This is a genomic window from Paenibacillus caui, from assembly GCF_019904135.1.
Taxonomy (GTDB): Bacteria; Bacillota; Bacilli; order Paenibacillales; family Paenibacillaceae; genus Fontibacillus; species Fontibacillus caui.
The window spans coordinates 230,686-284,623 of record NZ_JAIOGQ010000001.1 but is presented as its reverse complement, the minus strand read 5'-3'; the positions used below and the strand labels follow the sequence as shown (position 1 = coordinate 284,623).

The 53,938-nt window shown below is 51.7% G+C and carries 53 protein-coding genes and 2 pseudogenes (1 of these 55 cut by a window edge); 40 read left to right on the top strand and 15 right to left on the bottom strand.

Features of this window, described 5'->3' with window-relative positions; genetic code table 11:
• The 3 genes and pseudogenes from K7397_RS21225 to K7397_RS01255 all read left to right on the top strand — a co-directional run.
• Positions 1 to 142, top strand: a pseudogene (locus K7397_RS21225) (IS256 family transposase); the annotation flags it as partial.
• Positions 143 to 253: 111 nt separating this feature from the next.
• On the top strand, positions 254 to 1,675 hold the full coding sequence (locus K7397_RS01260; protein WP_223066108.1) for an NAD(P)-binding domain-containing protein: 1,422 nt from the start codon (positions 254 to 256) through the stop codon (positions 1,673 to 1,675).
• Positions 1,676 to 1,830: 155 nt separating this feature from the next.
• The gene (locus K7397_RS01255; protein WP_223066107.1) at positions 1,831 to 2,655 is read left to right on the top strand and encodes a helix-turn-helix domain-containing protein; all 825 of its coding nucleotides are present in this window, start codon (positions 1,831 to 1,833) and stop codon (positions 2,653 to 2,655) included.
• A gap of 303 nt (positions 2,656 to 2,958) precedes the next feature.
• Here the strand turns inward: K7397_RS01255 and K7397_RS01250 are convergent, their stop codons facing one another.
• On the bottom strand, positions 2,959 to 3,411 hold the full coding sequence (locus K7397_RS01250; protein WP_223066106.1) for an SRPBCC family protein: 453 nt from the start codon (positions 3,409 to 3,411) through the stop codon (positions 2,959 to 2,961).
• Between the two features lie 563 nt (positions 3,412 to 3,974).
• Here K7397_RS01250 and K7397_RS01245 point away from each other — a divergent pair.
• A complete protein-coding gene (locus K7397_RS01245; protein WP_223066131.1) occupies positions 3,975 to 5,150 on the top strand; it encodes an MFS transporter in 1,176 nt (391 codons plus the stop codon).
• A 4-nt stretch (positions 5,151 to 5,154) separates the two neighbouring features.
• On the opposite strand, the gene K7397_RS01240 is transcribed toward K7397_RS01245, so the two are convergent.
• From K7397_RS01240 to K7397_RS01225, 4 genes are all read right to left on the bottom strand, one after another.
• Positions 5,155 to 5,748 (bottom strand): YitT family protein, encoded by a 594-nt coding sequence (locus K7397_RS01240; RefSeq protein WP_223066105.1) that lies wholly within the window; start codon positions 5,746 to 5,748, stop codon positions 5,155 to 5,157.
• A gap of 363 nt (positions 5,749 to 6,111) precedes the next feature.
• A complete protein-coding gene (locus tag K7397_RS01235; RefSeq protein WP_223066104.1) occupies positions 6,112 to 6,924 on the bottom strand; it encodes an ABC transporter ATP-binding protein in 813 nt (270 codons plus the stop codon).
• 19 nt (positions 6,925 to 6,943) lie between these two features.
• On the bottom strand, positions 6,944 to 7,726 hold the full coding sequence (ssuC, locus tag K7397_RS01230; protein WP_223066103.1) for an aliphatic sulfonate ABC transporter permease SsuC: 783 nt from the start codon (positions 7,724 to 7,726) through the stop codon (positions 6,944 to 6,946).
• Positions 7,723 to 8,718, bottom strand: a complete 996-nt coding sequence (locus K7397_RS01225; protein ID WP_237690572.1) for a sulfonate ABC transporter substrate-binding protein — start codon at positions 8,716 to 8,718, stop codon at positions 7,723 to 7,725. The genes ssuC and K7397_RS01225 overlap by 4 nt, the downstream gene beginning before the upstream one ends.
• 187 nt (positions 8,719 to 8,905) lie before the next feature.
• On the opposite strand from K7397_RS01225, the gene K7397_RS01220 reads away from it, so the two are divergent.
• The 3 genes from K7397_RS01220 to K7397_RS01210 all read left to right on the top strand — a co-directional run bounded on the left by K7397_RS01220 (position 8,906) and on the right by K7397_RS01210 (position 11,247).
• Positions 8,906 to 9,760, top strand: coding sequence for a MerR family transcriptional regulator (locus tag K7397_RS01220; protein WP_223066101.1), 855 nt, complete (start codon positions 8,906 to 8,908; stop codon positions 9,758 to 9,760).
• A 68-nt stretch (positions 9,761 to 9,828) separates the two neighbouring features.
• Positions 9,829 to 10,743 carry an NAD-dependent epimerase/dehydratase family protein gene (locus K7397_RS01215; RefSeq protein ID WP_223066100.1) on the top strand — a complete coding sequence of 305 codons (915 nt, stop codon included), beginning with the start codon at positions 9,829 to 9,831 and terminating at the stop codon, positions 10,741 to 10,743.
• Positions 10,744 to 11,079: 336 nt separating this feature from the next.
• Positions 11,080 to 11,247 carry a hypothetical protein gene (locus tag K7397_RS01210; protein WP_223066099.1) on the top strand — a complete coding sequence of 56 codons (168 nt, stop codon included), beginning with the start codon at positions 11,080 to 11,082 and terminating at the stop codon, positions 11,245 to 11,247.
• A gap of 138 nt (positions 11,248 to 11,385) precedes the next feature.
• Here K7397_RS01210 and K7397_RS01205 read toward each other — a convergent pair whose 3' ends face one another.
• Positions 11,386 to 12,123 (bottom strand): IclR family transcriptional regulator, encoded by a 738-nt coding sequence (locus K7397_RS01205; protein WP_223066098.1) that lies wholly within the window; start codon positions 12,121 to 12,123, stop codon positions 11,386 to 11,388.
• Between the two features lie 279 nt (positions 12,124 to 12,402).
• Between K7397_RS01205 and K7397_RS01200 the strand changes: the two genes are divergently transcribed.
• The 9 genes from K7397_RS01200 (at position 12,403) to K7397_RS01160 (ending at position 22,799) form a co-directional block, all read left to right on the top strand.
• Positions 12,403 to 14,061 (top strand): urocanate hydratase, encoded by a 1,659-nt coding sequence (locus K7397_RS01200; RefSeq protein WP_223066097.1) that lies wholly within the window; start codon positions 12,403 to 12,405, stop codon positions 14,059 to 14,061.
• Between the two features lie 20 nt (positions 14,062 to 14,081).
• Positions 14,082 to 15,167 carry a DUF917 domain-containing protein gene (locus tag K7397_RS01195; RefSeq protein WP_237690571.1) on the top strand — a complete coding sequence of 362 codons (1,086 nt, stop codon included), beginning with the start codon at positions 14,082 to 14,084 and terminating at the stop codon, positions 15,165 to 15,167.
• 13 nt (positions 15,168 to 15,180) lie between these two features.
• Positions 15,181 to 16,743 (top strand): HAL/PAL/TAL family ammonia-lyase, encoded by a 1,563-nt coding sequence (locus tag K7397_RS01190; protein WP_223066096.1) that lies wholly within the window; start codon positions 15,181 to 15,183, stop codon positions 16,741 to 16,743.
• Positions 16,733 to 18,085 (top strand): dihydroorotase, encoded by a 1,353-nt coding sequence (locus K7397_RS01185; RefSeq protein WP_223066095.1) that lies wholly within the window; start codon positions 16,733 to 16,735, stop codon positions 18,083 to 18,085. The genes K7397_RS01190 and K7397_RS01185 overlap by 11 nt, the downstream gene beginning before the upstream one ends.
• A 16-nt stretch (positions 18,086 to 18,101) precedes the next feature.
• On the top strand, positions 18,102 to 19,352 hold the full coding sequence (locus K7397_RS01180; protein WP_237690570.1) for a Zn-dependent hydrolase: 1,251 nt from the start codon (positions 18,102 to 18,104) through the stop codon (positions 19,350 to 19,352).
• 149 nt (positions 19,353 to 19,501) lie between these two features.
• Entirely contained in the window at positions 19,502 to 20,146 is a 645-nt protein-coding gene (locus K7397_RS01175) for an ABC transporter permease (protein ID WP_223066094.1), read from the top strand.
• Positions 20,147 to 20,177: 31 nt separating this feature from the next.
• Positions 20,178 to 21,104: a glycine betaine ABC transporter substrate-binding protein gene (locus K7397_RS01170; RefSeq protein ID WP_223066093.1), complete on the top strand. Its 927-nt coding sequence runs from the start codon at positions 20,178 to 20,180 to the stop codon at positions 21,102 to 21,104.
• A 72-nt stretch (positions 21,105 to 21,176) separates the two neighbouring features.
• Entirely contained in the window at positions 21,177 to 22,154 is a 978-nt protein-coding gene (locus tag K7397_RS01165; RefSeq protein WP_223066092.1) for an ABC transporter ATP-binding protein, read from the top strand.
• Positions 22,155 to 22,166: 12 nt separating this feature from the next.
• On the top strand, positions 22,167 to 22,799 hold the full coding sequence (locus K7397_RS01160) for an ABC transporter permease (protein WP_223066091.1): 633 nt from the start codon (positions 22,167 to 22,169) through the stop codon (positions 22,797 to 22,799).
• Positions 22,800 to 22,983: 184 nt separating this feature from the next.
• On the opposite strand, the gene udk is transcribed toward K7397_RS01160, so the two are convergent.
• Positions 22,984 to 23,619, bottom strand: coding sequence for a uridine kinase (gene udk, locus K7397_RS01155; protein WP_223066090.1), 636 nt, complete (start codon positions 23,617 to 23,619; stop codon positions 22,984 to 22,986).
• A gap of 136 nt (positions 23,620 to 23,755) precedes the next feature.
• Between udk and K7397_RS01150 the strand changes: the two genes are divergently transcribed.
• The 3 genes from K7397_RS01150 (at position 23,756) to K7397_RS01140 (ending at position 27,394) form a co-directional block, all read left to right on the top strand.
• On the top strand, positions 23,756 to 24,847 hold the full coding sequence (locus K7397_RS01150) for a mechanosensitive ion channel family protein (protein ID WP_223066089.1): 1,092 nt from the start codon (positions 23,756 to 23,758) through the stop codon (positions 24,845 to 24,847).
• A gap of 54 nt (positions 24,848 to 24,901) precedes the next feature.
• Positions 24,902 to 25,996 carry a threonine aldolase family protein gene (locus K7397_RS01145; protein ID WP_223066088.1) on the top strand — a complete coding sequence of 365 codons (1,095 nt, stop codon included), beginning with the start codon at positions 24,902 to 24,904 and terminating at the stop codon, positions 25,994 to 25,996.
• Positions 25,997 to 26,167: 171 nt separating this feature from the next.
• Entirely contained in the window at positions 26,168 to 27,394 is a 1,227-nt protein-coding gene (locus K7397_RS01140; RefSeq protein WP_223066087.1) for a Zn-dependent hydrolase, read from the top strand.
• 179 nt (positions 27,395 to 27,573) lie between these two features.
• On the opposite strand, the gene K7397_RS01135 is transcribed toward K7397_RS01140, so the two are convergent.
• Positions 27,574 to 28,533, bottom strand: coding sequence for an MraY family glycosyltransferase (locus K7397_RS01135; protein ID WP_223066086.1), 960 nt, complete (start codon positions 28,531 to 28,533; stop codon positions 27,574 to 27,576).
• Between the two features lie 203 nt (positions 28,534 to 28,736).
• On the opposite strand from K7397_RS01135, the gene K7397_RS01130 reads away from it, so the two are divergent.
• The 3 genes from K7397_RS01130 (at position 28,737) to K7397_RS01120 (ending at position 31,982) form a co-directional block, all read left to right on the top strand.
• Complete coding sequence (locus K7397_RS01130) at positions 28,737 to 29,477, top strand: Bax inhibitor-1/YccA family protein (protein ID WP_223066085.1); 741 nt, start codon at positions 28,737 to 28,739, stop codon at positions 29,475 to 29,477.
• A gap of 387 nt (positions 29,478 to 29,864) precedes the next feature.
• The gene (locus K7397_RS01125; protein WP_223066084.1) at positions 29,865 to 30,863 is read left to right on the top strand and encodes an aromatic ring-hydroxylating dioxygenase subunit alpha; all 999 of its coding nucleotides are present in this window, start codon (positions 29,865 to 29,867) and stop codon (positions 30,861 to 30,863) included.
• A gap of 54 nt (positions 30,864 to 30,917) precedes the next feature.
• The gene (locus K7397_RS01120) at positions 30,918 to 31,982 is read left to right on the top strand and encodes an aromatic ring-hydroxylating dioxygenase subunit alpha (protein ID WP_337926657.1); all 1,065 of its coding nucleotides are present in this window, start codon (positions 30,918 to 30,920) and stop codon (positions 31,980 to 31,982) included.
• 188 nt (positions 31,983 to 32,170) lie between these two features.
• Here the strand turns inward: K7397_RS01120 and K7397_RS01115 are convergent, their stop codons facing one another.
• A complete protein-coding gene (locus tag K7397_RS01115) occupies positions 32,171 to 32,722 on the bottom strand; it encodes a helix-turn-helix domain-containing protein (RefSeq protein ID WP_223066083.1) in 552 nt (183 codons plus the stop codon).
• 152 nt (positions 32,723 to 32,874) lie between these two features.
• On the opposite strand from K7397_RS01115, the gene K7397_RS01110 reads away from it, so the two are divergent.
• From K7397_RS01110 to K7397_RS01095, 4 genes are all read left to right on the top strand, one after another.
• Positions 32,875 to 33,318, top strand: coding sequence for a DoxX family protein (locus tag K7397_RS01110; protein WP_223066082.1), 444 nt, complete (start codon positions 32,875 to 32,877; stop codon positions 33,316 to 33,318).
• 4 nt (positions 33,319 to 33,322) lie between these two features.
• A complete protein-coding gene (locus K7397_RS01105; protein WP_223066081.1) occupies positions 33,323 to 33,982 on the top strand; it encodes an alpha/beta hydrolase in 660 nt (219 codons plus the stop codon).
• A 16-nt stretch (positions 33,983 to 33,998) separates the two neighbouring features.
• On the top strand, positions 33,999 to 34,769 hold the full coding sequence (locus K7397_RS01100) for a DODA-type extradiol aromatic ring-opening family dioxygenase (protein ID WP_223066127.1): 771 nt from the start codon (positions 33,999 to 34,001) through the stop codon (positions 34,767 to 34,769).
• A gap of 76 nt (positions 34,770 to 34,845) precedes the next feature.
• Complete coding sequence (locus tag K7397_RS01095) at positions 34,846 to 35,277, top strand: VOC family protein (protein ID WP_237690569.1); 432 nt, start codon at positions 34,846 to 34,848, stop codon at positions 35,275 to 35,277.
• Between the two features lie 115 nt (positions 35,278 to 35,392).
• Here the strand turns inward: K7397_RS01095 and K7397_RS01090 are convergent, their stop codons facing one another.
• Complete coding sequence (locus K7397_RS01090) at positions 35,393 to 35,926, bottom strand: cysteine hydrolase family protein (protein ID WP_223066080.1); 534 nt, start codon at positions 35,924 to 35,926, stop codon at positions 35,393 to 35,395.
• 474 nt (positions 35,927 to 36,400) lie between these two features.
• Complete coding sequence (locus tag K7397_RS01085) at positions 36,401 to 37,102, bottom strand: DUF4097 family beta strand repeat-containing protein (protein WP_223066079.1); 702 nt, start codon at positions 37,100 to 37,102, stop codon at positions 36,401 to 36,403.
• 355 nt (positions 37,103 to 37,457) lie between these two features.
• Between K7397_RS01085 and K7397_RS01080 the strand changes: the two genes are divergently transcribed.
• Positions 37,458 to 37,880, top strand: coding sequence for a MarR family winged helix-turn-helix transcriptional regulator (locus K7397_RS01080; protein WP_223066078.1), 423 nt, complete (start codon positions 37,458 to 37,460; stop codon positions 37,878 to 37,880).
• 80 nt (positions 37,881 to 37,960) lie between these two features.
• A pseudogene (locus tag K7397_RS01075) lies at positions 37,961 to 38,544 on the top strand (NAD(P)H-dependent oxidoreductase).
• 111 nt (positions 38,545 to 38,655) lie between these two features.
• Here K7397_RS01075 and fabF read toward each other — a convergent pair.
• Entirely contained in the window at positions 38,656 to 39,897 is a 1,242-nt protein-coding gene (gene fabF, locus K7397_RS01070) for a beta-ketoacyl-ACP synthase II (RefSeq protein ID WP_223066077.1), read from the bottom strand.
• Between the two features lie 132 nt (positions 39,898 to 40,029).
• Here fabF and K7397_RS01065 point away from each other — a divergent pair, with 132 nt between their 5' ends.
• The 9 genes from K7397_RS01065 (at position 40,030) to K7397_RS01025 (ending at position 46,182) form a co-directional block, all read left to right on the top strand.
• On the top strand, positions 40,030 to 40,881 hold the full coding sequence (locus tag K7397_RS01065; RefSeq protein ID WP_223066076.1) for a helix-turn-helix transcriptional regulator: 852 nt from the start codon (positions 40,030 to 40,032) through the stop codon (positions 40,879 to 40,881).
• 360 nt (positions 40,882 to 41,241) lie between these two features.
• Positions 41,242 to 41,646 (top strand): fluoride efflux transporter CrcB, encoded by a 405-nt coding sequence (crcB, locus tag K7397_RS01060; RefSeq protein WP_223066075.1) that lies wholly within the window; start codon positions 41,242 to 41,244, stop codon positions 41,644 to 41,646.
• A complete protein-coding gene (locus K7397_RS01055) occupies positions 41,643 to 42,005 on the top strand; it encodes a fluoride efflux transporter FluC (RefSeq protein WP_223066074.1) in 363 nt (120 codons plus the stop codon). Before crcB ends, K7397_RS01055 begins: the two co-directional genes overlap by 4 nt.
• A 161-nt stretch (positions 42,006 to 42,166) precedes the next feature.
• Positions 42,167 to 42,358, top strand: coding sequence for a hypothetical protein (locus K7397_RS01050; RefSeq protein WP_223066073.1), 192 nt, complete (start codon positions 42,167 to 42,169; stop codon positions 42,356 to 42,358).
• A 104-nt stretch (positions 42,359 to 42,462) separates the two neighbouring features.
• The gene (locus K7397_RS01045) at positions 42,463 to 43,260 is read left to right on the top strand and encodes a hypothetical protein (RefSeq protein ID WP_223066072.1); all 798 of its coding nucleotides are present in this window, start codon (positions 42,463 to 42,465) and stop codon (positions 43,258 to 43,260) included.
• Between the two features lie 18 nt (positions 43,261 to 43,278).
• Positions 43,279 to 43,881 (top strand): hypothetical protein, encoded by a 603-nt coding sequence (locus K7397_RS01040; RefSeq protein WP_223066071.1) that lies wholly within the window; start codon positions 43,279 to 43,281, stop codon positions 43,879 to 43,881.
• Between the two features lie 144 nt (positions 43,882 to 44,025).
• The gene (locus K7397_RS01035) at positions 44,026 to 44,817 is read left to right on the top strand and encodes a hypothetical protein (protein ID WP_223066070.1); all 792 of its coding nucleotides are present in this window, start codon (positions 44,026 to 44,028) and stop codon (positions 44,815 to 44,817) included.
• A gap of 19 nt (positions 44,818 to 44,836) precedes the next feature.
• The gene (locus K7397_RS01030) at positions 44,837 to 45,487 is read left to right on the top strand and encodes an ATP-binding cassette domain-containing protein (RefSeq protein WP_223066069.1); all 651 of its coding nucleotides are present in this window, start codon (positions 44,837 to 44,839) and stop codon (positions 45,485 to 45,487) included.
• Positions 45,484 to 46,182 carry a hypothetical protein gene (locus K7397_RS01025; RefSeq protein WP_223066068.1) on the top strand — a complete coding sequence of 233 codons (699 nt, stop codon included), beginning with the start codon at positions 45,484 to 45,486 and terminating at the stop codon, positions 46,180 to 46,182. The genes K7397_RS01030 and K7397_RS01025 overlap by 4 nt, the downstream gene beginning before the upstream one ends.
• A 107-nt stretch (positions 46,183 to 46,289) precedes the next feature.
• On the opposite strand, the gene K7397_RS01020 is transcribed toward K7397_RS01025, so the two are convergent.
• The 3 genes from K7397_RS01020 to K7397_RS01010 form a co-directional block, all read right to left on the bottom strand.
• On the bottom strand, positions 46,290 to 49,475 hold the full coding sequence (locus tag K7397_RS01020; protein WP_223066067.1) for a DEAD/DEAH box helicase: 3,186 nt from the start codon (positions 49,473 to 49,475) through the stop codon (positions 46,290 to 46,292).
• Complete coding sequence (locus K7397_RS01015) at positions 49,472 to 51,145, bottom strand: SWIM zinc finger family protein (protein WP_223066066.1); 1,674 nt, start codon at positions 51,143 to 51,145, stop codon at positions 49,472 to 49,474. The genes K7397_RS01020 and K7397_RS01015 overlap by 4 nt, the downstream gene beginning before the upstream one ends.
• Positions 51,146 to 51,244: 99 nt before the next feature.
• Complete coding sequence (locus K7397_RS01010) at positions 51,245 to 51,556, bottom strand: MGMT family protein (RefSeq protein ID WP_223066065.1); 312 nt, start codon at positions 51,554 to 51,556, stop codon at positions 51,245 to 51,247.
• A 254-nt stretch (positions 51,557 to 51,810) separates the two neighbouring features.
• On the opposite strand from K7397_RS01010, the gene K7397_RS01005 reads away from it, so the two are divergent.
• From K7397_RS01005 to K7397_RS00995, 3 genes are all read left to right on the top strand, one after another.
• Positions 51,811 to 52,485, top strand: coding sequence for a response regulator transcription factor (locus tag K7397_RS01005; protein WP_223066064.1), 675 nt, complete (start codon positions 51,811 to 51,813; stop codon positions 52,483 to 52,485).
• Between the two features lie 107 nt (positions 52,486 to 52,592).
• Positions 52,593 to 53,621, top strand: coding sequence for a sensor histidine kinase (locus K7397_RS01000; RefSeq protein ID WP_223066125.1), 1,029 nt, complete (start codon positions 52,593 to 52,595; stop codon positions 53,619 to 53,621).
• Between the two features lie 129 nt (positions 53,622 to 53,750).
• Positions 53,751 to 53,938 carry the beginning of a MarR family winged helix-turn-helix transcriptional regulator gene (locus K7397_RS00995; protein ID WP_223066063.1) on the top strand. The gene runs 271 nt beyond the window's last position, so the window shows 188 of its 459 coding nt (coding positions 1-188); its start codon is at positions 53,751 to 53,753; its stop codon lies off the right edge, out of view.

The following is a 53,938-nucleotide window of genomic DNA, read 5'->3' as shown; positions in this document are numbered from 1 at the left end:
GGACGAGGCGCTGCTAAAGATGCTGTATCTGGTCACCATGGATGTCACCCGCAAATGGACAGGCCGTGTCCAGAACTGGGGCCAAATGCTGTTGCAGTTCTCGGTCTTCTTCCCCGAACGCATCGGCCAACATCTGCCGTAAGGGCAATCTCCCCCATGGGGGAGTCTCTATAAATGAGTTTACACAAAATTATTGACACACCCTCCCATGCGAACCTGCATCTCAAGGATATCGTTGAAAGGTATGATAAATATGAGTTTAGAAGCTTTGAACGAACGAGTGAAAACCGATCTATCCTATCTGGCTTACGGAGGCGTGGACTGGGTACAGCCGCGCAGCCATCCTGAAGGGCATGTCTACGATGTGGTCATCGTCGGAGGCGGCCAAAGCGGTTTGGGCACAGCTTTCGGCCTGCTGCGCGAACGGGTGTCCAACATCCTCGTCATCGATGAGAACCCGGAAGGGCTGGAAGGGCCATGGATCACCTATGCCCGGATGAAGACGCTGCGAACACCGAAACATTTGACCTCTATCGATCTTGGCATTCCTTCTCTTACTTTCCGCTCATGGTGGGAAGCGCAATTCGGCCCTGAGGGCTGGGAACAGCTCGATAAAATTCCGCGGGGCGATTGGATGAACTATCTGCGCTGGTACCGGAAGGTTCTGGATCTGCCCGTCGTGAATGAAGTGAAGCTTAAGCTGATTGAGCCTGCTGAAGAAGGGATTCACCGTCTGCATATCGAAGGAGCGGGAGCGCCAGCGGGTCAGCTGCTGGCCCGAAAGGTCATCCTGGCCACGGGCATTCAGGGCGGGGGTGAGTGGCATGTGCCGCCGATGATTTTGGAAAAACTGCCGCGTCATCTGTATGCTCACACCTCGGAAGCCATTGACTTCGAAGCGCTGCGGGGTAAAAAGGTGGCTGTGCTCGGCGGCGGCGCTTCCGCTTTTGATAATGCTAATTTCGCGCTGTCGGAAGGTGTGGCTGAGGTTCACGTCTTCGTCCGGCGCAAGGAGCTGCCTCGGATCAATCCGATTCGGCAGATGGAAGTTTCCGGCTTGATTGAACGTTTCCCGGCTCTGCCAGGCGCCGATAAATATGCGGCGATCTCCCATTTCTTCAAGTTCAATCAGCCGCCGACCAATGATACCTTTGGACGCGCAGCCTCATGGTCAGGCTTTAATCTGCACTTAGGCTCGCCATGGCTTGATGTGGAGGCCACGGGCGAAGGGGCGGTGGTGACCACGCCTCAGGGTAAATTCACCTTCGATTTCCTGATCATCAGCACCGGCCTTCTCTCCGATCCGGCTTTGCGTCCGGAGCTGAAGCTTGTTGAAGGCCACATTGCCCGGTGGGGCGACCGGTATAAAGCGCCGGAAGAGGTGGCCAATCCGCTGGTCGACGCGCATCCTTACCTGAGCCCCGGCTTTGCTTTCCTGAGCCGCGATGAAGAGGGCAAGAAACGTCTGCATGGACTTTTTGCCTTTAACTATTCGGCTTTGATCAGCTGCGGTCTTTCGGCCTCGGCGCTTTCGGGCATGAGATATGCCATACCGAAGCTCGTGAGCGCGGTGGCGGATCAGCTGTTCCTCGATGATCGAGAAGAGGTTTTGAAGGGCTTCTTTGACTATGACGAGGCGGAATTTGTCGGCGAATGGCCGAAACAAGACAGCTAAATAAAGGCGAATCATGGATTTACGGTCCGGGGTCTACGGCTTGCCTTCATACGGAAAACCCGCTCGCTGGAGCGGGTTTTTGTCGTTTTCGGGACTAAACCTGTGCTAAAATGAGCCTGCCCGACCCGATTTTCTATTCAGAGGAGAGGACACGAATGGAAACAAGCGAGAAAAAGCCAAGCGGTTTGCTGCAGGTCCAGAAGAAACGCGAGAATTTTACGTTAGCTTTATTTTCCCCATCGAAGGACCTGGATCTGTTCGTGGAGCATTATTGGGCGGTGGATTGGGATCTGCGCGGCCTGGCGCCGCAGGTTTCGGAAAACCTGCCCCATCCTTCGGTCCACCTGGTCATCGAGCCGGATCAATGCCGCATCGTAGGGATCGTCAAGGAAAAATTTTCGTATGTATTGAAAGAGCAGGGCGTCGTGTTTGGAGTCAAGTTTCGGCCTGGCGCCTTTTTCCCGTTTGTGAACGTTCCGGTCAGCACCTATACCGGCCGATCGATCCCGGCCCATGAGGTGCTGGGAGCCGAAGCCGCCGATTGGGAGCGGGCGATTCGGGCGGGGGATGACGACCATGAGCGTGTAGCGATTACGGAAGCCTTCCTGCGGGGGCGTATGCCTGCTGTTCAGGATGAGACAATCTCGTTAATCACAACGATCGTGGATACCGTAAGAGCGGACCGGGCGATGAAGACGGTGGATGACCTGGCCTCCCGGTTCCATTTGACGACGAGAATGCTGCAGCGGATGTTCAGCAAGTATGTCGGCATCTCGCCCAAATGGGTCATTGGCCGGTACCGGCTGCTTGAGGTTGCGGATCAGCTGGCCCATGGGCAGCCCGCGAATTGGCCGCAGCTTGCCGCCGAGCTGGGCTATTATGACCAGAGTCATTTTATCAAAGATTTTAAATGTATCGTTGGCTTGTCCCCGGAAGAATATATCCGGAAAAATGCGGAGGCTAAGGTCAATTCCGATTGACACCCGCTAGCAGTTATCATCATCAAGCTAAAATGCCGCCTTTTAAAGGGCGGCTTTGCCGTTTCTGCTTGCCGTTCAAGCCAATCCTCGAAAGCGGACTGATCCGCGAAGAATAGAATAGGCAGCTCATGAGGTTTCTTGTCCACAGATTCGCCTCCATGATTCATGGTTCATCCGCTCGCTAATTGGGTGAGTTTGTTCAGGGTGTTCCAAGTTCGAACGGTCGCGGATACACCGAATTTTGCCGCCCACGTTTATTTCCCCGCAGTAGAGCTATGTATATGGTCATTCCGGTCCCCGCTTTCATGACCAGCCCAAATCCAATGTCTTGCCCGACTCTGCGTAGGTTTTGAGATTGCTCAGAATCATCGGCCAGCTTTCTTTCGTGCTGTCATAGGAAGGATGATGTTCCGGCCACCTGTCGTTCACCAGCGTCAGCTTTGTACAATTACCCACCGTCTCCAGCGTGAGCGTAATTCGGGTTTCCAGCTCCGCATGGTTGTCCCGGTAGGATGGCCCGGGATGCTCCGTGTAGCTCATCAGCCGGTTCGGCTCGAAGGCCAATATTTTGCCGTAGACATGAACCGTTTCCTCCCCATCGCTGCCGGGTCCGATGTATGCATAGGGGGCACCGACCTCAAAGGTCGATTTCAGAATGCAGCCGAAAAATAGCGCCCGCGTCCCCTCGGGTGAAATCAAGGCTTGCCATATCACTTCGGGCTTAGCCCCGATGTAAAGCACGTATTCGAGATCCATGCGTCGTCCTCCATTCATTGGTTTTATTGTTGGTTCTGAGCCTTATTTATAAGTGTTGTCGATTCCATCATAAATGAAACGAAATCGGCGGGTATTGTAAAAACGCGACAATCTAAAATACCCGACTTCCATTTTTACTGCAAAAAACCGGTGAAGACACTGAGCGTACTGGACTGGGAGCCATTGCCGTGCTGGCCGTATTCGATTTGCTTGGGATTGGCTGAGCGGGTTTCTCGCTAAAGGCTGCTTAGGTTAGAGTAAGAGACTAAGAAGTCAACTCGTCGTTAGATGGGGGAATACAGTACTCTCCTACATTGCACAGTCCTTACAAGGGCTTATACATTTGGAATGACTTATGCTTGGCAATCTTTATCATTTCCCCAGAGCACGGTCGTCTTCAAATTTATCTAAACAGTCCTGACCTGAACAAGACAAGTAAAGTCCAGCTGCCCTGACCCTCAGAATAACCTTATTCGTGCCAGGACATGTTAACGATATAAGGTTTACATCTGAAGGAGGCAAGCAAAGTGGCCGAAACGCATTCGCCTAATTCGACCAGGGCTATGGTGGCGATAGGCTCCATTCCGCTTATTATGACGCTGGGCAATTCCATGCTCATTCCGGTTTTGCCCAAAATGAAGTCCGAGCTCCAGCTGTCGTCGCTGCAGGTCAGTCTGACCATTACGATGTTCTCTTTGGTCGCGGCGTTTTGCATTCCGGTTCTCGGGTATTTGTCGGATCGCTTCACCCGCAAAGCTGTCATTATTCCGGCCTTGATCCTTTACGGGATCGGCGGACTGCTGGCCGGTTTTGCAGCCGCGCTATTTTCGCATGCCTATGTATGGATCCTCGTTGGGCGAACCCTTCAGGGAATCGGCGCATCGGGAACCGCTCCCATTGCCATGGCGCTTGCGGGAGATCTGTTTAAAGGGGCCGAGGAAAGCAGGGTGCTGGGTCTTGTTGAAGCCTCCAACGGTTTTGGAAAAGTAATCTCGCCGATCCTCGGTGCACTGATAGGGCTGATTGTTTGGTATGGCGTATTTTTTGCATTTCCGGCCGTGGTTTTGATTTCGATCATTCTGTCATGGATTTGGATCAAGGAAAAGAAGAGGGAAGAGGAGCCGCCAGGATTGGGCAAATACGTTCAAGGGCTGGTTAGCGTATTCAAGCAAGAGGGGAGATGGCTGCTAACAGCCTATCTGGCGGGGGCAACTTGCTTGTTCACGTTGTTCGGCATTCTCTTCTATTTATCTGATGCGCTCGAGAAATCGTATGGCATTGTCGGGGTTATCAAAGGGCTGGTTCTGGCGATTCCTTTGCTGGTGATGTGCACTACCTCGTATATTACCGGAAGTAAAATCGGGCAGAACCGGCAGCTCATGAAAAAGCTGATCGTCCTCGGCTTTATCCTCTTGACGGTTTCATATGGTACCCTTCCGTTTTTCAAAAACCTGACCGTGTTCATTTCGATTCTTGCCTTGAGCAGTCTCGGCACGGGGCTCATTCTCCCCTGCATCAACAGCTTTATAACAGGTGCGGTCGGTAAAGAAAGAAGGGGATTTGTAACCTCGCTTTACGGTTCGGTCAGATTCTTTGGGGTTGCCATCGGCCCTCCTCTGTTCGGCTGGCTCATGGAATGGTCCAGAATAGGTATGTTCGCATCGCTTGCCGTGTTTACTTTTTTGGTCGGATTGCTGGCTTTGCTGATGATTCGCGTGAATCAACAGGAGCATGAATAAGCCGTTATTTCTTCCGCCAGGCCAAATGGCCGCCCGTTTTTCTGCGGCTAACATAAGGGTTATGAAACCAGTTGACCATTCTCGTGGACAGCCACTGGCAGAGTAGCGCTTGAATAATGATTTTCCAATCGATCAAATAAGCGGTGGCGAGAAAAATGATTGTATTCATCCAAAACAGGGACGTTCCCGGGTTGATACGCCTGTATTTCGCAATCGCCAGAGCGACAAATCCGATGCCTCCGTTGGAAACGCCCTGTCCGATGAGGACGGCTATCCCTGTCCCCAGAAACAGGGACCCGGCCAAAAGGTCGAACCAGACGTTTGCAAAAGGGCTGTCCACATAAACGTCAAAAAAATTGACGGACACAGCCGTAGTCGTGATAACAAGGATGGTGCCGAAAGCGCTGAACTTTCCGAGGTACTGAACCGCAAAGAGGAGAAACGAAATGTTCGCAAGCCATAGACCGATGCTGATCGGAAGGTGAAGTAAGTAATTCAGCAGAACCGCGAGGCCTGCTCCCCCGCCGGAGGGGATGGAATGAGGAAATAGAAACACGCCCATGCCGAACCCCTGGATTAGAGATCCTGTTATGATCATGGAGCTCTTTCTGCATAACCGGCGAAAGACGAATGCTCTGTATGAGCTGTATTGGATTTTCACGTGGATATCATCCCTCAGGTTGGATTGGAAGGGTAGCCCCGTCCTGCTTGTTCAAGTGTATGCTTGCGGACTGAAAGGGATGTCACAATTATGGAAACCCCGCGATTTATATAAGCCTGCACAAATGATGGAATCATGTGTCACTGCGAAGCAGCTTTCTTGCAGAAAGCTTTTAGCTTCTTCTGAATCCATCCATCTTCTTTATATATTCAAAAACGGGCTTGTATTTCATACATAAAAAAGCCAACCTTTCCGCATAGCAGGGCTTCAGCCTGTAGGCGAGGGGTTGGCTGCATTCCGCTATTCCGCACTGCTTATGCCTATTCTCGGAACGGAATGGGAGGCATATTCCGGCCCTTCGTTCCAAATGCCCGAAACAGGCTTCGGAGCTCCGATAATTTGCTTTAAGATCCGGTTAACGATGGAGGCGAAAGCGGCTCGATCCCGCCCTCTCGGTCTGGGCAGGGAAACCTTGATCTCCTGCGCAATTTTCCCGTCTTGCAGCACGATAACGCGATCCGCCAGCGCAACGGCCTCCTCGACATCGTGGGTAACGAGCAGAGCGGTAAAGCGCCTGTGCGCCCAGATTTCCTCAATCAGGCTTTGCATCTCCAGCCGGGTGAGGGCATCCAGCGCTCCCAGTGGTTCGTCGAGCAGAAGCAGGCTTGGTTTATGAATCAGGGCGCGGGCCAGGGCAACTCTTTGCTTCTGTCCTCCGGAAAGCCTGGAGGGCCATTCATAGGATTTATTTTCCAGTCCGACATGCCGCAGCACTTCCATGGCTTCCTCCTGGTGATCACCCTTTAATCCAAGCCCGACATTGTGCAGAACCCGTTTCCACGGCAACAGGCGTCCGTCCTGAAACATGATGCAGGCCTGACGGTTTAGACCTGCAAGAGGTTTGCCCTCCATCACAATTTCGCCGGCGCTTGGTTTCTCGAGGCCGGAGAGCAGTCGGAGCAGCGTACTCTTGCCGCATCCGCTCTTGCCGACAATGGCGATAAATTCACCTTTGTGAATGTTCATATTGAGCATGTTCAGAACATTCACTTCCGCAAAGCTTTTCTGCAAATTAAGCAGCTCCAGGTGAATCTCCTGATCGTTCTTGTTCATGCCTGATTCCCCCATCCGTTTAGGAATTCCTTTCATAACTCGGGTGCCATTTCAGCCATCTTCTTTCAAGAAAGCGGGCGATCACATCCGAAAGCTTGCCCAGCAGCGCGTACAGCAGAATGCTCAAGACGATGACATCCATTTGCATAAACTCCCTTGCGTTCATGGCCATGTAGCCGATACCGGAAGTGGCGGAGATGGTTTCGGCCACGATCAGCGTAATCCACATGATGCCCAGAGAGAAACGGACCCCGACCAAAATAGAAGAGAGAGCTCCTGGAAAGATAATATGGCAAAACAGCGCAAATCCCTTCAGTCCATACATCCTGCCCATTTCGATCAGCCCCCGGTCCACCGATTTGATCCCGTGAAAGGTGTTGAGGTAGACCGGAAACAGAACACCCAGGGAGACGAGAAAGACTTTGGCCTCCTCTCCAATGCCGAACCATAGAATCACGAGTGGAATCAAAGCGAGATGCGGAATATTCCGCAGCATCTGGATTGAAGTATCCAGCAGCATTTCTGCCTTGCGGAACAGCCCGTTAAACAGGCCGAGGACAAACCCGAGGCTGCCGCCGATCAGAAACCCGATCAATGCCCGCCAAAGGCTGACCCAGACGTGATGGGGCAGATCGCCTGTCTGCATCAGGTGCACAGCCGCGAAGTAGACATCGAGAGGAGCGGGAAGAATTTTGCTTGAGACGATGCCGGCCTCAGTGAACAGCTGCCACAACACAAGCAGCAGAAACGGAATTCCCCAGGGAAGCATTTTTAGTATCCAGTGGGAGATGGAATGCCTCATTTTCCTACTTCCTTTTTAGGGAGCATGAAAAATCTCTCTTTGACGTTTACTTTCTCGGGAATGATCTTGAGGTCATAGAACGTACCCGCGACTTCCTGCTGCTCCTCCATGATCTCCTCGTTCATTTCATCCAGCCCGTATTCCCTCCGTTCAATGGCCATTTCCATAGAAGCTTTGTCGATGCCGAGAAGGGAGGACAGCAGGTCGGCCAGTTTACCTTGATTTTGATTGGCCCAGTCGCAAGATTTTTGGACTTCCTCAAGCACAATCCGGATGATATCCCCGTGGTTTTTGGCGTATTCCGCAGAAGCCAGAAAGAAGTCGCGATCCGAGGTCAGACCCTCCCCGCTGATCAGCACGCGTGCGTCGGCTGACCGCTCGGCATCGGCCGTGAAGGGATCCCATACAATCCAGGCGTCAATGTTCCCCTGCTCAAAGGCAATCCTTCCATCCCCCGGCGTCAGGTAAGCAGGTTTGATGTCGGTCAGGTTCAGCCCGGCTTGCCCCAGCACCTTGACCAGAAAATAGTGGGAGCTCGAGCCTTTCGAGAAACCGATGGTTTTTCCCTTTAAGTCCTGCAGCGACCGGATGGCCGAGTCTTTCTTGACGAGAAACCCCGTTCCTTTCGACTTGGGCTTTCCTACGCCTACATAGACCAGCGAAGAACCTGCTGCCTGGGCGAAAATGGGAGGTGCATCCCCGGTCCGCCCCAAATCAATGCTCCCTGCGTTTAGGGATTCCAGAACCGGCGGTCCGGACGGAAATTCAAACCATTCCACCGAAACCCCAAGCGGCTGCAGCCGTTTTTCCAGGTTGCCCTGGTTCTTCAGAATAAACAGCGGCCCATTCTTCTGGTAGCCGATTCGGATCGTTTGTTTCGCGTCTGTATTGGTTTGCCCCGAAGAAGCTGCCTTGTCTGAACAAGCGGACAACAAAGCTGAACAAACAAGCAGCAGACTGATAAAGGCTGCGAGGCCCCTATTCTTACCCAATGCTGAAACACTTCCCTTCCCGTTTTTCATTTATGATGACCGGCCCTAACGCGGTTTCCTTATAGGGTATGCGCCCAGAATGATTAGGTACCTGTCTGCTCCCAAGAAGTGAACAGTCTCTCTTGATATCCGGTATAGCGGGAGACTATCATGGTAGTACACTTCGTGTTTAAAGGGGAGTCAATCATTGAACAGGGATCAGCGATATTCGATTGGCCAAGCGGCGAAGATCTGCAATATATCCATCCAAACGCTGCGTTATTACAATAAGATCGGGTTGGTGAAACCCGGCTACACGGACAAATTCACGGGTTACCGGTACTACTCCAATTTTGATGTGCTGTACATTAAAATCGTCCAGGATATGAAGTCGCTTAACTTTTCCCTTGAGGAAATAAAAGCTGCGATGAAGGATGACAGTCTGGACAACCTGTTAACCAAGCTTGAATTCAAACATAGGCAAACGGTGACGGAGATTCGGCAATTGGAACAAATTGCAGCATCCATTGCACATAGAAAAGGCCAGATTTTAGATCTGAAAGAGTTAAGCAGCGGGCTGAAGGAGCTCGATGTTCTGGTGGAATTGAAATCCTATCCCGCTCGGCAAGTTCTTAGTGATCGAAGGAGATCGGCAAGCGGAATGGATGCTTCCATCGTAAGATTTACGGAACTGTATCATAAAGCTGAAGCGAATGGTTTGACGCCTGGACGATTGATGACCATATATCATGAAAATATTATGACTTTTGACCGTACCGATGCCGAGCTGGAGTATTGTATTTCGGTGGATTTTCCGGAAAATCAGGCCCCTGACGAAGATCTCGGGGTTATTCCGGCGGGAGAGTACATTACCGCTCTTTACTGCGGAATCCCTAACGAAGAATCCTGCAAACGGATTTATGGCAAGCTGCTGGAATGGATGGACAGAAATCATTACCGGGAAGTAGGGCCGGCAATAGAGCAATATTTCGTGGATATGGCTCAGATGATAAAGCCTGAAGAATTCATTGTGGAGCTGCAGGTGCCCGTTAAAAAGGATTGACCCTATAGTGGCTATAGGGTTTATTTTGTTTTTATCCAGAAACTTGCCGAAAGGATGAAGATATCACGATGAATGTCATTTTAGGAACGGGCCCGCTCGGGATGTCGGTGATGAGGGAACTAGCAGCGAGCGGCGAGCCCGTCAAGATGGTCAGTTTGAGTGGAAACGCAAGTGTTCCTGCAGGCGTGGAGGTCGTTAAAGCGGATCTGATGGACAAGGGGCAGGCACAAGACGTAATGAAGAATGCGAAGTTTGTCTTTCAATGCGCGCAGCCTTCGTATCAGAAATGGGATCCTTTATTTTTGCCTTTCCAGGAGAATATCGTCGCAGGCGCTATGGCTGCCGAAGCCAGATTGGTTGTCGCAGAGAACTTGTACATGTATGGCGAGGTCAAGGGCAGCTTGCATGAGGGCTTGCCGTATGCTGCCGTTACCAGGAAAGGGAAAATTCGCGCAGAGATGTCTCGTCGGCTGTTGAAGCAGTTTCAAGAGGGGCGGCTTCTGGTCACAATGGGCCGCGGATCCGATTTTTTTGGTCCTGGCGTGTTTAATTCAGCTGTGGGGCGGCTCTTCAAATCCATCGGAGAGGGTAAAACCTGCACGGTAATTGGCAATCCGGACAAGAAGCATACCTACACCTTTATTGATGATTTTGGAAAAGCGTTAGTGGTGCTGAGCCGACAGGAGGATGCCTTCGGCCGTGCCTGGCATGTACCGAATGCTGATACGGTTACGACAAGGGAGTTTCTTGAAATGGCCTATAAACTTGCCGGACATTCCCCGTCGATTCGTTCCATGGGGAAGGGGATGCTTCGGATAGGCGGTATTTTTTTGCCGGAAGCCCGGGAAAGCATTGAGATGCTGTATCAATTTGAACAAGATTTTATCGTGGACAGCAGCTCCTTCACTGAACGGTTCAAGCTGGCGGCTACGCCTTTGGAGCTTGCTTTGACTAAAACATTGGCATGGAGTCGGCATCAGTGAGAGTGACAGGCGGCAGCTTCTTTAAGCTGCTGGTTTGTGAAGGATGTCATGATCCGAGAAAACTCCATAAGAACTCGAAGTAGATCCGAAGTGGGAAGGAGTATGGGGTGGAGAGCGAAGCGGCCGCCTTTAGAGCCAGGTTCTAACCATCTAGCAGGTTTAATAAGAACATGGGTCTAACAGCGGTGGAACTCCATACTCATTCCCTCCCCCACGCACAAACGTGTCACATAGCACAGCAAAGGACTTAGCGGTGATCTTCCGCTAGGTTTTTCTTTCTTAAGGGCTGTTCATCTGCAAATTTTCTCTAAGTCGCTTAAGTCGCTGCTTCTGCTCATGGATTCGAAAACGCCGGACGGCTTCCTCCAGTTGGACAGACAGCTTGCCGAGCTCGGTCAAATGGCTAGATGCTTTTTCAATGCCTGCAAGCTGCTCCTCGGAGGCTGCGGAAACGGCTCCACGATCGCCCGGGTAGTTGCCATAACCCTGCCAAATACCGTTTAACGCTCCAGTCGACCACAGAACCTAAAGTAAGGGTCGAAACGATCACCACAACCGCCAACGTGATGGTCAATTGGCTCTGCATGTTCCAATACTTATTTAATTTCATAGCTTCCACTCTGTTATCCTAAAAAGAAATATCTATATCTTTTCGATTTGGCCCATCTTAAGCGAAAGCGTCTTCGCGACTTCGCACACCTTGCGGGGGATTTCCAATCCCTCGTCATAGCGGCTCACAGGGCCGGCCACGGTTATAGAAGCAAGGACGTAATCACGGGAATTAAAAACAGGGGCGGCAACGCCGAATACATCGGTGTCGACCTCTCCCACGGTTTTGGAAAATCCCGTTTTACGGATCGAAGCGAGCTCGGACACAAGCTTGGCCTTGGCTGTGTCATTCACGGATTCCAGCACCTGATCGCAAACCTTTGCGGATTCGAAGGCAAGAATGGCTTTGCCGGTAGCTCCGGAATACAAAGGCATAATGCGACCGTTTTCAATGGATAGCCGGATCAGGCGGTGACTTTCAATAGACTGTACGCACACAGTGTTAAGACCGGAACGGATAGCCAGAATAGAAGTCTCGCCCGTTGCTTCGGTCAGCTCTTCCAGCAGCGGAAGGGCCAGATCGTGCATCCTGCGGTCAATTTGCTGATGGACATTACGGGCCAAATCCAGAATGCGCAGTCCGAGTCCGATTTGCCCTTTTGCTCTTCGTTCGACAAGACCGTTATGCTCCAGCGTCTGCAGAAAACGGTAGGCGGTACTGTCGGGTATCGATACCTTTTCAGCGATCTGGGTAACGGTCAGTGTTGTCTGTGCTTCTGCCAGCGCGAACAAGATATCCAGCGCACGGCCTAGGGTTTGATTGCCGTTCATTAGGAGAAAACCTCTCTTATAGGATATTTGTATGGGATTATAACATATTAGGACAGAATTTGAACAGTTATTTATTATTATACGATAACAATTAATCAGATAATGATAATTCATTCGAATCTTCTCGATCTATTATACCGATATTATAAAAGAAAGCTTTGGATGTTCGATAAAAATTTTTGATATGTTAGATTTATTGACACTAAAAAAATGTGGTGCTATAGTGCTTCATATATTGATAATCAATTATTACAATTTGATAAAAAAGGAGTGTGTGACATGGATCGGATTACCGCCAAACGCGGTATCGAGCTCCGGTGTAAGGGATGGCGTCAGGAAGCATTGCTGCGCATGCTGGAGAACGTACTGGAGAACGGCGAGAACCAGAAGGAGCTGATTGTGTACGCGGCTCTTGGCAAAGCGGCGCGCAATTGGCAGTCCTACCACGCCATTGTGGACACGCTGAAAAATCTGGAGGATGGCGAAACGCTCGTCATTCAATCAGGCAAGCCGATCGGGGTCTTCAAAACCCATCCGTTTGCTCCTGTGATTGTCATGGCGAACTGCAATATGGTCGGCAAATGGGCGACCAGCGAGAACTTCTACGATTTGATGGAGAAGGGACTGATTATCTGGGGCGGCCTTACGGCTGCGGCATGGCAGTATATCGGCTCGCAAGGGGTTATTCAGGGAACCTACGAAATTTTCTCGTCCATTGCGAGAATGCATTTCGAAGGGAGCTTGAAAGGGCGGTTTATTCTGACAGCCGGACTGGGCGGCATGGGCGGTTCCCAGCCGCTGGCAGGCTTTATGGCGGGCGCCGCGATTTTGTGCGTGGAGGTCGATGAAGCGCGGATCGATAAACGGATAGCTGCCGGGTACTTGCAGAGAAAGACGCATTCGCTTGATGAAGCTCTCGGCTGGATCGAAGAGGCGCGGCAGAAAGGCGAAGCGCTGTCGGTCGGCTTGTGCGCCAACGCGGCGGATGTCTACCCCGAGCTCGTGTCCCGGGGAATCACGCCGGATATCGTCACCGACCAAACGTCTGCGCACGATTTGCTTTACGGCTATATTCCGAACGGGTTTACGTTCGAAGAAGTACGGGAAATGCGGGCTAACCAGCCTGAGAAGCTGCAAAAGGAAGCTAGACGCTCCATCGCGCAGGAAGTGGAGGCGATGCTTGCCTTTAAAGACAACGGCTCCATCGTCTTCGATAACGGTAACAACATCCGCACGCAGGCGCTCCAGGGGGGCGTAGAGCGGGCGTTTGAAATCGATATTTTTACGGAAGCCTTCCTGCGCCCTTTATTCTGCAAGGCGATTGGACCTTTCCGGTGGGTTGCGCTGTCGGGTGATCCCGGCGATATCAAGGCCATTGATGACTATATACTGAAGAATTTCGCTGACAATGAAATTGTTGTCAATTGGATTCGGCTGGCGAACCAGTACATTCCGGTTGAAGGCTTGCCTGCCCGGATCGGATGGTTTGGACACCAGGAAAGAACCCGCCTGGCGGTCGCTGTCAACGATATGGTCCGTACCGGCAAGCTGAAGGGGCCCGTAGCGTTCTCCCGGGATCATCTGGATGCCGCCTCGATGACGCATCCGAATATTATGACGGAACGCATGAAGGACGGCAGCGACGCGATAGCGGACTGGCCTCTCCTCAATGCGATGCTCAATTGCTCGTCTATGGCGGATCTGGTCACCATTCATTCCGGAGGCGGCGGGTATTCCGGCTATATGACAAGCGCCGGCGTCACCCTGGTGGCCGACGGCAGCGAAAGTGCGGATATCCGTTTGCGGACGGTGCTGGATAACGACACAGGACTTGGCGTGCTCCGCTATGCCGATGCCGGCTATTCCATCGCGCTGAAGGAAGCCGAGGATAAGGGGATTCGCAGAATTGACACGGAACGGTATTCAAATCAGATGTAACCAACGAAGGAGTGAAAGCAATGCGTGAATTGACAATGAAGGATGTACAGGCAGCTGTAAAAGGAGGCTCCGTCTTCGCCAGCGGCGGTGGCGGCTGGGTGGACCACGGGCTGGAGATCGGAGGCGCCGCCGTGGCGGTGGGCCGGCCTAAGCTGGCTTCGGTTGACGAAATTCCGGACGATGCGATCATCATTACGACGACGGCCATCGGCGCTCCCGCAGGAACGGAATGGGAGATGTGGGGGCTTGATTATATCAAAGCTGTCCAACTGCTGATGGAGAATTACGACGGCAAAATTTACGGCGTGATGACGCCGCAGAACGGCATGTCAAGCTCGATCAACGGCTGGCTGCCGGCTGCCGCTCTCGGTCTCGTGGTCGTCGATGCGACCGGCGACATCCGCGCCCATCCGACGGGCAAGATGGGCTCACTTGGCATAGCTTCCAGTCTCGACTACGAAACGATTCAGGTCGTGGTCGGCGGCAAACGGGCAACGGGCTCTTACCTGGAGCTGGTCGTGAAGGGAACCCCGGCCAAAACGTCCAATATTTTGCGCGTCGCTTCCGATATGTCGGGAGGTTTCATCGCATCCGCGCGGCATCCGCTGCCGGCCAGCTATATCAAGCAGCATGCGGCCATTGGCGGCATCTCGATGGCCATTGAGCTGGGCGAGAAGATTATGGCCGCCGAACCGCAGGGAGCGGAAGCGGTCATCGATACGATTTGCAAGAGTACCCGCGGCGAAGTGGTTGGCGTCGGCGAGGTATCCGCTATTGATGTCAAATATTCGGGGGCGTTCGATATCGGGACGATCACGATTGACGTTCCGGGCAATCCGATGACGATCCACGTGATGAACGAGCATATGGCGGTTGACGACAGCAAAGGGAACCGGATTGCGACATTCCCCGATGTCATCACGACCCTGAGTGCCGAGACGGGCCAGCCTGTAAGCGTCGGCCATCTGAAGCCGGGAATGAAAATTGCTATTTTCCATATTAAAAAGGATTTTATCCCGCTGTCTTCGTCGGTCAAAGACCGGAGCGTGTATCCGGAAGTAGAACGTGTGCTTGGCATCGACCTGATGTCCCACGCATTCTCTTAAGCGACAGAGGCCGATGATGAAAGACGGCTGCCAATCTGTTGCCGAACTGAAAGGAATAGGACTGACGCTGTTTGATGTGGAAGCCGTCGCCCGGCAGGGCAAGCCTGTATCGCTAAGCCGGGAAGCTGTGGAGAAGCTGAATAAAGCTTCCTCGCTGATAATGGCGTACTTGAGCCGGGACGAGGCGGTGTATGGCCTGAACCGCGGGGTCGGGCTGAACAAGGACCGGGTCGTGCAGCCTCTCGCGATGGCGGACTTCAACGTCAATCTCATCCGCTCGCACGCCGCCGGCTGCGGCCCCGACGCGCCGGAGGATGTAGTGCGGGCAGCCATGCTGGTGCGGCTCCACTGCGCGCTTTCCGGCGCAGCGGGGCTATCGGCGGAGACGGCGGAGAGATACGCCGCCTTCCTGAATAAAGGCATCCACCCGGTCATCCCCGAGCTCGGGTCCGTGGGAGAAGCGGATATCGTGCTGCTCTCCCATATCGGCCTTGCGATGATCGGTGAAGGGGAAGTGATGCACCAAGGCGTTCGGATGGAAGCCGCGAGAGCGCTGGAACTAAGCGGCTTGCAGCCTTTGCGCCTGGGCCCGAAGGAAGGGCTCGGCATTGTGAGCTCCAATGCATTTTCGGCGGGAAGAGGCTGTCTTGTGCTCATAGACTGCCTCGATCTGCTCGATATGTGCGATCTGGCGTATGCCTTGTCGCTGGAAGGACTGCAGGGCAATACGTCCCCGCTCGATCCTTCCGTGCGGGCGGCAAGGCCGCTTCCGGGCTACGCGGAGACAGCGAAGCATATCGCCAGTCTGCTGGACGGAAGCTCGCTATGGGAACGGAGTTCAGGCAAGCCGCTGCAGGATCCGATCAGCTTCCGGGCCGTTCCCCATGTGCACGGAGCCTGCAGGACTGCCTTGGCGTCCGCCTGGCGTGAACTGGAGTTCCATATCAATCATCCCGACGACAACCCTCTCGTCCTGGCTGAGGAGGGCCGGATTGTACCGAGCGCTCACTTTGAGCCGCTTCACTGGGTTCTGGCGATGGAATCGCTCGGCATTGCCATCGCGCATGTCGCGCAAACGTCCGTGCAAAGGACACTACGCCTCGGCAATCCTGCGCTGACCGGACTCACCCGCTTCCTGACGCCGGACGAGCAGGCGGTCATCGGCATGGGCACGCTCCAGAAAACGGCGGCTTCGCTGGAAGCGGAGATCCGTCTGCTCGCCCATCCGTCTTCGCTGGACTCGTCCGTCCTCGCCGGCGAAATGGAGGACCGGACGACGAACGCGCCGCTTGCCGTAAGCAAGCTGGAGCGGATGCTGGATTTGCTGCGCTACATCACGGCGACCGAGCTGCTGCATGCGGTGCAGGCGATTCACCTGCGTCAGGGACGGGGTGGCATAAGGCTCGGGGCAAGCACGTCAGCCGCTTATCAATATATACGTACGCGTTTGGAGCCGCTGGAGCGGGACCGTCCGTTCACAGATGATGTCCGGATCATGTATGGCCTGATCCGCGACTTATCCTTGACCGGCGCCGCCGGGTATTCAACGAGAGGAGACATGAAGCGTGAAGATTGATCTATTGATTTACGGAGACCTTGTACTGCCGGACGGCATACTGCCGGGTGGCGCGATTGGCATCAAAGACGGCGCGATCGCCTGGATCGGGCGGCGCGGCCAGGAGGGCATAGAAGCCGGCCGGACGGTTGACGCTGCGGGAAAGCTTGTGCTGCCGGGCGCGATCGACGCCCATGTGCACTGCTATTCCTCGCTGGAGGAAGGAACCCGCACTGCTACCCGGTCGGCCGCAGCCGGCGGTGTGACCACGATTATTGAAATGCCGTACGATGCGACCGGCATGGTCTGCACGGCCGAGATGCTGCAGGAGAAGAAAGAACGGATGGAGACCGAAGCCGCCGTTGACTTTGCCTTGCTGGCGACGATCAGGAAGGAAGGCGCCTTTGACGATATTATCGCGATGGCCGAGGCGGGAGCGTGCGGGTTCAAGGTGTCCATGTTCAACACCGATTCGTTCCGTTTTCCCCGCATTGACGACGGCAGACTGTATCAGGCGTTTGGCGTAATCGCGGAAACGGGCGTCCCCGTCGGCGTCCACTGCGAGACGGACGAGATCGTGCGTTTGTCCATAGCGAAATACGAGTCGCTTGGACGCGACCCGCGCGCGCACTGCTGGAGCAGACCGAAGGTCGCGGAGGCGACGGCCGCGAATACGGTGATGCAGCTTGCGCTTCATACGGGGGCCAAACTGCACCTGTACCACTGCACGTTTCCGGAAATCTTCGAGGCGGTGCACCATTATACGGACCGGGGAGCCAATATTACGGCCGAAACCTGCACCCACTATTTGCTCTTCCACGAAGAGGACATGCTGCGGCTCGGACCAAAAGGGAAGATCAACCCGCCGCTGCGGCAGGCGGGCGACGTTGAAGGTTTGTGGCGGCTGATGGCGGAAGGGAAAATCGACATGGTGACCTCGGATCACGCGCCGTGGAAGCTGGACCGCAAGAGCGATCCGGATATTTTCCGCAACTCGTCCGGCGCGCCGGGTGTCGAGACGCTGCTGCCGATTCTGTTCAGCGAAGGCGTAGCTTCAGGCCGGATCCCGATTACGGAGCTTGTCAAGCTGGTCAGCGAGAAACCTGCGGAGCGGTTCGGGCTTGGAAGCCGCAAAGGCAAGCTGCGGGTCGGGCTCGACGCCGACATCGTCATCATGGACCCGAATGCTTCGGGGACGCTGGATGAAGCGAAGCAGCATTCCTCCGCAGGCTGGAGCCTGTACCACGGGATGAATCTGCAGGGGCGCATCGAGCAAACTTATGTCAGAGGACAACTGGTTTACGATGGCGAGCAGGTGCAGGAAGGCGAATTTGGCCGCTTTGTTCAGCCAAATCATTTATAAGAGGAGGCGAAGTCATTTGCCTGGGGATGTTTCAAAGCCGAACGCGCAGCGGCTGCAAGCCAATCTGGAGAAATTGTCCACGTTTGCCGATTCTTCAAAGCCAGGGTGGACGCGCAGGCCTTTTACAGCCTGGTATGCGCAATCAAGAGCATGGCTGGCCGAGCAAATGAAAGCCGCAGGTCTTGAGGTGCACATTGATGCGGCCTCCAACCTGATCGGAAGAAAGTCAGGTACGGACCCTGCGCTTCCGCCGATCCTGATCGGCTCGCATACCGACTCCGTTACAGGAGGAGGAAGGTTTGATGGCGCAATCGGCGTAATTGGCGGGATTGAACTGGCTATGCGGCTTAAAGAGACGGGCACGAGCCTGAAGCATACGCTGGAAATCATTGATTTTACCGCGGAGGAGCCGAGTGAATTCGGCATTTCCACCATCGGTTCCCGCGGAATGGTCAACAACCTGCCCGGGGATATGCTGGACCGGCGCGACCCTGACGGCAAGGTGCTGCGAGAGGCGATCCGCGAAGCCGGCGGGGCGCCGGAGGACATGGAGGCCTCGGCCAGACAGCCGGGCGATGCGGCAGTGTATTTGGAGCTGCATATCGAGCAGGGCCAGAGCCTCGAAACGAGCGGGCGCAAGCTGGCTCCGGTAACCGGCATCGTAGGCATTCTCCGCTACCGGGTGACGGTAACCGGGAAGCCGAATCATGCCGGCACGACAACGATGAAGATCCGCAAGGACGCGCTTCCCGGCGCTTCCGCCATGATCCTGGCGCTGGAGGAGCTGTGCGGCCGGGATTACCCGGAATACGTCGTCGGAACGGTTGGACGCATGCAGGTGGATCCTAACGCATCCAATGTGATTCCCGGGTCGGTAGTCTTCGATCTGGAAATCCGTTCAATGCAAGTTGCACGGATGGAAGCCATCGCAAGGGAACTCCAGCTTCGCTGCGGGGAGATTGCGGGCAGCCGCGGGCTGGATGTTGCCTTTGACCGCTTGTCCCTGTCCGAGCCGATTCACGTATCTTCCAAGGTCCAGGATATTGTCACAAGAGCCTGCCAGACAACCGCCTCTTACATGCCGCTTCCAAGCGGTGCGGGGCACGATGCGAACCAGATGGCCCTGATCTGTCCGATCGGCATGATTTTTGTGCCGAGCAAGGACGGGCGGTCGCATTGCCCTGAGGAGTGGACCGACTGGGACGAGGTGGCGCTCGGTGTCGAGGCTTTGGCCAAAGCAGTGCTCATCAGCGACAACGAAATGTGACGATTTGGGAAAAGATAGCCCCTAAAATCGTATAATCCCGATATTTTTTGTAAGTTATATTGACGAGGGTTCTGCACCTCTGGTAATATTTCACTTAATTATGAAAATGAGTTATCGAATAATGATAATTTTGGGAGGCGGTCTACGAGATGCATTTACTTGCCGAGGCATATGCTTATGCGCAGGAAAACAGCGAAAAGGTGCTCGAGGCGCTTCGTGTTCATTTGACACTGAGCGTTACCGCATTGTTGATCGCTTCCTTGGTTTGCATACCGCTCGGTTATCTATGTTCCCGGAATGAGAAGCTGTCGCCCTTCATCATGAACACCTTCAACACGCTTCGGGTCATTCCGAGTCTGGCCGTGCTGATCGTTCTGCTTCCGATTATGGGCACCGGCATCGCCCCTGCCATGGTGGCGCTGACCGTGCTGGCTTGCCCGCCGATTCTGATCAATACCTTCTCCGCGTTTCGCAGCATCGATGCCTCCATCATCGAAGCGGCCCGCGGCGTCGGGATGAGCGCCGGTCAAATGCTGCGCAGCATCGAGCTTCCGCTTGCCGCACCTCTGATCATGACGGGCGTGAAAACGGCGGGAGTCGAAGTGGTGGCAAGCGCAACCCTCGCGGCCTTTATCGGAGGCGGCGGCCTCGGGACATTCATCATTAACGGTTTGAGCATGTATGACTTCTCCATCATGCTGGTAGGCGCCATTCAGGTGGCGGTGATCGCTCTGGTGTTTGAAGTATTCTTTTCCGGCCTGGGGAAAATGGCAGCACGACTTCGGGACCGGTGAACCTAAATTATGGAAGGCGAGGAACTTGGGGATGAAAAGGAAATCAGCTTGGTTATTGTCATTACTTTCGTTGATGCTGCTTGTTTCGGCATGCGGAGGCAAAAATTCGGACAAGGGGGCGGCCTCCGGCGATTCCGGCAGCAAGCCTGCCGTTACAATCGGCTCGAAAAATTTTACCGAAAGTCTCATTCTAGGGGAAATGTACTCGCTTGCGCTTGAGAACGCCGGATATAAAGTCAATCGAAAGCTGAATTTGGGCGGGACCATGATTGCCCATGAAGCGCTGAAGAATGGCGACATCGACATGTACCCGGAATATACCGGCACAGGACTCCTGGATATCTTGAAGCAGCCGGTCAATACGGACGCCCAGGCCGTTTATGATACGGTTTCGAAAATGTACAAGGACCAGTTTAGCCTGATCTGGCTGAAGCCGACAACGGCCAACGACTCTCAGGGCCTGGTAACGACTAAAGAGGTATCCGACAAATACAACCTGACGAAAATTTCCGAACTCGCTACCCTGGCTCCCCAGCTGCGGATGGCTGCGGTTCCTGAATTCGAGGAACGGGAAGACGGATTGAAGGGCTTGAAAAAGGCATACGGCGGTATGGATTTCAAAAGCATCAAGCTGTTCGACTACGGTTTGAAATACAGAGCGATTATGAACGGGGAAGCGGACGTAACGGTCGGCTTTACGACAGACGGCGACCTGACGAACAAGGATCTCGTGCTTCTTCAGGACGACAAGCAGTTCTGGCCTCCATACTACGTTTGCCCGGTAATCCGGAATGAGGCGCTGAGCAAGGATCCGAAAATCGCGGACGTGATCAATCAGGTTTCGGCGTTAATCGACGGACCGACGATGCAAGGCCTGAACGCGGAAGTGGATATCGACAAGAAGGAATACGCGGACGTGGCGAAAGAATTCCTGCAGAAGCAAGGCATTATCAAGTAAACATCAGCAAGAGAAAGGCGGTTTCCCGCTTTAGGAGGAAGCCGCCTTGGCCAGAAAGGAGGAAGGTTCCAAGTGGCTGACAAGAAGATTGCAATTGCGTTCGACCGGGTGAGCAAAACATTTCCGGGCGCCGGCAAGCCCTCTGTTCGCGAAACAAGTTTGGAGATTGAGGAAGGCACATTTGTTACGATTTTGGGGGCATCGGGCTGCGGCAAAACGACTTTGCTCAAAATGATCAACCGAATCCATGAGCCTACCTCCGGCATGATCTATATCAACGGCAAGCCGTTTAACGAAATTCCGGCAACACAGCTGCGCCGCAATATCGGATATGTTATACAGCAGACTGGATTGTTTCCGCATATGACGATTGAAAAAAATATTGCGACCGTTCCGAAAATATTAGGCTGGGACTCGGCTGCGATTGACGCCCGGATTGACGAGCTGCTCGAAATGGTTCATCTGCCGCGCGATTTCCGCAAACGGTATCCCCGTCAGCTCTCCGGCGGACAGCAGCAGCGCGTCGGACTCGCCAGAGCGCTCGCCGCGAAACCTTCGATCATGCTGATGGATGAGCCGTTCGGCGCGATCGACGCCATTACCCGCTCGGCGCTGCAGAACGAGCTGCTGCAAATCCAGCGCAGCCTTGCCACAACGATTTTGTTCGTAACGCACGACATCGAAGAGGCGATGAAGCTGGGCGATAAAGTCATCATCATGAACGAAGGGGAAATCCAGCAATTTGACGAGCCTCTCGAGATTATCATGCGCCCGAAGAACGAATTCGTCCGGCGCCTTACGCAAAGCACCGAAGGCCTTCAGCGGCTGAGCTATATCAAGATCAGTCAGGCAGCGCTCGCAGAGCGGCAGGAAGGCAGCTCCGAACGTCCGACCATTGGACAAGACGAAAGCGTCATGGACGCTTTGCAGTCGCTGCTGCTGACAGGTGCCAAGCAGCTCGCCGTCCGTGACGCAAACGGGACGATTGTCGGCGCGCTCGGACTGGATCAGATACGTCCCTATCTGCTTCCTGTCCGAAATGAAGCATAGGAGGGGATATTCATGTGGGAGTATGCCGGCAGGCATTACGACAAAATATTCGAGCAGCTGCTGCAGCATATCGAGATTACGGTACTCGCCCTCTTCATTTCGCTTGTGATCGCCCTGCCGCTCGGATTCGTACTTTCGAAGTTCAAGCGGGTTTCATCCGCTGTCCTTCTCGTGCTGGGCATCATCTATACCATTCCGAGCATGGGGCTGTTTGCGCTGCTGATTCCGCTGCTTGGACTTGGCCTTAAGTCGGCCATTGTCGCTTTGGTCGCCTACAGTCAGCTCATTCTCGTTCGGAACACGATCAGCGGTTTCCAGAACGTCGATCCCGGCGTGCTGGAGGCGGGAAGAGGCATGGGGCTAAGTCCGGCACAGGTCTTCTGGAAAATCCAGCTGCCGCTTGGATTGCCCGTCATTCTGGCCGGAGTGCGGATTGCAGCCGTCTCCATCATCGGCATTGCGACCATTGCGGCGTGGATTAACGCCGGCGGAATCGGAGTGCTTTTGTTCGAAGGTCTGTATCAATATTCCATGCCGAAAATCCTTTGGGGAACGATTTGCGTATCCCTGCTCGCCATCCTGACGAACCAGATCATCTATTGGTTTGAGAAACGGCTCGCCAGACGGGCATTAGGCACGCCGTAATGCTTGCTGTGACAGAGTAGAAGGGTGCTAAGTGCCAGCGCCAGCTTTCCTAAAAACGAAGAGGCTGTCCCCCGCGTGGTCTGAATAGATCCGAAGGGACAGCCTTGTTATCTTTTTATCGAATTATTTTGCCGGACTGCCCTCACCCTCTGAAAAAGCCGTGCGGCAGAGCAGCCGGCTTCCCTTAACCCTCGCCCCACGTTCGGTCACCCGTGAGATATTTTTCGGTCAGGATGGCCAGGAGCTGAATGCCCACTTCATTATGCCCGCCTTCGGGGATGATGAGGTCGGCGTATTTCTTGGACGGCTCGATAAACGCTTCGTGCATCGGCTTTACCGTCGTTAAATATTGCTGGTGTATCGACTGAATGGTGCGTCCGCGTTCCTCGATGTCCCGAAGAACCCGGCGAAGGATCCGCACATCGGGATCGGTATCGACAAATACCTTGATGTCGAGCAGCTCCCGGAGTTTCTCATCGGACAGCACATGAAGCCCTTCAATAATGGCGATATTATTCGGCTTGAGCTCCGTCGTCTTCACCGTGGAGCGGGCATGAACCGTAAAATCATAGACCGGAGCTTGCGCGGCCTGTCCATTTTTCAGCTGTTTGAGATGCTCAATCAGCAGTTCGTTATCGAAGGCGAACGGATGATCATAGTTGATCTGCTCGCGTTCGGCCAGGCTGAGATGTGAATGGTCCTTATAGTAATTATCCTGTGATATGAAAGTAACTTTACCCGATCCAAGACGATCAATTACGGAGCGGGCTACCGTTGTTTTGCCGGAGCCGGTGCCGCCGGCGATCCCAATAATAAGCATGGCGAATCCATAACCCTCCCTAAGACGTTGCAATTCCAGTATTGTAGCACAGCGGGCGTGATTTTTCACCTCATCCAACCAGAAGCAGAACGAAAATATGTTACAATAAAATTTCAATTTGGCTGGAGGTGTCTACATGAAAATTTGGGAGTGGACAGAGAGGCTTTTCGAAGGAATAAATGCGATTCATATTTTGATTTCCGTTGGGATTATCGTTCTGTTCTTGCTTCTTAGCAAAGTGTTTTCGAGGTGGGGCATTTCCATGCTGAATAGATGGCTGAGGGCTTCCGATAGCGCAGCTGTATGGACGGACGCTTTCAGAAAGCCGCTGCGGCTTTTCTTTACCCTGCTTGGAGTTTATCTGGGCATAAAATATCTCCTGCCGGCTGCCTGGGAATCCGCTGTCCGCTTGGACCGGATCTTTCGAAGCGTCATCATTATTTTACTGGGATGGGGAACTTATATCGTGTCCTCCCAGTCCTCCGTTCTGCTGGTAGGAATCGGCAAGAAACTGAGCATGAACGACACCGGCATGCTGATTCCCTTCTTGACGAAAGTGCTCCGGTTTATCGTGGTTATCGTCACAATTGGTTTAGTCGGTTCGGAGTGGGGATTCAGTGTAAATGGGCTCGTAGCCGGGATGGGTCTGGGAAGTCTTGCTATAGCGCTGGCTGCCAAGGATACGCTCGGAAATATTTTAGGGGGAATAGTCATCATTATTGAGAAGCCGTTCTCCAAGGGCGACTGGATTCTAACCCCTACAGTGGAAGGGGTTGTAGAGGATATCACCTTCCGGAGCACACAAATTCGAACCTTTGCGGATGCGGTGATTACTGTTCCCAATTCGCAGATGGCAGATCAACCGATCACCAACTGGAGCAAGATGGGAAAGAGAAGGATTACCTTTACACTTGGAGTGGCCTTGGATTCGGATCGGGACCGGTTGTCAGCCGCTATTACCCGAATTAAGCAATTGTTGATGGAGAACGAGCATATTGATCAAGATACCATTTTGGTCTACTTTACCGACTTCAATGAGCAAAATTTGGGCATCTTCTTTTACTTTTTTACCAAAACAACCGTTTGGGCTGAATATTTGGAAGTACGTCAACTGGTCAATTTAGAAATCCTCCAGATTCTGGAGGAAGAAGGAATCAAGCTGGCTTACCCGGTGCAGCGGATTTTCTTCGAGAATTCTTCATCTGCAGAGCAAAGGGTTCGTGCTTAATTAAGAGCTCGTCGAGCAGGAACAGGGCTAATTTCGGGAGGGAGCGGCAGAATAATGAGTGAACATAAATCGCTGTTAGAAGCTTTTAATCAAACGACCTATAAGCTGGGAGGCCATGGTCCAAGAAACGTTCAGGTTCTGAAAGAGGCCTTTGAAGGGACGGGCGGCGAGCTGGAAAGCGATATGTACGGCAAGGGGAAGGTCATCGAGGATTTTGAGAGGAAGATGGCGCAGCTGCTGGGAAAAGAGACGGCCGTCTTTTTTCCGAGCGGAACGATGGCCCAGCAAATCGCGCTCAGAATATGGTGCGACGGGAAGGGGCTTCCTAAAGTAGCCTACCATCCTTTGTGCCATTTGGAGATTCATGAAGAGGACGGCCTCAAAAAGCTGCATCACATCGAGCCGATCCTGCTTGCGGACAAGGACCGGTTGATTACGCTGGAAGATGTGCGGAAACTGAAAGAGGACATTGCCTGTTTGCTGCTGGAGCTTCCGCAGCGTGAAATCGGTGGCCAACTGCCGGATTACGAAGAGCTCGAAGCGATTTCGGCCTATTGCCGCAAGCAGGGCATCAAGCTGCATCTGGACGGCGCAAGACTGCTGGAGGTTCTGCCCTATTACCAAAAATCCGCCGCTGAGGTATGCAGTCTTTTTGACAGTGTCTATATATCATTTTACAAGGGAGTTGGCGGAATTGCGGGGGCGGTTCTTGCGGGTGAAGGAGCTTTTATACAGGAATCGAAGGTTTGGAAAAGACGCCACGGCGGGGATTTGATCAGCTTGTACCCTTATATTTTGAGCGCTGACTACTATTTTGACCAAAGAGCAGACAAAATGGGAAAGTACTACGAGGAGGCCAAAGAGCTGGCCGGTTTGTATAATGAGTGCCATGGCGTGATAACAAGACCGGCAGAACCCGTGTCGAACATGTTCCATGTTCATTTTGACGTGTCCAAAGAGAAGATTGAGCCTGTTCTCATTGACGTTTATGAGCAGACAGGCGTCGGATTCACGTCTTATTTGAGTGATTATGATGAACAAACCTGCAAATTCGAGGTGAGCATCGGTGACCGCTATGCGACTGTGCCGAAAGAAAAGCTGAAGCAGGCCTTTCAACTGCTGAGTGAAAAGCTGGAAAAGCTGAAATAGCCGGATGAGGTTCGATGAGAAAAGGATGTCTGGAGCTTCGATGTAACATAAATTCACATCCATTCTCCAATTATTATTACATTATGTAAAATGGAAAATCGCTCCGTTCGTTTTACCATATAAAGATATAAATGTTCCTAAAGAAATCTTTAGAAGCGGAGATGATGAAGCATGCAGCAGCAAAAGCTGTTTGTGAACAGCGAAAGACTGAAGGACACCATCGAAACCTTTGCGGATTTTGGACGTACGAAAGCGAACGGCGTGACCCGGCTGTCATTAAGCCAGGAGGACATTTCAGTGCGGAATTATTTCCGTTCCTGCTGTGAAGAGCTGGGCATGACCGTCAAGGCCGACGACATGGGGTGCATGTATGCTACGCTTGAGGGCGTGCGGCAGGCGCCTCCGATCGTCATCGGCTCACATTTGGATACCGTCAAGAAAGGCGGGCGGTTTGACGGCGTGCTTGGAGTCATTGCCGGGCTGGAGGTCGTACGGACTTTGGTGGACAACGGAATCAAGCCGGAAATCCCGGTTACGGTGATGAATTTCACCAATGAGGAGGGCGCCAGATTCGAGCCTTCCATGATGGCCTCCGGCGTACTTTCCGGCAAATTTGACAAAGCATTGATGTTAAGCAAAAAGGATACTGAAGGCGTCTCCTTTCAGCAGGCTCTGAAGGCAAGCGGCTATGCGGGAGAGGTGGAGAATCGGATTCAGGAAGCCACGGCTTATCTGGAGCTTCACATCGAACAGGGACCTGTACTCGAGAAGGAAGAACTGTCGATCGGCGTCGTCGAATGTGTGGTCGGTATGGCGTGTTATGAAATTGAAGTGAACGGGGAATCGGACCATGCCGGGACGACCCCGATGGACATGCGCAAGGACGCTTTTTTCGCAGCCAATGATCTGGTAGCCATGCTTCGGGAGAAACTGTCTAAGCTGGATTCCGAATTGGTGTACACGATGGGGAGAGTAAGCGTCTATCCCAGTATTCATACCGTCATCCCGAACAAAGTTGTCTTTACGGTTGAAGCACGGCATAAGGACGAAGGGGTCGTCCGCGAGGTGGAGAACATCATTCTAGGTCTGCCGGAGGAGCAGCTAGGCTGCAGCGTGAGCAAAACCAAGCTTTGGGGCCGCGACACGGTATGGTTTGACGAGAAAATTTGCGGTCATCTTGAAGATTCGACCAAGTCTTTCGGCTATCCGTATAAAAGAATGGCCAGCGGAGCAGGGCATGACGCTCAATTCGTGGCGAGCTTCCTGCCGTCTGCAATGCTCTTTGTTCCCAGTGTGAACGGGAAAAGCCATTGCGAAGAAGAGCTGACATCCTATGAGGATTGCGAAAAAGGCGTTAATGTCTTACTCGAAACCGTGCTGACGTTGCTGTCGGAATAAGTGGTAAGTTTCCTCCGTATTAAGGTGCCTGTTTAGGCGCCTTTTTTGTTGTGGATATGAGGATTAGTGTATAATCGGAGGCTCTGGAAGATCTGGAGGTTTAGAGATTAAAAACGCCTCTCTACTCCTTTTTGGGGAGGGAGAGGCGTTTAACTCTATGGCCGATTCTTATGAAAGAGCTAAACCTGAAGCAGCAGCAGGATAATCGAAGACAGTCCCAGACAAGTGCTGATCAAATAAAGGAACATGATGACCTGCTTCTGATTTAAGCCGGCGCGCAGCAGCCGGTAATGAACCTGGCTCGCGTCTGCCTGGTAGATTGATTTTCCTTGCAGCATCCGCTTGATGACGACGAACAGATTGTCGAAAATCGGTACGCCCAGCGCCAGCACCGGGATGAACAGGGACAGGACCGTAGCTTGCTTGAAGGCTCCGTCCAGCGCAATAACGGCCAGCATAAAGCCGAGAAAAGTCGCTCCGGCATCGCCCATAAACACTTTTGCCGGCGGTTTGTTATAACGCAAATAGGCAAGCGTTACTCCGATCAGCGTGATGGACAGCATGGCGGAATTGGTCTGCCCTTTGGCAAGTGCAACCACAAACAGCGTCACGGCTGAGATGGCGGATAACCCGCCGGCCAGCCCGTCCATTCCGTCGGAGAAATTGATTACCGTCGTCACTCCGAAAATCCATAAGATCGTTAGCACAAACTGCAGCCAGCCCGGAAGCAGCACATATTCGCCGCTAAACGGATTCACAAATCCGCTAAACGTGATCCCTGCCGCGTAGACAAGGATGGCTGCCGATACCTGAACAACCAGTTTAGGAAGCGCGGGAAAATCCCGGCCTTTGGTTTTGTACCAGTCATCGAGCGTTCCGATCGTTAGCAGCAGGATCCCTCCGGCGAACAGCGCCCCGGTTTCCCAGGAAAAGTTTCTGGTAAACAGCAGATACGACACGAAAAATCCGATAAAGATCGCATAGCTTGCGGTAAGCGGAATCGGTTTTCTGTGTATTTTGCGTTCGACGTCCGCACGGGGTTTGTCTACAAAATCGAGACGGAACGCCAGTTTCCCCAGCGGAGGGATCAGCAGATAAACGATTAAAAACGATAGAAGAAAAGAAAAGATATATAACATAATGTCCACCACCAGAATTATAGACTCACTAAGTCATATTATAAAAAGAAACCTCAGCAATGTCGAATACAGATCCATTCGGCTTCTTCGCTCGCCAGAAATTCTATGGCATCTTGAAGAATCCAGGCTGGCGTGATCCACCGTATACGGCAAGCGAAAATATGATATTATGAAAACAAAATCTAAAATGAGGTGATGATGTCTTGATCGGACGCAGCGGCAATCCTACTTTGAAAGAAAGTACTTTTAACAGACCGGATCAGTTTTCCGGATTGAATGCAATGACCATTGGGGGGACTGTGAACAAGGCTTTTATTACACTGATTATCCTGGTGGGCAGCGCATTCAGCACGTGGATGCTGTATTTTGACGGTTCTAATGTAGTTCCCATGGCAATAGGAGGCGCTATTATCGGCTTTATTCTGGCCCTGATTGTCAGCTTTGTCCCCAAAGCCTCGCCTTATCTGGTTCCGGTTTACGCGATCGCGGAGGGGATGTTCCTGGGCGCTATCTCGGCCCAATATGAAACGGTATATCATGGGATTACACTGCAAGCCTCCTTATTAACGATGGGTGTGTTCTTCGCATTGCTGCTTGCCTACAAAACAAAGCTCATAAAAGCGACGGAAAACTTCAAGCTTGGCGTCATTGCCGCAACCGGCGGAATCGCGCTCGTCTATTTGCTGAGCATTGTACTCGGCTGGTTCGGTGTCCAAATCCCGTATCTGCATGAGAGCACTCCGCTCGGCATCGGCATTTCGGTAGTGATCGTCATTGTTGCTGCGCTTAATCTGGTGCTGGATTTCGATTTTATCGAGCGGGGAGCGGAGCGCGGAGCTCCGAAATACATGGAGTGGTACGGCGCGTTCGGTTTGATGGTCACGCTGGTGTGGCTTTACCTTGAAATGCTGCGCTTGCTCGCCAAAATAGCGAGCCGCGATTAATCGGCATTTGCAGGCGCTTCATCGCTTCAAATGAAAGGCTGACGGGTTTACTCCCGCCGGCCTTTTTTTGAACTATAAGAAAGTATAAGGGCAGGGGCCCCATACTTTTTTATAGTTCTCGCAGAAACGGATGCCGTCTTTTAAAGGACGGCTTTGCGGTTTCTACTTGTCTTAACAGAAGTAGAGCAATCGGACCATTATGTACATAACCATGTTAGGTTTTATGACTGTTGATAAGAATATTTTTGACCCAATAAAATAAAATTAATTAGCCATGCGCTTGTTGTAGAGGTATTATACTATAAATCATTATTCGGGGTCCGCCGAATATATCGCGACATGTAAGATATAGGGCAGATGTAGCAAATTTAAAGGGAGGTTGCGCCGTTGGTGGAGGATAAAGTGTTGATCAAGGACTGGTTAGCAGTCGCTTATGCCGGGGATGTAGCCGATAAACCCGTTAAAATGACCCTTTTAAATGAACGGATCGTTCTTTTCCGGACGTCAGAAGGCATCAAAGCATTTAAAGATTTGTGCATTCATCGGGGGGCCCCTTTGTCATACGGCAAAGTCGTAGACGATTGTATCGTTTGTCCCTATCACGGCTGGCGGTTTGACGGAGAGGGGAAATGCGTAAGAATTCCACAGCAGCCTCCTGAGCAGACCATTCCGCCGAAGGCTAAAGCGATTGTATATCCATGTGTCGAGAGATACGGCATCGTATGGGTTAACTTAGATGAAGATGCGATAAAGAAGGGGACGCCGCTTCCTTTTTACGAAGAATTTGACGATCCGTCCTTCCGAACCGTGCAGGCTGCGCCATATGTTCTTCATGCGGCAGGGCCGCGGGTTGTTGAAAATTTCCTGGACGCCGGGCATCTGGCTTTTGTCCATGAGGGGCTGCTGGGCGACTCCAATTTTCCGGAGATTCCCGATTATCATGTTCACTGGAAAGAGAACCGGTACGTTTCCGATGAAATTGCCATTTATGCGGATGCGGACGGCTCGGGAAACTATGCGACGCTCTATTATACTTATGAAATTCTGCGGCCGATGACGGCAAGGCTTAAGAAAGTCAACTACGAGAACAATCAGATCTTGTCCATGCTGTTTACGGTGCTTCCTCACGATGAACGAAAAACGACCGTTTTTGCGCTCGTAACAAGAAACTATGCTTTGGATGAGCCGGACTCATATTTTCGCGATTTCCAGCAGAAGGTGATCGAACAGGATGCTTTCATCGTGGAAAATCAGAAGCCGGAGGAACTTCCCCTCGATTTGCAGGCGGAGCTGCATCTGAAGGCGGACAGGGTGAGCATTGCCTACCGGAGATGGCTCGGCGAATTGGGCGTTACCTACGGCAGCGATGTTACCGGTCTTCGTTAGAAGATCATCCGAACATGACTCAAGTAAAGAACGGACAAAGGAGAGTGGCTATAGGTGACACCTGATGTGTTGAAAAAAGAGCCTGAAGCTCAGCTGTTTAGAGATTTTCCGAGAGACTGCACCTTTACCCGGGAGGACTGGGCGATTTTGGCCCGGTACTGGTACCCGGTTGCCCTGTCCAGTGAAGTGCAGGATAAACCGGTTGGCGTCAAGCTCCTGGATGTCAAGCTCGTGTGCTACCGAAGCGGCGACAAGGTCGTTGTGGCCCGTGACCTTTGCTTCCACCGCGGCGCTCCGCTGAGCAAGGGCTGGGTGGAGGATGGCGAAATTGTCTGCCCGTATCACGGGTTCAAGTACAACTGTGAAGGGAAATGTACAGCTGTTCCGGCCCATCCCGGCGGCAAAATTTCGCCCAAGCTGAAGCTGATCACCTATCCGGTCGTTGAGCGGTACGGCCTGATCTGGACCTCGCTGTTATCCACCGAGGAGGATGTGCAAATTCCGGATTTTCCAAGCTGGGACGACCCGGATTATATACAGGTCCTGCCGCCTGCCTTTGACATTGCGGGTTCCTCCGGACGTCAGCTTGAAGGGTTCCTTGACGTATCCCATTTCGCTTACGTGCATACCGAGACATTTGCGGATCGCAGCAATACAGTAGTTCCGCAGTATACCGTGGAAAGGGAAGGGAACGGGCTGCATGTGGAGTACTGGAGTACGGTCAGCAATTACGGAAAAAGCCAGCAGCACGAAGCTCCCGAAGGATTTCAGTGGCTGCGCGAATTCCGGGTATTCCCGCCGTTCGCTGCGTCGCTGCGAGTCTATTTCCCGAACGAAGGCAGACTCAATATTTTGAACTGCGCTTCCCCGGTATCGGCCAAATACACCCGGTTGTTCAGCCCGATCTGCCGGAATTTCGACAAGGATGTTCCCGTGGAAGAAATCGTCCAGTTCAATCTGAAGGTCTTCAGTGAGGACCGGGAAATGGTCGAGGCGCAGACGCCGGAGGAGCTGCCGCTTGATTTGCTGGCGGAAGCCCATATTCCAGCCGACAAGACCTCGATTGCTTACCGGCAGCTGCTGACCGAGCTGGGACTGGGCAGATCCTATACCTCCTGAGCATCCGGCTCTCATTCATATTTAAAGTTAAGGCCGCTGGCGGATATCCGCCAGGGGCCTTTCGGCGCACGCCGACTCAAGTATTGGCTTTCACTCAGCTCTGCTCCAGCACAGCCGGGGCTGCCTCCCCGCTTGCTTTGCTCGTGAGCACATCCTTGTTCAGAAACCGGCAACGGAAGTCAATTTCGCTAAATCCAGTCTCCTTCACGTTCCGTTTCCGTATAAATGGCAATCAGGACGAGGGCTGTCTCCTCGCCGATATTTTTGACCAAATGGGGGGTGCAGGCGTTCCAGCTGAAGGAGTCGCCTTCCTTAAATTCCGCGCTATCCTCGCCCTGCTCGGCATAGACCGTTCCCTGGATTACGAAATGAACCTCTTCGCCTTCGTGCGCATGCGGGGTTTCGCCTGTCGAAGCCCCTGGGGGAAACTCCACGATGCGCATCCTTACATTTTTGGTGGAGCTTAAGTGCTCGACCTTCAGATTTTCCATGCCGCTTGTCGTCACGGTGCGGTCCTCTTTGCGTACGATCTTCATCCGTTCTTCCCTTTTAAGCAGCAAATACGCCAGCGGCACTTTGAGCGCTTTCGCAATGTTTTCCAATGTAGCAATGGACGGAGAGGTTTTATTATTCTCGACCTGGCTCATGAAGCCTTGGGACAGGCCGGTTTCCTCGCAAATTTGTACGATCGTGATGTTCTTCCGTTTACGGATGGCCCGTATGGTGGAACCGATATCCATTCCATGATTCACTCCTCAAAATATTAGCTATAGAAAACTTAATTTAATATTATCAATTTTTTGGTTGACATACTACTGGTCCTCCCATTACATTAGTGACATAAACATTATTTTAGTATTACTAATAAACGGGTGAAAGGGTGGAGATAAGAATGTCAAGAATAGCAATCGTATCGTTAATCATGCGGGTTGGCTTGGGAATTTTGTTCCTGGTTCACGGAGTCAAAAAATTTCAAATGGGGCTCGGCAATGTAGCAGCCTGGTTTGACACTGCGGGCGTCCCCGGTTTTCTGGCGTATATTGCAGGACCGCTTGAGTTGATTGGCGGAATTCTGCTTATCGCAGGGCTCCTGACCCGATATGTATCTATTCTGTTGGTCCTCCAGCTGATCGGGGCAATTTTCATAATGAAGCTTCCTGCAGGGCTGCTCGGCAATGGACAGATGGCGGGATATGAGCTTGATATCGCTTATATTCTGGTGGGACTCCATTTGGCAGCGGCCGACCGGACGCCTTTGTCTATCGACGGACTGTTCCTGTTCCGGAGCAAGGATCGCGCCGTATCCGGGAGACGCAAAATAATGCAGAGGGGATGACGTCATGCCAGCCACAGAACCGGCTTATAAGTACGAGCTTCATCTGCCCGCCGGGTTTGATCCGAACCGGAAATATCCGGCGATTTTTACGCTGCACGGTAAAGGCTCGAATGAACGCAACATGTATTCGCTGGTGAGTCCATTGTCCGAATCGTTTATCATGATCGGGATCAGGGGCAATCTTCCTTTAGGCTCGGGGTTTCAATATTACGAGCTCAAAAGCCTTGGCCATCCGATACGCGAACTGTTTGACGAGGCCGTGCGGCAGCTGGACGCCTTTATCGATTACGCCACAGATAAGTACCCGATTGATCCGCAAAGGCGGTATTTGCTCGGCTTCAGCCAGGGGGCGATTCTGTCTGCAAGCCTTGCGCTCACGATGGGCAGCCGCCTTAAGGGAATCGTTGCCCTGAACGGGTACATTCCGGGGTTTGTGAAGACGGAATATCCGCTTCAAAGCGTGCGGGATGTATCCGTGTTTATCTCTCATGGCGAATACGATCCTGTATTTCCGCTTGAAATCGGGCGGGAAACGGCCGCCTACTTTCAGAACCGCACCCCTCATCTGGCTTTTAAAACATATCCCACAGGCCATGAAGTTTCCCTGGACAATCAGCGGGATTTCGTGAACTGGCTAAAAGCCGATACAGGCTTAGAGGAATAAGGAGTGAATGGCCATAATGATGCCGTCTTATTTTATTGCACACGGAGCACCTTCCCTTGTTTTGGAACGGAATGAATATACCGATTTTTTGAAAAAATTAGGCGCGCAGACGCCAAGACCGAAAGCGATCGTACTTTTTTCGGCTCATTGGGAAAGTCCGCAGCAAACGGTCAGCGCCGTTCCTTCGTACAGCACCATCTATGACTTCTCGGGTTTTCAGGAAGAGCTTTACCGGATGACCTATCCGGCCAAGGGGGAACGTGCGCTGAGCGAAGAAATCCAGTCGTTGTTTGCCGAACACGGAATTCCAAGCGGATTGAATGAGGAGAGGGGGTTGGACCACGGAGCTTGGGCTGTGCTAAAAATGATCTATCCCGAAGCCGACATTCCGGTCGTCGCTTTATCCGTCCACCGGCATTTGACCCCCCAGCAGCAGTACCAGATCGGCAGGGCTTTATCCGTACTACGGGAGCGGGATGTGCTGATCATCGGCAGCGGCGGCACGGTCCACAACTTGCGGATGGTGAACTGGCGGGCCGAAGAGGCCGACCCTTGGGCCGTATCGTTCGACGAATGGCTTCAGGATAAGTTGGAGGCATGGGATCTGAACGTCCTGTTTGACTACCGGGAAGAAGCACCTTATGCCAAAGAAGCCGTTCCGACCAGTGAGCATTTTATTCCTTTGCTGCTCGCGATGGGGACAGGCGACTCGAACCGCCAGGCGAAGCTGCTGCACCGCAGCTACCAATACGGCAATTTGAGCTTAAGCTGCTGGCAGTTCCAGTGACATAATAAACATTTGACTCTAACGTTACGTAATCGTTTATATTTTGCGTATCTTAGTTAGAGGAGATGATCGTATTATGGAATTCTACCCTATGCCTTTGTTTGTTAAACTTTCTGTGAGTGATATGGGCCGATCGCTTAGTTGGTACAAAGAGATTCTCCATTTTGAACCGGTGTTCACGCTGCCCGGTAATGACGGGGAAATTACAATGGCTCATATCAGAGGGGAGAAGTATCAAGACCTCATGCTGGTGTCAGGTTTTCAAAATGATCAGCAAGCTAATGGTAAAGGGATCGTTATTAACTTAAACGCAGAAGATATCGACTCCATTTCGGAAAGAGCAAATAAGGCTGGCGCAGTAATTATAGAAGGTCCTGTTGACCGTCCCTGGAATGCCCGAGAGCTTGTTTTAACGGATCCGGATGGTTATCTTATCACACTTTCCATGGGGATAGATAAGCAAAAAGACTTTGATGACGTTATCGCTCAGGTTCGTTCTCGTGAGTAACCATTGCTTTTGCTTTCCTTTTTCAGAGAAAAAGAAATAGGTCTCGTCCACTTCTGCGAGACCTATTCGTCATGCACGTCCATCATTTCAGATGCTTTGAGCGAACGCAAGGTATTTAGAATAAAATATCCTTTACATGCTGAATAGTTACGAATCTGCCGTTCCAGACCGTCTCATGATGCTCGATGATTTTGGAGGCGGGCAGAGCGGAGTTGTCCAGCGTGCTGTGGCTGTCTTTCGCCAGGATGTTGTTCTTGTAGCCAAGGCTGTAGGCTGCCCGAATCGTAGTATCCAAGCAGAACTCAGTTTGTGCCCCGGCAAAAATAAGCTGTTCGATCGATTTCTCCTTCAGCACATCCGAAAGCTCGGTTTCGTGAAACGAATCCCACGTTGTTTTTCGGACTACCGTGTCCTCGTCACTTCTCGACAGTCCGTGGTACAGGTGCCAGCTCGGCGAATCCACATAGAACTCGTCTCCCTGGTAGTCGTATTCCGTATGCTGGATGAAGATAACAGGCACTTGATAGGCACGCGCCGCAGCGATCAACTCGTTGATATTGGCCGCAAGTTCCTCCTTCTTGTACAGATAGTTTTCAGGCATTGTATAAAAGGCTTCCTGTACATCAATAATGACCAACGCTTTGTTCAAGTGAAGTCCTCCTGACCGTCATGGAATTGTTATGGAGCTCGTCTGATTTCATATGTAAATGATCTCTGAAAAAAATGTAAATACTATATAATAAGTTGAAGAAATGATTGAATCATGTGTCGCTACGAAGATGGATAGTTCTTTAAGGTCGCTGTTCCCCCCGGATTTCTTTGAGTTGGCCTAAGTAGGGAGAAATCCGGGGGCAAAGGCGAACGCAGCTTATGCTTACGAAGCAGCTTTCTTGCAGAAAGCTTTTAGCTTCTTCAGAATCCATCCATCTTCTCCGTTCTCTATGCTGTTCAACTTATATAGTAAATAAATTTTATCATGGTGTCCGTAAAAGGAGGAGCGAACAGAAGATGAATTTACGGCCCTGGTCCTTGCGGCCGGCAGCTGTCTTTTCCCATAAGGTCGTCGATGACCGCAGCTGCCTCATGCAACCGTTAGGGCTAACATACTTGATTTAGCACCGACTTACTGCCGTTTGCCGTTGACTTTAATGAAGCCCAGATCCGCCACAGCCGTAAGATCTGTGCCGCCTCCGCTTACGGTCTGTTTCTTGGAAGCGTCATTGGAAATCTTCGTTTCAAGATTGTATCTCGCTTTGCCGGGAACCTTTATGTTGATATTTCCCAAATCCGATGCAAGCCGGATCGCATTGGCCTGCTCCATGTTTCTTACATTCAGATTTATATTTCCCAAATTTGTTGTAACACTGCATTCTCCCTCCAGAATAACCTTCGACAGCTTTACTTCTCCCATATCATTTTGGATTTGAACCGCTCCTTCAATGTCATCCATTTTGATATCGCCCATTCCGTTTTGGACGGTATAAACTTTAACGCCTTGCGGTATTTTCACCTCATAGTCAACGGATATATTGACAGATTGGTAATGGTTTTGCTTCCACTCCCATAAGTCTGAATGATCCTTGGCAACAGCATGAATCAAAACCGTATTTCTTTGTAATTCCTGCTCAATAAGGATATTATCCATAATTTCATTTTTTATGGCTCTATCCTTTGTCCTCACCCTTTTTACAGCCAAGACACTTATTTCGCCATTCTTGCCTGGACTGATTTTGATATCACCCATTCCGTTAATCAGCGTGAGTTCGTTAACTTCATCCAGCGTTTGGGTCTGTGTTTCCTTCCGTACAAATTCATTTTGAAACATACTGCATCCTCCTAAAAGGATTATTATAAGCACCCATACTAGAACAATCGGAAATTTTCGCATGATATTCGGCAGCTCCTCCCGGGTTGATTGTTAGAAATGCAGAAAAATGCATTTAAAATTTCAGATAACGGGGTAAACGTGAAAAAACGTTCATTTTTTCACAAACGGTTCCCCAATTTCTCTGATTTTAAATGGAAAACAAGTTAAAGCTCGCGTATGTTTATTTATAATAAACTAGATAATAAGAGTAAAATGTTACAATTAAGTAAATACTATTCTTTTAACCACCTGCCCGAAATGCTCATTATAAAAAATAGCTTGAAATATATAGATATCTATGTAAAATAAAATTATGATCAAAAATAACGCAGCCTCGATGATAAGCAAGATTAGAGACGCCGCCAATCAAGTGATTGTGACGGAGCTTCACAAGCACGGGGTGGACAACATTGTCCCGTCCCATGGCGATATTCTCACGTTTCTGTATCAGCAGGACGGATTATCCGTTAAGGAGCTGGCCCACAAAATCCGCCGGAAGCAGCCGACGGTCACGGTTCTGGTGGATAAGCTGGTGAAGCTGGGCTATGTGCAAAGAACGAAGATGGAGGAGGACACCCGCGTAACCCGGGTGATGCTTACGGAGAAAGGGAGGCAGCTTGAGCCGGTATTCCGCGAGGTCTCAGACAAATTAAACAAGACCCTGTACGGCGGGTTGGACAATACCGAACAAGAGCAGCTGGAAGCTTTGCTCGACCGGATCCTGCGAAGCTTCTAATTTTTTTCGCTATGATACATAGATGTCTATGTATATAGAGTTGTGAACCAATTATTCCCAAATATATGGAGGTAGTGAAAATGAAACATCTTGTCGTTTATGCCCATCCCTATGCGGAAAGCTTTAATCATGCCATTTTGGAAACTGCGGTAAAGGCACTTCGGCAAAATGGCCATGAAGTTGTGGTCCGCGATTTATATGCCCTCGGGTTCCAGCCTGTGCTGACGCCGGAAGACACGGCGGCCCTGAGAGCGGGCCAAACGCCGCAGGACATTAAAGCGGAACAGGACTATATTGCCGAGCGGATGCCATCACATTGATTTATCCAATCTGGTGGACCGGTCTTCCGGCTATTCTGAAAGGTTATATCGACCGCGTATTTTCGTATGGCTTTGCTTACGCTTTGGGTGAAGAAGGCATCATGAAGCTGCTGGCTGGCAAAAAAGGCTTTATTATCAATACGCACGGTACCCCGAACGAAATCTATGACCAAATCGGCATGACCGCCGGCATGAAGCTGACATCCGACACCGGAATCTTTGATTTTGTCGGCATAGAGCCCGTGGGGCATCTGTTCTTCGGCAGCGTTCCTTACGTGGGCGATGCGGCTCGCAAAGAAATGCTGAAGGAAGTGGAGAACACCCTGGGCGAAGTGTTTGCGTAAGGCGAAAGAGCCGAAGCAGCAAGAAGAGCTGTTCGGAAGAGCACGGATATCTGCTCTTTCGGACAGCTCTTTTGGCGTCTTTTACATGAGAAGCGCGGGCGTTACGGGTTGTTACTCCTCATATTTTTTAACGACAATGACGGCATTGTGCCCTCCAAAGCCAAAGGAATTGGACAAACCTATCTTAAGTTCGGCTCTTCTGGCTTCGTTTGGAACGTAGTCGAGGTCGCAATCCGGATCTCTTCTCTCCTGATTGATCGTTGGCGGAATGATGCCTTCCTGCAAGGATTTTACAAGCGCAATCGCTTCCGCTCCGCCTGCCGCCCCAAACATATGGCCGGTCATGGATTTGTTGGCCGTTACGGGGATGCGGTAGGCATGGTCGCCGAATACCGTTTTGATCGCGGCCGTTTCGGAACGGTCGCCAAGCTCGGTGCTCGTGGCATGCGCACTAATGACATCCACCTCGTCTGGCGATATGCCCGCTTCGGACAGCGCAAGCTTCATCGCGCGGCTGGCTCCCTGTCCATCAGGAGGGGTAGCCACCATGTGATACGCGTCGGAAGTGGCTCCATAGCCAATAATTTCCCCATAGATACGGGCATTTCTTCGCAGTGCATGAGGCAGCGACTCCAGAATCACAATTCCCGACCCTTCGCCCATGACGAAGCCGTCGCGTCCGGCATCGAATGGCCGGCTGGCCCGTGTGGGCTCCTCGTTTCGGGTGGATAAAGCGGTAGCGTTTGAAAAGCTTGCGAGTGAAAGCCCGTTGATCGTCGCTTCCGCTCCGCCGGCAAAGATCAGGTCCGATCTGCCCGACCTGATGTTGAAGTAGGCCTCGCCTATAGCGGTATTGCCTATGGAACAAGCCGTAACCGGAGACAGCGTCGGACCGAGCGCCCCGAATTTAATGCTGATCAGCGCAGATGCCATATTCGAAATCATCATCGGAACCAGGGTAGGGCTTACCCGGCCCGGCCCCCGGGAGCTTAACACCTCGCTCTGCCCGAGCAGGGTATGGATCCCGCCTATTCCGGAGCCGACATAAACCCCCATCCGTTCCCGGTCAAGCTGCTCTGGCTTCAGCTCCGCATCCTGAAAGGCCTGTTCCGCAGCGGCCAGGGCAAACTGGCAGAACCGGTCCATACGTCTGGCCTCCTTGACTCCAAAGAGCGCGCCTGCGTCAAAGTCGCGGACAACCCCAGCCATTTTTACTTTATATTCGGAAGTATCGAAAGTGTCTATATAGGAGATTCCCGATTTACCCTGAATCAAATTGGACCAGAACGTTTCTATATTGTTTCCAAGCGGGGATACAATCCCCATTCCCGTCACAACAACTCTTTCCGGCATGACACAATCCCCCTTGATTAAATTAGTACCAGGTGCTAAGGTTATCATGTCACGATTTTCATCCTATTACAAGTTATAGTTTATCCTAGTATAAGGAACACCATAATAAATGAAAACGAAGGTGCGAAAGTCATGAATCCCCAGGTTCGATTGCAGGCGTTATCTGCTTTTCTAAAGGCTCAAAGAGCCAAGCTCTCTCCGGAATCGGTCGGCTTGCCGACCGGAACGCGCAGGAGAACGCCGGGGCTGCGCAGAGAGGAAGTCGCCCAGCTTGCCGGTGTAAGCACTACCTGGTATACCTGGCTGGAGCAGGGACGCGACATTAAAGTGTCGGCATCCGTCCTTGATTGTGTTGCGGCCGCCCTTAAGCTGACCGCTGACGAGCGAAAATACCTCTTTTCCCTGGCGCTTGAAACGGGTAAAGGAACCGGTTTACCGAAGCAGGAAATGGCCCGGATCAGTCCGTCTTTGCAGAAGATCATTCAGGAGCTGCGGTTCTGCCCCGTTATTATTTCGGACCGCAAATGTCATATTGTCGGATGGAATGAGGCGGCCTCGCATATTTTTCTGGACTTTGAACGAATTCCTTCCGAGGAGCGAAACCTGATCCGCCTGCTGTTCGCACGCCCGGAGTTCCGGAGGCTGGCTGTCAATTGGGAGCAATTCGTCTCCGACTACCTGGCTATGTTCCGCGCTTACTATGGGCAATATGTGGAGGACAGCTGGTACGATCAGTTTCTGGATGAAATGAAGCGGCAGCATTCTGAATTCAGCCGGTTGTGGGAGCAGAGCAAGGTAAGCACGGCCCCCGAGGTGCTGCTGGAGTTCCGGCATGCCAAAGCCGGCAAGATGATGTTTGAGCTGACCTCGCTGCAGGTGCAGGGAGATACCGATCTCAGGTGCAGCATCTATACGCCTGAGCTTCATTCCAATACGGAAGCCAAGCTGAAGAAGCTGATGAGGCAGAATTCTGATATGGGCTGAAAGAGACAATCGCTTGTGTGGATAGTTCGCCATAATCGGCCTTAAGGGCTAATGACCTTACGGGACAACGAAAAAAGACATAGACAAAAAGCGCGGCTCTGAAGCATGCTAGATAAGTTGAACTAAAGAATAGCATAGAGAACGGAGAAGATGGATGGATTCTGAAGAAGCTAAAAGCTTTCTGCAAGAAAGCTGCTTCGTAAGCATAAGCTGCGTTCGCCTTTGCCCCCGGATTTCTCCCTACTTAGGGCCAACTCAAAGAAATCCGGGGGGAACAGCGATCGTAAGAACTATCCATCTTCGCAGTGACACATGATTCAATCGTTTGTTCAACTTATATAGATTAGACGAGGTGATGGAATGGTTTACTTTTTTGTTGGCATTAGCGGTATTCTTGGCGCGATCCTGCGGTATGAAATGGGAAAATGGCTCGTCTGGCCAGACGGCACCTTATTTCCGGCCAGTACATTCATAGTCAATCTTTCCGGCTGTTTTATTCTGGCTTTTTTCTATACTGCTATAGCGACCCGCTTCACGGTCCATCCCTATTTCAGAACGGCCTTCGGCACCGGGCTGATCGGCTCTTTCACCACATTCTCGACATTTTGCAAAGAAAGCTTTGAACTGATGAGGGAAGGGCACTGGGTGACGGCAATTGCGTATATGCTGTTCAGTTTGATCGGGGGATATCTTTGCGCGTATGCAGGCGTAAAGCTGGGTACTTTTAAAAGAAAGGCGGCAGCGGAGCAGGAGGGAGGAGCATGATGGATCTGTTATGGGTAGGCATCGGAGGCTTTGCCGGGGCCATTTGCCGTTACGGTGCAGTAGAAGGCATCGGAAAAAGGTTCCCATCCGCTTTGCCCGCCGGTACCTTGTTCGTCAATGCCCTGGGATCATTTTTACTGGGACTGCTATACGGGCTAAGCGCCAATCTTCAAATGACCCTGCTGCTCGGGACCGGCTTTATGGGAGCATTTACGACATTTTCGACATTTCAATACGAGCTCGTCCAGTTCGGCAGGTTGCAAAAATGGAAGCATCTTGTACGTTACGTCCTGCTTAGTGTCGCGATAGGGATGGTGCTCGTGTCCTTGGGCTATGGATTAGGGAGATGGATTCATTGAACAACGGTTTGGGGCGCGGATTGGCTCGGCTCCGATGGGATGAGAGGGTCTTTTATTGGGAATGACGACCCGGCGTGACTTCAGGATTCCGTAGAAATATTTACCAAAAGGAAGAGTAAATAGGATATAATGGGTTTAAAAAGGCCGGGAGGTCCGCTCATATGATCATGGAGCCCCAAAACCTGGACTTGGTGGAAGCCGCGGCAGCCCATCAGAGGCTGGAAGCGGAGCAAGAAACCCTTGGCCGCGGGAGGGAGGACTGGGTCAGAAGTTTTATTAACGCCTGCATTGCGCTGGGAGTCCTCGCTACTCTTTCGGGGATATTTGCTGTACTAGTTTATTGGGCGAGATAAGCCGGTTAACTAAACTAGTGGAGTGCTGGTCTACCAGCACTCCACTTCCATGTAGGAAAAGGAGGGGCTTCTTTGTCAAAACTGTTGAAATTAGAGTTTTTACGATGTCTGCGAACAACTGCGTTCCAAATTTTGTTTTTTTGTTTTTCCTTCTGTCTATAGGTTCGTTTCTGTTTGCCTGTTATCGCAGCTTTGGGTCCGATTTAATGCATATCCGTTCGGCGTATGAAATGTCTTTACTACAGTACACATCAACAAAGACAATCCTTATTATTGAGTTAATTCTTTTGCCCTTGCTGGCCCCTATCATTTATTCCGATTCTTTCTATAGTGACTTAAGAACGGGTATTTATAAAAACGTGCTAACCAGGACAGGGTTTAGGTCCTACCTATGGGCAAAGGAGATTGTTATTTTTCTAGCCACATTCCTTACAATATTTATTCCGTTGCTAATAAACCAGCTGCTCTGCCTCATTACATTTCCACAAACAGGCTATGACAACCGCTTTAACCTGCCTCCTTACGATATTGGTTTCCAAAATTACGATTCAGAAGCTATTCTTGATTTGCTTCGTTTAGAACATCCGATGCTGTACAATCTGGCGTTCATTATTTTAATTAGCCTAATGGCAGCAGCTTTTGCGGTATTTACTTATGGTGTATTCCTGATTATCCGCAAAAGTCGTTTTATTATTTTCGCCGGCGTGTTTCTGTTCATGACTTTATTTAGTTTGCTGTTAACTTCATTCGGTTCTTACAGATGGTCCTTCTCCCATTTGCTAGTGCCTGGGAACAAGGGGAGCTTAGTTTTGTTAGGAGCTTGGATTTTCGTTTTAATCCTCTGTAGCTTGATAGCTTTATACCTTAGGAGAAGGCGGCACGATATAGGGTTGGAGGAGTAAAGGAGGCGAGCCTGTTACATGGAACTGCATCAACAAATATTCTTCAAGTGCATCCGCTCAAGGACTATGGTCTCGTATTTGATTGCTCAGTCGGCACTATTCGTTCTTGCTTTGAAGTCTGTACCGATGGACATTGCGACCGGTTCAGATCATGCTTTATTAGCACAGACATGGATGCAAATATACAAGGTCATGGCAAATGATATTGAATTTCTATTTGTGTATATTCCTTTTTTCCTGTTGTTTATTTTGAAGGCTTTCTCCTATTACAACAAAATTAATATTCTACTGAAATTTGAATCTATTCGGGTATGGTGGCAGAGAAACGTACGGCTTAACATATATTTTTCCCTTCTTTTTACGGGAATCCTCCATGTTTTTGCTTTTCCTCACTCTTTCTATAATGAGAGGAGTCCCTTCGATTTTTACAGCGTCGTACATAGCTTTTTCTCTCATGTCCGTCATTTTACAGTTTTTAGGTTTTTTCATCATCGGGTTAATCGGCATGGCCATTGTTATTATGGCCCGGCAGAGCTACTGGGGACTTTTTCTTCCGATGATATTGCTTATTTTAATCAAGGTAGTGAAATATCTTACGAGAGCATCCTGGTATACATTTGAGGAATATATGTCTTCAATGTACAAGATTGGAACCGGGAGCCTCTTCATCGAAATAACCGATATATGGATAATTATGGGTTTTGTACTCCTTGTTCTGCTATGCAATATTGCGGTGATCAAGTTGTTGAAGGAGAAAGATTTCTTATGGGATTAATACCAGTGGGAATAAAATGGGATATTTCCTTGCTATTGAAGTTGTTAGGTTGGAGCCTTCTTCTTGCGCTGCTTAGTGTGCTGAGGTTTTATCCCTCCAGCGCCTCACTGGAAGATCTTATGATTTCAGCATACGGTACAATTGATGTTTATGCTGTACAGACCGTTATTCCTGTATTTATGTGGATTTTACCGTTCCTGGTCTCAAATTTCAATTTTGGTGAGCATATAGCTAAGCAACTTGACCGGCATGCAGTTTATCTATTTACACGAACCGCACGAAGAAAAAGTTGGTTAGTTAAACAGGCAATGTATTTATCTCACTATGTGATTGTTTTCCAATTATTATTACAAGGATCGACTGTACTTTTAGGATATATCTCCGGATTAAAGGCAGCTTCCCTTTTTACATTATGGGAGGTCACCATTGGAATAACGGCGCTTCTGTCATTAAGCGGTATCCTTTTGGTTTTGACGATAAATTTCTTATCGCTAAGTTTGAGCGCGGTAGTCAGTTCGGTGCTTGTTCTTTCATACCAGTTGATTGCGCTTTTTACAGCAGGAAGCCTTTTGAGAGTGTCCACTGCTTATTATACACAATTGAAGTGGATGCCTTTAACGCAAGGCGTATATGGGTGGCAAGCTTCGATTTTTACGGGGACGGAAAAAGTAAAATCTTATTTAGGCGACGGAGTCCGGTTTGCCGGGTGCTATATGATTGTTGCTATCATTGTGGTGCTTCTGATAGGTCTTCGTAAAATAAACAGATTAGATATCTATTAAGCAACGGGGAGGATAAGGAATGTCCATCATTCAGCTGATTAATGTCAGTAAAAATATTGGCAAAAGTGTTGTTCTTAATCATATTAATTTAGAACTAGATGAAGGGCGGGTCTATGCCTTTTACGGTTCGAACGGATCTGGAAAATCTATGTTGTTTCGAGCAATAAGCGGACTAATTAAACCTTCGACAGGTGAGATTATAGTCCAGGGAAAAACGCTTCATAAGGATTGTTCTTTTCCTGAAAGTATTGGAGTCATAATCGAATCGCCTGGTTTCTGGGATTCCTACACCGGATTCGATAACTTAAAAATGCTTGCCTCAATAAAAAACAAAATTACAGCGGAAGACATTTGTAAGGCGATTAACCGGGTAGGGCTGAATCCAAACGATCCTCGTAAGTTCAAAAAGTACTCTTTAGGAATGAAACAGCGGTTAGCCATTGCCCAGGCAGTTATGGAAAAGCCAGATATTCTCATTCTGGATGAGCCCACCAATGCACTGGATGAAGATGGAATTGATCTGGTGAGACAGATTATAAGGGAGGAAAAAGCCAGGGGAGGAACAGTGCTCATAGCCAGCCATAATAAAGAAGATGTAGAGCTGCTTGCCGATCACAAGTTCCGCATGAAAAATGGGCAATTGTTGAATGAATCGGAGGATGCAAAATGAAACCAGGCCGACTCTTTCTAGGAATTTTATTGTTACTATTGGCGGGAGGCGTGTACTTTGGCATCCAAACTAAGGCATCCTTCATATCAAATGTTCAGCTTGACAGCTATATGAACCATGACAATGTCCTGTTAAGTCTTATTGATTCTGAAAGAGTAAGCTCTATATATTTTTATAATGAAATTAAAACTGCCGGAGAACTTGAGAAACAATCAGCTTTGATTGTAAAAGCGAAAGTGACAGAGGATAGAAAGAATTATTCGCATGCTGTCCGTTCTGGTGTACAGGTGCTGGAGGTGTATAAAGGGAACGGCTCTCTAAAAGGTAGCAAAATTTATATTTTCGAACCGAGCAATTTTTTGGATACAAATTATTTCTCGTTCGGCGGTTATCAACTTATGCAGACCGGTAAAGAATACATCTTATTTATAAATCCTCTCAAAAAGCCAAAACACTATTCCTATAAAAACGATGAAGCTATCAGTTATATGCCTGTTTCCAGCCACTATGGGAAATTTCCGCTGCAGGAAGCCCCTGGTTCAGGGAAATTAAGAGTACTCACCCAAGAAGAGCTGGATCAAGGTGTTCCATATTCACAAATAAAAGATTGGGATATTCTTACAATGAAAGAAGGGATATTAAAAACTTATATGAAGATCAAACAAGATGTGCTTTCCACACTGGTAAATTCCTGACTTTCATGTGTTTTTAGCGGTATTATATGATAAAGGCTGCCAAGGAGGCAGCCTTTACATTAAAGTTATTTTTTCCTCGTTAAATAAACTGGCGCATTTAAAAGATGTTAGCCTGTCCACTCCCTGCGCAGTGTGAACAGATCCCGCAGCTCATCCGTCGACAGCTCGGTAATCCACCCTTCGGTGCTGGAGATGACATTGTCGCTGAGCTGCTGCTTGCTCTCCAGCATCTCGTCAATCCGCTCCTCCAGCGTGCCGAGACAAATGAATTTATGAACCTGAACATCCCGGGTTTGGCCCATCCGGTAGGCCCGGTCGGTCGCCTGGTTCTCGACGGCCGGGTTCCACCAGCGGTCAAAGTGGAAAACGTGATTGGCCGCTGTCAGATTGAGGCCAACGCCGCCCGCCTTAAGCGATAGAATGAACACGCCGGGCTGCTTGCGGCCGGATTCTTCAGCAGTCGCAGCGGCTGCCTGGGAACCTCTGGACGACGCGGCTCCTGAACCTGACGCTGATGTAGCGGCCAGGGCCTCGCTTTCCGCCGGCCTATGTCCGCCGCTCTGAAACTGCTCGATCATTTTGTCGCGGGCGGATTTGGAAGTGCTGCCGTTCAGGTAAAGAACGGGCTCCTGGAGCTCATGCTCCAGCACGGACTTAAGCAGCTGTCCCATCCCGATATACTGGGTGAAGATCAGGCAGCGTTCTCCTTCTTCGCGGAGTTCCTTGACCATGGCGAGCAGGCGCTCCAGCTTGGAGGAACGCTCGATGAGCGGCCCATAATCCAGCAGCTCGTCATCCGGCGCTGCGCTTATCCCGGGAAGGGACTCCTTGGTAAGGAGTACGGGATGGTCACACAGCTGCTTGAGCTCGGTAAGAGCGGACAGGATAGCGCCCTTGCGCGCGATCCCCTCCAGTTTCTGCATACGCTGCATCAACTGGTTCACGGTTTGATCGTACAGCGCACCCTGCTCCGCGGTCAGGTGCACATAGGATTTCATCTCGTTCTTGTCCGGCAAATCCAGCTGGATCGAAGGATCGTTCTTTTTACGGCGCAGCAGGAACGGGTTCACCAGCTTCTTAAGGTCGGCGGTTCGCCGCTCGTCATGATCCTTCTCGATCGGACCGGCAAATCGTGCCTGGAACGCGCGGGCTGTCCCCAGGTATCCCGGCGTGATGAAATCGTAGATCGACCACAGCTCCGACAGCCGGTTCTCAATCGGCGTTCCCGTCAGCGCAATGCGGTGCCGGGCAGGTAAGCTGCGGACAGCCGCCGACTGCTTGGTCTGGGCGTTTTTGATATTCTGGGCTTCATCCAGGCAGATTGCTTCCCAGGTGATCGTCTGCAGCAGTTCCTGATCCAACGCCGAAGTGGCGTAGGAGGTGAGGACGACGTCGGCTTGCCGTGCCTCTGCATAGAAGGTCTCGCCGCTATGCCGCCCGCTGCCATAATGAAGCAAGATGCGGAGCGAAGGAGCAAACCGCCGCAGCTCCCTCTGCCAGTTGCCGAGGACCGAGGTTGGGCAAATAATCAGGGCAGGCCATGCGGCGTATCCGGCGGCGTTTTGCGGCGCATATTCCGCAGCATGTCCAGCGGCATCTTGCAGGGCTGCAGACGGATTCTCCTTTATATGCAGCAGGTAAGCGATCAGCTGCACCGTTTTGCCGAGTCCCATGTCATCGGCAAGGCAGGCGCCAAGCCCTAAGCGGCGCAGAAAAGCAAGCCAGGCAAACCCCTCATGCTGATAGGAGCGCAGGGTGGCTTCAAGACCGGAAGGAGCGGGAAGAAGAGGCCATTCTTCACGGCGGCTGAGCTGGCCGAACAGCTGAACCAACTGGCCGCTCAGCTCAACTTCGATCTGGACGCGATCCGACTCCTTCGGTTCTTCATTCCCTTGTTCCGACGCGTCCTTGTCATTCTTGCTCTCTTTGCCGGCCTTGTCATCCGGTTCGTTCCCCAGCAGATGCAGCTGCAGCACGTCCTGAAAGGACAGTCCCTGAGACGAGTCAATGCTGTCCATCGCTCTTCGGATCTGGGCCAGGAAAGCGGGGTCCAGCGAAAGCCACTGGCCACGGAAGCGAACCAGACGTTCGTTCCGGGAGATCAGCTCTTTAAACTCGCTTTCTGAAAGATCGGCGTCCCCGATGGCGATGCGCCAGTCGAAATCAATGATCGAGTCCAGGCCGAACAGAGAGGGGCCCTGGCGGCGGCTGTCATCCTCGGAACGGGAACGCACCTTGGCCCGAAGCCGGGGCTTCCTGCGGCTGGCCGACTCCCACCAGGCAGGAAGCAGTACCTGCCAACCGGCTTCCAGCAGCCTTTCGCTATCGCTCTTCAAAAACCGCCAGGCCGCTGCATCATCCAGCGGCTGGCCCAGCACATCGTCGCCGCCAGCGAGAAGTTCCGGCGGCAGTCCGGCCCGAAGCCGCTCCAGCCAGCCTGCGCTGCGCTCGCGGACGTGGGCCGTCCAAGGCTCGGGCCAGGAGCCTGACGCCTGGCCGTCTTCGCCGAGCCGGATGGGAAACAGCGCCGGCGCATCCTGTTTGTCCTGCAGCCGAAGCTGCAGTCTCCACTCCCGCCCCGCTTCATGCGGCTCCAGCAGCTGGAGGATCGGCCGGAAAGGCGCTGTATCCGCCTTCCAGCCCACCGAGATCAGCCAGGCCTGCTCGTTCATCCCGGCAATCCGCGCCGGATCGGTATCGAACAGTCCGGGGAATTCGCTTCGCAGATCGGCTGCTTCTTCCTCCGTGTTGTAATATCGCTGGTCCACGGCGGCGGAGAAGGCCGACCGAAGGCCGGACAGAAAGCTGTCATCCTCCTGCACGGAGCGGAAAGCCTGGCGGGCATTTTCGCCCTCTTTTTCGTCATCTTTACCGGCATCTTTCAGAAGCGTCTCCAGAGCCGCCTCATCCCAGGTCCACTGCAATTTGCCCGCGCGGCGGGCCGCGAAGTCGGGATGGTATTTCCGCTGCTCAAGACAGGCAGCGAGCAGAGAGGCGAGCGTCTTCAAAACCGCCGCTTCCTCATCCCATTCCCAGCCGACATGGGCAAGCAGCCTCGGCTCCGCCCAGAAACCGATCACCTGCTCGGCGGGGAGAACGATCACGTCGGTATTTTCCACATGCTGAATTTCAAGCTCGGTCCCGTACGTCGAAGCCTCGTGCCAGGCGAACAGCAGCTGTTTCAAATACAAGCCCGGCTCAAAGCCGTAGGTCTCTTTCGAACCATATATAAGTGCGTCCCCATAAGGGCTGAGCCGGACGTGAACGGTTATAGTCTGCAAATGCCTGCTCATGAGATGAGTTTTCCTTTCCGAAGCTCTTCCTGCAGCGCCCGAAGTCTGCTGTGCCGGGACGTAAACTCGCTGAGAAACTGCTCCCAGCGCGCCTGCCGCTTCATTTTTTTGTACAGCTTGGACAGCCGTTTCAGCAGCTTGACCGCAGCTTTGTAGCTGTCCCTGTTCTTTTGGGTGACATATCTCTCCACAGCCTGATGGTAGAAAGGAAGCAGGAGCTCGGGCGCCTCCTTCTCCACAATTTGCAAATCCTTGGCCCGGTAATCCAGGGGTTCCGTTCCGGCCGACAGCTGGTAATCCATCCATTCCTGCCATTTTCCATGGGCGGCCAATTTGCGTTCATAATACCTTCCCGCAGAAGGAAGCATGTCTCTCAGCACGTTCCACATGATGGGCTCCGCATCCGGAAAATGGGCCGAGGCCATTTCCCAGCAGCTGAAATAATCGTCCAGCAGGCCGGAAGGGCTGAACGTGAAGAAAACCGCGGTTTCGGCCAGCCAGGCAGTCAGCCGCTGCCAGTCTTCATCGCCTGCCAGCCGATCCAGAACATCCAGCAAATCACCGCCTGGGACCCCGAACCGCTCACCTGCTTGATGAAGCAGCGACCACGCTTCGGCGTCCCGGGACAGGAAGAAGTGCATTCGGGACTTCGCCAGCAGCAGCGGATAACCCGCAAGCTCGGAACCGAGCTCCTGTTCGGCGAGCTCAAGCCGCTTGAGCTCCTGCTCATACAGGCGTGTTTTCCCGGGGGCGGATACGGTCCAGTTCGTCCAGAAGAGAAAATAATAACGGGAAAAATAAGACTGTCCCTGCGGCTCCGTCAGCATTTCGGTACGCAGGTAGGACAGGGTTTGCCCGATATGCTTTTGCTGTTCAGGCTCAGCCGGCGGCTCCAAACCGTTCCCGGAGAGGGGAGACTCCAGGCTCATCAGCACCGCATCATCCATTTCGGATACAGCGATGTGTGTGAAATACCCGAGATGTTGCCCGTAGCCGGAGGAGAAGCCAGGGACCGCAGCCGGCTGAAGCAGCGCCTTCAGCACAAAGAGGTGGGCGTGCAGACCAAACAGCTGCTCCAGCAGCGGGGAGAGCTTCGGCTTGATCTCAAAAATCAGCTTTAGCGCCTGCCCCGCATAAGCCGAATTCCGGATCTCCCGCTCGAGCGCAGCCGTACACTGCTCGAACAGACGGTGCCATTCCGGAATATCCATGTCCGCAAGAAGGTGGGCCTGCTCCATCAGCTGCTGCCGCATGATGGCCGCCCTCGATGCCGCGGCAGCTTTCGGCGCCAGATAAGGCGCAGCCGGCTTGTCCGTCCCCCTGGAGGCTTCCAGAATTTGATTGGCTTTGGCATTAGCCAGGGCATTGACGGAGCGCCCCTGTTCTTCGGCATATTTCAGCAGTACCGCAGCCATATGCTTGCAAGTGCCTTCTACCGGACAACTGCAGCCGCTAAGCGTGAAAAAATCGAGATTAATGTCCACTTCATAGCTTTTGGTCCCTTTAACCCGGGCTTGTATAGTACGGGGGCCATCCAGCGTCAATTCCGCCACACGGCCCTGTTTATAGTAATGAAAGCCCCGGCTCAGCGTGACTTCATTGAAATTCTCGGCCACATTCTGAAGCAGCAAATTCCATCCGGCATCATCGATAAGGTCGGTTTGTTGCATCGTTATAGGGCCCCCTCTACGAAATTTCAGATAGGCATTTCTATGATTATTTCTTTAATTATACCATCCAGTCTATTTTTCGAGATTGCTTGGATACATTTAGTCATGTGCTTTATATCCGTACACGTCCAAATCTACCCGGCCATTTAGGCCAAGCTCTACGCCTTCCTGCTCCAGATACAGCTTCTGCAGAAATCTGGACTCGTCATCCAGAATGGCGATTTCCCCTTTGGCGTTAACGACCCTGTGCCAGGGCAGGTTGTATTTGCGGCTTGACGAATGCAGGATGCGCACGACCTGCCGCGCTCCCCTTGGACTTCCGGCGAGAGCGGCGATTTGGCCGTAGGTCATCACCCGGCCTTCGGGAATCGTTTGGATGATCGAGATTACACGCTCAGTGAAAGGCTGCATAGCTTGGACTCCTTTTTATTATTCCTTTTGCAAAGTTGCTGTCCGGGTTGTAATCATACTACCACAGTTGCCGGAGATTGATGCCTGAACGGTCCAAAAGTCCAATCTCTTTCTGCTCTGAAGGGATTGGACTTTTTCTTGAATTATAATGATTTTAGTAAGTTCGTTCATATTCAGTTCATGAAGCGCCGTTATGCTTGCATAAGAAGCTGATGACTGGCCTTATTTTCTGCGGCGGGAAGGAGAGACAGGGGATGACCCGTATCTTGGTGGTGGATGACGATCCATACATTCAGGAATTGATTCGTCTAGTGCTGATTAAGGAAGGATTTGAGGTTGCGTCCGCGGACAATGGCCTTGACGCGCTCAAGCTGCTGCAAGAGGTCAGGGCGGACCTCGTCATTATGGATATTATGATGCCGGTAATGGATGGCTGGGAGCTGTGCCGGGAGCTGGGAGAGCACTACGACATGCCGCTGCTGATGTTGACGGCAAAGGGAGAGACCGCCCAGAAGGTGAAGGGCTTTGAACTTGGAACCGATGATTACATGGTGAAACCCTTTGAAGCGCCGGAGCTGATTGCAAGGGTGAAGGCGCTGCTCAAACGGTACCGGATTGCGGCGTCTCAGCAGATCAACCTGGGAGAACTGGCACTGGACCGTAAAACCTATGAGTGCGATGTTGGAGACCAGCCTGTAACATTACCGCTCAAAGAGTTCGAGCTGTTATTCCTGCTGGCAAGCTATCCCGGCAGGACGCTTCTGCGCGACCAGATTATTGAACAGGTATGGGGCTATGATTACGAGGGAGACGAACGGACCGTGGATGTGCACATCAAACGGCTTCGCGAGCGGTTTCCGGAGGATCGGCATTCCTTCAAAATCAGAACGGTCCGCGGGCTGGGTTATCGGCTCGAGGTGACGGGATGATTAGACAAAGAAAGCATGGAAGCCCAGGCAGGAGAAGACACGGACGAGGCCCTGGCGAGCAGGAACATTGCAATGAGCCGGCTTCTCGCAAACCGAGCAAGCTGCTTATGATCCTTCCTGTTCTTTTGCTCCTTGTAATCCTGGTAGCCTGCTGGACAGCGGGCTATTTTGCGGCAAAATATGTTTACGGCCGTCTGGACTGGCAGCCGGGACAGCTCGCCCAGCAGCTCATTACCTCCGTAGCGGGCTTCATGCTGCTGGGTACCCTTATTTCCATCGTGTCCCGTTTTTCAAGAAAACGGGAGAATGACTATTTTCAGCAAATGATCGACGCCCTCAAGCGAATTTCACGAGGCGACTTTCAGGTCTACCTTGCGCTTCCCGGCAGGGGACGTGGCGGTTCCCATCCATTCAACGAGCTCGTCAAAAGCGTCAATGAAATGGCCGCCAATCTGAAAAACATGGAGGAGATGCGCCAGGAGTTCATCTCGAACGTTTCCCATGAAATCCAGTCTCCGCTAACCTCGATCGGCGGATTTGCGAGGGTATTGAAGCAGGAAGAACTGACCCGGGAGCAGAGTCTGCACTATCTGGACATTATTGAGCGGGAAAGCGCCCGGCTATCCAAGCTTAGCGAAAATATGCTGCGGCTCGCTTCGCTCGATTCGGAGCATCATCCGTTTCGTCCTGCCGCTTACCGTCTCGACAAACAGCTGCAGCTTTTGATTCTGGCCTGTGAGCCGCAGTGGCTGGACAAGGGGATTGAAATGACTGTGGAGCTGGATGAGGTCATGATCGAAGCCGATGCCGATATGCTCAGCCAGGTATGGGTGAATGTTCTTCACAATGCCATCAAATTTACGCCGGAAGGCGGAGAGGTCAGTGTCACCCTGACTGCCGGCGGGGACCAGGCCATAGTCTCCATAAAAGATACGGGGATTGGAATATCGGATGAGGATCTTGCGCACATTTTTGAACGCTTCTATAAGGTGGATCGAGCCCGCTCGCTTAAAGATGGCGGGAACGGATTGGGTCTGTCCATTATTCAAAAAATCGTGGATATCCACAAGGGGAATATTTCCGTTGCAAGCGCCCTGGGGAAAGGGACGGAGTTTATCATTACGCTCCCGCTTTAGCCCCACCCGCCGGCGCTTGACACCGGCATATCGTGTCCATATAATTAGGTCTACCTAATATTTAGGTATTACTAAATATTATATTGTTTAATTTTTTGCTAACAACAGATTTAGAAGGAGGTATTTCGCTTGGAAGTCAATGATCCGGCGGTAAACAGGCTGCTGGAGATCTTAAGGCAGTTCCGCAGATCCGAACCGCACAAGCCCACCTTCGAAGGCTGCAATCCAAGCATGATCCGGGTCCTGTTCATCATCAGAAGAGGGGGCGCCGAGCAAGGCGAGGGCCTCACCATTTCCGAAATCAGCAATCTGATGGA

Excerpts from the sequence above, each read along its gene's own strand:
- K7397_RS01015 (WP_223066066.1), bottom strand. The coding sequence starts at position 51,145 with ATGCAACAAACCGACCTTATCGATGATGCCGGATGGAATTTGCTGCTT.
- K7397_RS01250 (WP_223066106.1), bottom strand. The coding sequence starts at position 3,411 with ATGGATCTCGAATACGTGCTTTACATCGGGGCTAAGCCCGAAGTGATA.
- K7397_RS01020 (WP_223066067.1), bottom strand. The coding sequence starts at position 49,475 with ATGAGCAGGCATTTGCAGACTATAACCGTTCACGTCCGGCTCAGCCCT.
- K7397_RS01240 (WP_223066105.1), bottom strand. The coding sequence starts at position 5,748 with ATGATCATAACAGGATCTCTAATCCAGGGGTTCGGCATGGGCGTGTTT.
- K7397_RS01035 (WP_223066070.1), top strand. The coding sequence starts at position 44,026 with ATGGGATTAATACCAGTGGGAATAAAATGGGATATTTCCTTGCTATTG.
- K7397_RS01150 (WP_223066089.1), top strand. The coding sequence starts at position 23,756 with ATGAAAATTTGGGAGTGGACAGAGAGGCTTTTCGAAGGAATAAATGCG.
- K7397_RS01175 (WP_223066094.1), top strand. The coding sequence starts at position 19,502 with ATGCATTTACTTGCCGAGGCATATGCTTATGCGCAGGAAAACAGCGAA.
- udk (WP_223066090.1), bottom strand. The coding sequence starts at position 23,619 with ATGCTTATTATTGGGATCGCCGGCGGCACCGGCTCCGGCAAAACAACG.
- K7397_RS01200 (WP_223066097.1), top strand. The coding sequence starts at position 12,403 with ATGGATCGGATTACCGCCAAACGCGGTATCGAGCTCCGGTGTAAGGGA.
- K7397_RS01030 (WP_223066069.1), top strand. The coding sequence starts at position 44,837 with ATGTCCATCATTCAGCTGATTAATGTCAGTAAAAATATTGGCAAAAGT.
- K7397_RS01065 (WP_223066076.1), top strand. The coding sequence starts at position 40,030 with ATGAATCCCCAGGTTCGATTGCAGGCGTTATCTGCTTTTCTAAAGGCT.
- K7397_RS01045 (WP_223066072.1), top strand. The coding sequence starts at position 42,463 with ATGTCTGCGAACAACTGCGTTCCAAATTTTGTTTTTTTGTTTTTCCTT.
- K7397_RS01115 (WP_223066083.1), bottom strand. The coding sequence starts at position 32,722 with ATGGATATCGGTTCCACCATACGGGCCATCCGTAAACGGAAGAACATC.
- K7397_RS01215 (WP_223066100.1), top strand. The coding sequence starts at position 9,829 with ATGAATGTCATTTTAGGAACGGGCCCGCTCGGGATGTCGGTGATGAGG.
- K7397_RS01235 (WP_223066104.1), bottom strand. The coding sequence starts at position 6,924 with ATGAACAAGAACGATCAGGAGATTCACCTGGAGCTGCTTAATTTGCAG.
- K7397_RS01135 (WP_223066086.1), bottom strand. The coding sequence starts at position 28,533 with ATGTTATATATCTTTTCTTTTCTTCTATCGTTTTTAATCGTTTATCTG.
- K7397_RS01245 (WP_223066131.1), top strand. The coding sequence starts at position 3,975 with ATGGTGGCGATAGGCTCCATTCCGCTTATTATGACGCTGGGCAATTCC.
- K7397_RS01100 (WP_223066127.1), top strand. The coding sequence starts at position 33,999 with ATGATGCCGTCTTATTTTATTGCACACGGAGCACCTTCCCTTGTTTTG.
- K7397_RS01085 (WP_223066079.1), bottom strand. The coding sequence starts at position 37,102 with ATGTTTCAAAATGAATTTGTACGGAAGGAAACACAGACCCAAACGCTG.
- K7397_RS01050 (WP_223066073.1), top strand. The coding sequence starts at position 42,167 with ATGATCATGGAGCCCCAAAACCTGGACTTGGTGGAAGCCGCGGCAGCC.
- K7397_RS01080 (WP_223066078.1), top strand. The coding sequence starts at position 37,458 with ATGATCAAAAATAACGCAGCCTCGATGATAAGCAAGATTAGAGACGCC.
- K7397_RS01010 (WP_223066065.1), bottom strand. The coding sequence starts at position 51,556 with ATGCAGCCTTTCACTGAGCGTGTAATCTCGATCATCCAAACGATTCCC.
- K7397_RS01255 (WP_223066107.1), top strand. The coding sequence starts at position 1,831 with ATGGAAACAAGCGAGAAAAAGCCAAGCGGTTTGCTGCAGGTCCAGAAG.
- K7397_RS01195 (WP_237690571.1), top strand. The coding sequence starts at position 14,082 with ATGCGTGAATTGACAATGAAGGATGTACAGGCAGCTGTAAAAGGAGGC.
- K7397_RS01140 (WP_223066087.1), top strand. The coding sequence starts at position 26,168 with ATGCAGCAGCAAAAGCTGTTTGTGAACAGCGAAAGACTGAAGGACACC.
- K7397_RS01190 (WP_223066096.1), top strand. The coding sequence starts at position 15,181 with ATGATGAAAGACGGCTGCCAATCTGTTGCCGAACTGAAAGGAATAGGA.
- K7397_RS01260 (WP_223066108.1), top strand. The coding sequence starts at position 254 with ATGAGTTTAGAAGCTTTGAACGAACGAGTGAAAACCGATCTATCCTAT.
- fabF (WP_223066077.1), bottom strand. The coding sequence starts at position 39,897 with ATGCCGGAAAGAGTTGTTGTGACGGGAATGGGGATTGTATCCCCGCTT.
- K7397_RS01210 (WP_223066099.1), top strand. The coding sequence starts at position 11,080 with ATGGATTCGAAAACGCCGGACGGCTTCCTCCAGTTGGACAGACAGCTT.
- K7397_RS01000 (WP_223066125.1), top strand. The coding sequence starts at position 52,593 with ATGATCCTTCCTGTTCTTTTGCTCCTTGTAATCCTGGTAGCCTGCTGG.
- K7397_RS01170 (WP_223066093.1), top strand. The coding sequence starts at position 20,178 with ATGAAAAGGAAATCAGCTTGGTTATTGTCATTACTTTCGTTGATGCTG.
- K7397_RS01145 (WP_223066088.1), top strand. The coding sequence starts at position 24,902 with ATGAGTGAACATAAATCGCTGTTAGAAGCTTTTAATCAAACGACCTAT.
- K7397_RS01205 (WP_223066098.1), bottom strand. The coding sequence starts at position 12,123 with ATGAACGGCAATCAAACCCTAGGCCGTGCGCTGGATATCTTGTTCGCG.
- ssuC (WP_223066103.1), bottom strand. The coding sequence starts at position 7,726 with ATGAGGCATTCCATCTCCCACTGGATACTAAAAATGCTTCCCTGGGGA.
- K7397_RS01095 (WP_237690569.1), top strand. The coding sequence starts at position 34,846 with ATGGAATTCTACCCTATGCCTTTGTTTGTTAAACTTTCTGTGAGTGAT.
- K7397_RS01040 (WP_223066071.1), top strand. The coding sequence starts at position 43,279 with ATGGAACTGCATCAACAAATATTCTTCAAGTGCATCCGCTCAAGGACT.
- K7397_RS01110 (WP_223066082.1), top strand. The coding sequence starts at position 32,875 with ATGTCAAGAATAGCAATCGTATCGTTAATCATGCGGGTTGGCTTGGGA.
- K7397_RS01005 (WP_223066064.1), top strand. The coding sequence starts at position 51,811 with ATGACCCGTATCTTGGTGGTGGATGACGATCCATACATTCAGGAATTG.
- K7397_RS01160 (WP_223066091.1), top strand. The coding sequence starts at position 22,167 with ATGTGGGAGTATGCCGGCAGGCATTACGACAAAATATTCGAGCAGCTG.
- K7397_RS01055 (WP_223066074.1), top strand. The coding sequence starts at position 41,643 with ATGATGGATCTGTTATGGGTAGGCATCGGAGGCTTTGCCGGGGCCATT.
- K7397_RS01025 (WP_223066068.1), top strand. The coding sequence starts at position 45,484 with ATGAAACCAGGCCGACTCTTTCTAGGAATTTTATTGTTACTATTGGCG.
- crcB (WP_223066075.1), top strand. The coding sequence starts at position 41,242 with ATGGTTTACTTTTTTGTTGGCATTAGCGGTATTCTTGGCGCGATCCTG.
- K7397_RS01105 (WP_223066081.1), top strand. The coding sequence starts at position 33,323 with ATGCCAGCCACAGAACCGGCTTATAAGTACGAGCTTCATCTGCCCGCC.